Annotated in this window: 47 protein-coding genes (2 of these 47 only partly in view); 24 read left to right on the top strand and 23 right to left on the bottom strand. The window is 59.1% G+C overall.

What is annotated here, in order from left to right; genetic code table 11:
• Positions 1-825, top strand: the 3' portion of a protein-coding gene (locus tag TK42_RS15915) for an alkaline phosphatase (RefSeq protein ID WP_032877824.1). Its footprint begins 717 nt before the window's first position; only the last 825 of its 1542 coding nucleotides appear in the window; its start codon lies off the left edge, out of view; the stop codon is at positions 823-825.
• A 69-nt stretch (positions 826-894) separates the two neighbouring features.
• On the opposite strand, the gene TK42_RS15910 is transcribed toward TK42_RS15915, so the two are convergent.
• Both TK42_RS15910 and TK42_RS15905 read right to left on the bottom strand, forming a co-directional pair.
• Entirely contained in the window at positions 895-3420 is a 2526-nt protein-coding gene (locus TK42_RS15910; protein ID WP_103734643.1) for a sulfite reductase flavoprotein subunit alpha, read from the bottom strand.
• Between the two features lie 136 nt (positions 3421-3556).
• Positions 3557-5842, bottom strand: a complete 2286-nt coding sequence (locus tag TK42_RS15905; RefSeq protein WP_103734642.1) for a TonB-dependent siderophore receptor — start codon at positions 5840-5842, stop codon at positions 3557-3559.
• 205 nt (positions 5843-6047) lie between these two features.
• Between TK42_RS15905 and TK42_RS15900 the strand changes: the two genes are divergently transcribed.
• Together TK42_RS15900 and TK42_RS15895 are read left to right on the top strand one after the other, a co-directional pair.
• Positions 6048-6728, top strand: coding sequence for a Fe2+-dependent dioxygenase (locus tag TK42_RS15900; protein WP_103734641.1), 681 nt, complete (start codon positions 6048-6050; stop codon positions 6726-6728).
• A 1-nt stretch (position 6729) separates the two neighbouring features.
• Entirely contained in the window at positions 6730-7479 is a 750-nt protein-coding gene (locus TK42_RS15895) for a tetratricopeptide repeat protein (protein WP_032877819.1), read from the top strand.
• A 49-nt stretch (positions 7480-7528) separates the two neighbouring features.
• On the opposite strand, the gene TK42_RS15890 is transcribed toward TK42_RS15895, so the two are convergent.
• The 5 genes from TK42_RS15890 to TK42_RS15870 form a co-directional block, all read right to left on the bottom strand.
• Positions 7529-8692, bottom strand: a complete 1164-nt coding sequence (locus TK42_RS15890; protein WP_005784717.1) for a type III PLP-dependent enzyme — start codon at positions 8690-8692, stop codon at positions 7529-7531.
• A gap of 473 nt (positions 8693-9165) precedes the next feature.
• Positions 9166-10323: a betaine/proline/choline family ABC transporter ATP-binding protein gene (locus TK42_RS15885; protein WP_005784718.1), complete on the bottom strand. Its 1158-nt coding sequence runs from the start codon at positions 10321-10323 to the stop codon at positions 9166-9168.
• On the bottom strand, positions 10320-10973 hold the full coding sequence (locus TK42_RS15880; RefSeq protein WP_005784720.1) for an ABC transporter permease: 654 nt from the start codon (positions 10971-10973) through the stop codon (positions 10320-10322). Before TK42_RS15880 ends, TK42_RS15885 begins: the two co-directional genes overlap by 4 nt.
• Positions 10974-10985: 12 nt before the next feature.
• A complete protein-coding gene (locus TK42_RS15875) occupies positions 10986-11879 on the bottom strand; it encodes a glycine betaine ABC transporter substrate-binding protein (protein ID WP_032877818.1) in 894 nt (297 codons plus the stop codon).
• A 19-nt stretch (positions 11880-11898) separates the two neighbouring features.
• Entirely contained in the window at positions 11899-12651 is a 753-nt protein-coding gene (locus tag TK42_RS15870) for an ABC transporter permease (RefSeq protein WP_234454787.1), read from the bottom strand.
• Positions 12652-12946: 295 nt separating this feature from the next.
• On the opposite strand from TK42_RS15870, the gene TK42_RS15865 reads away from it, so the two are divergent.
• Both TK42_RS15865 and TK42_RS15860 read left to right on the top strand, forming a co-directional pair.
• Positions 12947-14530, top strand: coding sequence for a peptide chain release factor 3 (locus TK42_RS15865; protein ID WP_005784726.1), 1584 nt, complete (start codon positions 12947-12949; stop codon positions 14528-14530).
• 225 nt (positions 14531-14755) lie between these two features.
• A complete protein-coding gene (locus TK42_RS15860; RefSeq protein ID WP_032877817.1) occupies positions 14756-15010 on the top strand; it encodes a hypothetical protein in 255 nt (84 codons plus the stop codon).
• A 73-nt stretch (positions 15011-15083) separates the two neighbouring features.
• Here TK42_RS15860 and TK42_RS15855 read toward each other — a convergent pair whose 3' ends face one another.
• The 12 genes from TK42_RS15855 to TK42_RS15800 form a co-directional block, all read right to left on the bottom strand.
• Entirely contained in the window at positions 15084-17342 is a 2259-nt protein-coding gene (locus tag TK42_RS15855) for a TonB-dependent siderophore receptor (RefSeq protein ID WP_103734640.1), read from the bottom strand.
• Positions 17343-17673: 331 nt separating this feature from the next.
• Positions 17674-18645 carry a peptide ABC transporter ATP-binding protein gene (locus TK42_RS15850; protein ID WP_005784734.1) on the bottom strand — a complete coding sequence of 324 codons (972 nt, stop codon included), beginning with the start codon at positions 18643-18645 and terminating at the stop codon, positions 17674-17676.
• A complete protein-coding gene (locus TK42_RS15845; RefSeq protein WP_032877816.1) occupies positions 18645-19613 on the bottom strand; it encodes an ABC transporter ATP-binding protein in 969 nt (322 codons plus the stop codon). The genes TK42_RS15850 and TK42_RS15845 overlap by 1 nt, the downstream gene beginning before the upstream one ends.
• Positions 19614-19623: 10 nt before the next feature.
• Positions 19624-20535 carry an ABC transporter permease subunit gene (locus tag TK42_RS15840; RefSeq protein ID WP_005784738.1) on the bottom strand — a complete coding sequence of 304 codons (912 nt, stop codon included), beginning with the start codon at positions 20533-20535 and terminating at the stop codon, positions 19624-19626.
• A 10-nt stretch (positions 20536-20545) separates the two neighbouring features.
• Positions 20546-21556 (bottom strand): ABC transporter permease subunit, encoded by a 1011-nt coding sequence (locus TK42_RS15835; protein WP_003171721.1) that lies wholly within the window; start codon positions 21554-21556, stop codon positions 20546-20548.
• A 75-nt stretch (positions 21557-21631) separates the two neighbouring features.
• Positions 21632-23230: an ABC transporter substrate-binding protein gene (locus TK42_RS15830; RefSeq protein WP_103734639.1), complete on the bottom strand. Its 1599-nt coding sequence runs from the start codon at positions 23228-23230 to the stop codon at positions 21632-21634.
• A gap of 80 nt (positions 23231-23310) precedes the next feature.
• Entirely contained in the window at positions 23311-24705 is a 1395-nt protein-coding gene (locus TK42_RS15825; protein WP_103734638.1) for an OprD family outer membrane porin, read from the bottom strand.
• A gap of 171 nt (positions 24706-24876) precedes the next feature.
• Positions 24877-26454, bottom strand: coding sequence for an ABC transporter substrate-binding protein (locus TK42_RS15820; protein WP_371920263.1), 1578 nt, complete (start codon positions 26452-26454; stop codon positions 24877-24879).
• 331 nt (positions 26455-26785) lie between these two features.
• A complete protein-coding gene (locus tag TK42_RS15815; protein WP_005784750.1) occupies positions 26786-28414 on the bottom strand; it encodes an ABC transporter substrate-binding protein in 1629 nt (542 codons plus the stop codon).
• Positions 28415-28672: 258 nt separating this feature from the next.
• Positions 28673-30274: an ABC transporter substrate-binding protein gene (locus tag TK42_RS15810; RefSeq protein WP_032877812.1), complete on the bottom strand. Its 1602-nt coding sequence runs from the start codon at positions 30272-30274 to the stop codon at positions 28673-28675.
• A 115-nt stretch (positions 30275-30389) separates the two neighbouring features.
• Positions 30390-33188: a hypothetical protein gene (locus TK42_RS15805; RefSeq protein ID WP_103734637.1), complete on the bottom strand. Its 2799-nt coding sequence runs from the start codon at positions 33186-33188 to the stop codon at positions 30390-30392.
• A gap of 350 nt (positions 33189-33538) precedes the next feature.
• Entirely contained in the window at positions 33539-34249 is a 711-nt protein-coding gene (locus TK42_RS15800; protein ID WP_103734636.1) for an SIMPL domain-containing protein, read from the bottom strand.
• Positions 34250-34454: 205 nt separating this feature from the next.
• On the opposite strand from TK42_RS15800, the gene TK42_RS15795 reads away from it, so the two are divergent.
• The 3 genes from TK42_RS15795 (at position 34455) to TK42_RS15785 (ending at position 38095) form a co-directional block, all read left to right on the top strand.
• On the top strand, positions 34455-35717 hold the full coding sequence (locus TK42_RS15795) for an ATP-binding protein (RefSeq protein ID WP_032877809.1): 1263 nt from the start codon (positions 34455-34457) through the stop codon (positions 35715-35717).
• Positions 35710-36270: a response regulator transcription factor gene (locus tag TK42_RS15790; protein ID WP_003171731.1), complete on the top strand. Its 561-nt coding sequence runs from the start codon at positions 35710-35712 to the stop codon at positions 36268-36270. The genes TK42_RS15795 and TK42_RS15790 overlap by 8 nt, the downstream gene beginning before the upstream one ends.
• 100 nt (positions 36271-36370) lie before the next feature.
• Complete coding sequence (locus tag TK42_RS15785) at positions 36371-38095, top strand: ABC transporter ATP-binding protein/permease (protein WP_032877808.1); 1725 nt, start codon at positions 36371-36373, stop codon at positions 38093-38095.
• 191 nt (positions 38096-38286) lie between these two features.
• Here TK42_RS15785 and TK42_RS15780 read toward each other — a convergent pair whose 3' ends face one another.
• Positions 38287-38724, bottom strand: coding sequence for a YhcB family protein (locus tag TK42_RS15780; RefSeq protein ID WP_005784763.1), 438 nt, complete (start codon positions 38722-38724; stop codon positions 38287-38289).
• 146 nt (positions 38725-38870) lie between these two features.
• Here TK42_RS15780 and TK42_RS15775 point away from each other — a divergent pair, with 146 nt between their 5' ends.
• From TK42_RS15775 to zapE, 3 genes are all read left to right on the top strand, one after another.
• Complete coding sequence (locus TK42_RS15775; RefSeq protein WP_005784765.1) at positions 38871-39500, top strand: alpha/beta hydrolase; 630 nt, start codon at positions 38871-38873, stop codon at positions 39498-39500.
• 16 nt (positions 39501-39516) lie between these two features.
• Positions 39517-40872, top strand: coding sequence for a tryptophan--tRNA ligase (locus TK42_RS15770; RefSeq protein ID WP_103734635.1), 1356 nt, complete (start codon positions 39517-39519; stop codon positions 40870-40872).
• Positions 40873-40951: 79 nt separating this feature from the next.
• Positions 40952-42046 (top strand): cell division protein ZapE, encoded by a 1095-nt coding sequence (gene zapE / locus TK42_RS15765; protein ID WP_005784768.1) that lies wholly within the window; start codon positions 40952-40954, stop codon positions 42044-42046.
• 152 nt (positions 42047-42198) lie between these two features.
• Here the strand turns inward: zapE and TK42_RS15760 are convergent, their stop codons facing one another.
• The gene (locus TK42_RS15760) at positions 42199-43095 is read right to left on the bottom strand and encodes a GlxA family transcriptional regulator (RefSeq protein ID WP_177327423.1); all 897 of its coding nucleotides are present in this window, start codon (positions 43093-43095) and stop codon (positions 42199-42201) included.
• 244 nt (positions 43096-43339) lie between these two features.
• Between TK42_RS15760 and TK42_RS15755 the strand changes: the two genes are divergently transcribed.
• On the top strand, positions 43340-44476 hold the full coding sequence (locus tag TK42_RS15755; protein WP_032877806.1) for an acyl-CoA dehydrogenase family protein: 1137 nt from the start codon (positions 43340-43342) through the stop codon (positions 44474-44476).
• A gap of 113 nt (positions 44477-44589) precedes the next feature.
• Here the strand turns inward: TK42_RS15755 and TK42_RS15750 are convergent, their stop codons facing one another.
• Complete coding sequence (locus TK42_RS15750) at positions 44590-45630, bottom strand: NADP(H)-dependent aldo-keto reductase (protein ID WP_032877805.1); 1041 nt, start codon at positions 45628-45630, stop codon at positions 44590-44592.
• Between the two features lie 249 nt (positions 45631-45879).
• On the opposite strand from TK42_RS15750, the gene rplM reads away from it, so the two are divergent.
• From rplM to TK42_RS15710, 8 genes are all read left to right on the top strand, one after another.
• On the top strand, positions 45880-46308 hold the full coding sequence (gene rplM, locus TK42_RS15745) for a 50S ribosomal protein L13 (RefSeq protein WP_003171742.1): 429 nt from the start codon (positions 45880-45882) through the stop codon (positions 46306-46308).
• 14 nt (positions 46309-46322) lie between these two features.
• Positions 46323-46715: a 30S ribosomal protein S9 gene (gene rpsI / locus TK42_RS15740; protein WP_002555064.1), complete on the top strand. Its 393-nt coding sequence runs from the start codon at positions 46323-46325 to the stop codon at positions 46713-46715.
• 265 nt (positions 46716-46980) lie between these two features.
• Positions 46981-47574 (top strand): ubiquinol-cytochrome c reductase iron-sulfur subunit, encoded by a 594-nt coding sequence (gene petA / locus TK42_RS15735; RefSeq protein WP_032877804.1) that lies wholly within the window; start codon positions 46981-46983, stop codon positions 47572-47574.
• On the top strand, positions 47574-48785 hold the full coding sequence (locus TK42_RS15730) for a cytochrome bc complex cytochrome b subunit (RefSeq protein WP_032877803.1): 1212 nt from the start codon (positions 47574-47576) through the stop codon (positions 48783-48785). The genes petA and TK42_RS15730 overlap by 1 nt, the downstream gene beginning before the upstream one ends.
• Positions 48785-49564 carry a cytochrome c1 gene (locus tag TK42_RS15725; RefSeq protein ID WP_032877802.1) on the top strand — a complete coding sequence of 260 codons (780 nt, stop codon included), beginning with the start codon at positions 48785-48787 and terminating at the stop codon, positions 49562-49564. The genes TK42_RS15730 and TK42_RS15725 overlap by 1 nt, the downstream gene beginning before the upstream one ends.
• 148 nt (positions 49565-49712) lie before the next feature.
• Positions 49713-50330, top strand: coding sequence for a glutathione S-transferase N-terminal domain-containing protein (locus TK42_RS15720; RefSeq protein WP_005784778.1), 618 nt, complete (start codon positions 49713-49715; stop codon positions 50328-50330).
• A gap of 17 nt (positions 50331-50347) precedes the next feature.
• Positions 50348-50767: a ClpXP protease specificity-enhancing factor gene (locus TK42_RS15715; protein WP_005784780.1), complete on the top strand. Its 420-nt coding sequence runs from the start codon at positions 50348-50350 to the stop codon at positions 50765-50767.
• Between the two features lie 158 nt (positions 50768-50925).
• Positions 50926-51675 carry a FadR/GntR family transcriptional regulator gene (locus TK42_RS15710; RefSeq protein ID WP_032877801.1) on the top strand — a complete coding sequence of 250 codons (750 nt, stop codon included), beginning with the start codon at positions 50926-50928 and terminating at the stop codon, positions 51673-51675.
• A gap of 138 nt (positions 51676-51813) precedes the next feature.
• On the opposite strand, the gene TK42_RS15705 is transcribed toward TK42_RS15710, so the two are convergent.
• Positions 51814-52971, bottom strand: coding sequence for a phospholipase (locus TK42_RS15705; protein ID WP_103734634.1), 1158 nt, complete (start codon positions 52969-52971; stop codon positions 51814-51816).
• Between the two features lie 234 nt (positions 52972-53205).
• On the opposite strand from TK42_RS15705, the gene kdgD reads away from it, so the two are divergent.
• The 4 genes from kdgD to garD form a co-directional block, all read left to right on the top strand.
• Positions 53206-54117 carry a 5-dehydro-4-deoxyglucarate dehydratase gene (gene kdgD / locus TK42_RS15700; RefSeq protein ID WP_005784786.1) on the top strand — a complete coding sequence of 304 codons (912 nt, stop codon included), beginning with the start codon at positions 53206-53208 and terminating at the stop codon, positions 54115-54117.
• Between the two features lie 54 nt (positions 54118-54171).
• Positions 54172-55617, top strand: a complete 1446-nt coding sequence (locus tag TK42_RS15695; protein ID WP_078820288.1) for an aldehyde dehydrogenase family protein — start codon at positions 54172-54174, stop codon at positions 55615-55617.
• Between the two features lie 171 nt (positions 55618-55788).
• Positions 55789-57153, top strand: a complete 1365-nt coding sequence (locus TK42_RS15685; RefSeq protein ID WP_005784790.1) for an MFS transporter — start codon at positions 55789-55791, stop codon at positions 57151-57153.
• Between the two features lie 10 nt (positions 57154-57163).
• Positions 57164-57671 carry the 5' portion of a galactarate dehydratase gene (gene garD / locus TK42_RS15680; RefSeq protein WP_103734632.1) on the top strand. Its footprint extends 1046 nt past the window's final position, so the window shows 508 of its 1554 coding nt (coding positions 1-508); it begins with the start codon at positions 57164-57166; the stop codon falls past the right edge of the window.

Here is a 57671-nt window from a genome sequence, read left to right as displayed (position 1 = left end):
ATCTGGCAGTGGGACGATCATGAGGTGATCAATAACTGGTCCTCCAGCAAGCAACTGGATGAGCGTTACCAGACCCGCGATATCAATACCCTGGTCGGCCGTGCGCGGCAGGCCTGGCTGGAATATTCACCGATGCGCCGCCAGAGTGCCGACGGCGGCGGGCGTATTTATCGCAAGCTCAGTTACGGGCCGCTGCTGGACGTGTTCGTGCTGGATATGCGCAGCTATCGTGGGCCGAATGATGACAACCTGGGCGGCGAAAAACCCTTCCTCGGTCGCCAGCAACTGGACTGGCTCAAGCGCGAACTCAAGGCGTCGCAGGCGCAATGGAAGGTGATCGCCGCCGACATGCCGATTGGCCTGGGCGTGCCCGACGGTGAAGTCAGCCCCGGCGTGGCGCGTTGGGAAGCCATCGCCAATGGCGACCCCGGCCCGGCGCAAGGGCGTGAGCTGGAGATTGCCGAACTGCTTGGCTTTCTGCGTGCGCAGAAGGTGCGCAACCATGTGTGGCTGACGGCCGATGTGCACTACTGCGCGGCGCACCACTACCACCCGGACCGGGCGGCGTTCCAGGATTTCGAGCCGTTTTGGGAGTTTGTGGCAGGGCCGCTGAATGCCGGCAGCTTCGGGCCGAATCCGTTGGATAAAACCTTTGGCCCGCAAGTGGTGTTCGAGAAAGCGCCGCCTGCGCAAAACACCTCGCCGTTTGCTGGCTTTCAGTTTTTTGGTGAAGTGCAGATTGATGGGCAGACGGGGGAGTTGACCGTCATTTTGCGCGATCTCGATGGCGTTTCGGTGTTTGAGCAAAAACTGCAACCTGCCTGATTGGAATGCAGTTAAAACTGTGGGAGGGAGCAAGCCCCCTCCCACAATTGATCTTCATTGCCTGACGGGTCAGTAGACATCCCGGCGATAGCGGCCCTGTTCAATCAAGCGCTCCACCGCCTCACTGCCCAGGATATCCACCAACGCCTGATCCACCCCCGTCGCCATCCCTTGCAAACTGCCGCACACATAAATCGCCGCGCCGTCCGCCAGCCATTTGCGCAACACATCTGCCGATTCGCGCAGGCGATCCTGTACGTAGATCTTCTCTTCCTGGTCCCGCGAAAACGCCAGGTCCAGCAGCGCCAGGTCGCCACTGGCCAGCCAGCCTTGCAGTTCGTCCTGGCACAGATAATCGTGGGCGATATTGCGCTCGCCAAACAGCAACCAGTTACGCTGCTGGCCATCGGCAATACGCGCCTTGAGCAGGCTGCGCAGGCCCGCAAGGCCGGTGCCGTTGCCCAGCAGGATCAACGGCACGGGAGCGTCCGGCAGGTGGAAGGCACTGTTGCGGCGCAGGCGCAGGCTGATACCCGAACCGATGGCGGCGTGTTCGGTCAGCCAGCCGGAGCCCAGGCCCAGGCTGCCGTCGGGGTGGCGTTCCTGGCGCACGATCAGTTCCAGCACGCCGTCGCTGGCAATCGAGGCGATGGAATATTCGCGCATACCCAGGGGCACCAGTGCGTCCACCAGGGCTTGGGCATGCAAGCCGACCAGGTGTGCACGGTTGTCCGGCAGTTGACGGTTGGCCAGGGCTTGATCGAGCGTTTGTGCCAAGCCGTCGATCAACACGCCGTCACTGCCGGCCAGGCCGAGGCCGTCGAGGAAATGCTCCACGGCCCACGGACAATTGCGCGGCAAGACCTCCACCAAGTCACCGGCGAGCCAGCTCTGAGGCGAAGGTGGAGTGAGACCTAGCAGGTAGACATCGGCCCCCACGCTGCCGGGGTTGAGCAGGCGGCGTTGGCTCAACGTCCAGTTTTCGTACGGGTCTGCCTGCCAGGCTGCCGCGGATGCGTGACCGGTGAGCTGGCCCAGTTGCTGTTGCCAGGTGTGCAAGGCCACTGCGTCGCCGCTGTCGACTTCCACCGGGGCAAACAGCGGGTTGCCACCCTGGTTGGTCAGCCAGAAATGCAGGCGCCGGGCGAAGCCACAGAAGTGTTCATACTGCCGATCACCCAGGGCCAGTACCGAGTAGTTCAAGCCTTTGAGGGGCAGGTCCTGGCCGAGCACGCTGCGCTCGAAACCACGGGCGCTGTCGGGGGCTTCGCCGTCGCCGAAGGTGCTGACCACAAACAGCGCATGTTGCGATTGGCTGAGGTCGTCGCGGCTGACGCTGCCCAGGGGCTGCACCTTGACCGCAACGCCGGCGGCCTGCAATTGCCCGGCAGTCTGCCAGGCCAACTGTTCGGCAAAGCCGCTTTGGCTGGCAAACCCGATCAGCCAGGCCGGCGCATCGCTGTGAGGGGCACTCAAACCTTGGCGGGCTTCGCGTACCTGGCGTTTCTTGCGACGACGGTCGAGGTACAACAGCCAGCCAGTGATGAAAAACAGGGGCATGAGCAGCGAGCTGACGGTGAGCACGATGCGCCCGATCAGGCCGAAATAACTGCCGGTGTGCAACGCATAGACGCTGGTCAGCAGTTGAGCCTTGAGGCTCTTGCTGGCATAGCGATCATGGGATTTGACCTCACCGGTGGCCGGGTCCAGGTTGATCTGGTTCAGCGCACGGTCATGGGGTGAATCCTTGAGCAGGTAGTACACGGTTGCCGGTTGCCCGGCGACGGCCGGCATACGGATATTGTAGGCACTCAGGTCGGGGCCGGCGTTGCTGTAGATGCTGCTCCAGATCGCCTCGTAGTTGGCCACCGGGGCAGGGCCCGGGGGCGGCGGGCCGCGTTTACGCATCCGCTCGTTCTGCGGCGCATCGGAGAGCAGTTTGGTCACGCCCTGGTTGTACCAGTCGTAGGACCAATACAGCCCGGTCAGTGCCGCCAGCAGATAAAACAGCAGGCACCAGGTGCCGAACACCGAGTGCAGGTCCCAGTTGAAGCTGCGGCCCTTTTTGCGCCAGTCCAGGGTCAGCCACACGCGCCAGCTTTTTACCTGGCGCGGCCAGCGCAGGTACAAACCAGAGAGGCAGAAAAACACCAGGATCAGGGTGCAGGCGCCCGTGATATTGCGCCCAGTGTCGCCGATGGCGAGGAAGCGGTGCAGTTGCAGGATAAAGCCGAATACATCCTGGCCGACGGCGTCGCCCAGGTAGTCGCCGGTGTACGGGTCGAAGTAGCGCATCTGGCCACGACGCTCCCCCGGGGGCGGGGTAAAGGCGACCCGGCCGGCGTTGCCGCTGTCGCTTTCCACCCACAGCATCGCGACGCTCTTGCCTTCGGTGGCCTCCAGCTTGCGCACCAACTCGGCAGGCGGCAGTACGCCGGCTTCGCGTTTCTGTACGTTCAATACTGTGGGGTTGAGGGCCCGCAGGATTTCATCCTGGAACGAGTACGCAGCCCCGGTGATCCCCATCAAGGCCAGCACCAGCCCGGCAGTGATGCCGAAGAACCAGTGCAACTGAAACAGGGTTTTCTTCAACACGTCGGAGCGCCTCGCTGATCTGGATATCGATGTCACGGCGCGCATTATGCCGTGGGTTATCGAGAAAAATTCTGTTTTACACACAAAAGCCCCACGCATCCGATACGTGGGGCCTTGGGTCGAGCATTGACTGCGTTTAGAAGTGGAAGCTGGTGGTCAACAGGGCGGTACGACCGGCCGCCTGGTTGGCGAAGTGCGCCGAGTAGGCCTTGTCGTAGTAGGTCTTGTCGGTCAGGTTCTGCACGTTCAATTGCAGGTCGACGTTCTTGGTCAGCTTGTAGCTGGCCATGGCGTCGTAGCGAGTGTAGGAGGGTACGTACACGGTGTTGCCTGCATCGCCGTAAACCTCATCGACGTAGAACGCGCCGCCGCCGACTGTCAGCTTGGGGGTGAGGTCGTAGGTGGTCCACAGGCTGAAGGAGTTCTTCGGCGTGTTGGGCATCTGGTTGCCTTTGTTGGAGCCGGCACTCACTACACCGTTACGCCCGTTCAGGCCGGATTTGACCAGCTCGCTGTCCAGGTAGCTGTAGCCCGCAAACAACTGCCATTGATCTGTGATCTTGCCGCTGGCGGACAACTCGATGCCGTCGACCTGAGATTCACCGGCGTTCTGGTAGGTGAGAGCGTCCACCAGGATGCGGGTGTTTTTCTTCTCGGTGCGGAAGATAGCTGCGGTCAGAGACATGCGATCGTGGAACAGGTCCCACTTGGTGCCCAGTTCATAGTTGACGGTTTCTTCGGGCTGCAAGTCGCTGGTGGCGGCTCCGGCTGACAGTGGGTTGCCGTCGGAGCCTTCGCCGATCAGGCCACCGGCAGGCGTGGCCGAGGTCGCGTAGGAAGCGTAGATGCTGCCGTTCTCCAGCGGCTTCCACACCAGGCCGGCCTGCCAGTTGAAGAACTGGCTGTCGTCCTTGATCTTGGAGCGTCCGGCCACGGCGTTGCTGTTGGCCTCGGTATCGAAGGTGTCGTAACGCAGGCCCACGTTCAGCAGCCATTTCGGATCAAGCTCGATGGTGTCGAACACATAGGCGGCGCGGCTGGTGGCCTTGGTGTTGGTGCCCATGTAGTTGCGCGCAACGCTGCCGTTCCAGGCGTCGTCCGGGTTCGGGTTGCTCAGTGAGGTGCACTGGCCGCCCAGGCTGCCCTTGGCCGGGTTGCACACCGGGTTGGCGTTGGGGCTGACGGTATAGCCGCTGACACGGGTCTCTTCCCCGGTGAACTCCAGGCCGGTGGAGTAGCTGTGCTTGAAGCCCAGCGCCTGGAAGCTGCCAAACAGGTCGGTCTGGTTGGTGGTTGTGGTGGTCGTGGAAACACGGCTATTGGCACGACGCCATACGGTGCCGAACTTGTTGACGTTGAGTTTGCTGTCGTCCGGTTGTGTCAGCACATAGTCCTGGCCGGTGCTGCCATGGCGCAGGGTATTTTTCAGCGTCATGTTGTCGTTCAGGTCGTGCTCGATGGAGAACGTGCTGATGTCGGCACGGGTCTTGCGGAAGTCGCGGCTTTTCAAACCGTAGAAATTGTTGCTGTCGCCGCCGTCGTTGGGTTTGTCGTGCGCGTGGGCGGTGGCGGTCGAGGAGCCATAACCATACGGAATCCCCGAATCCGGCAGGTCATCGCTTTCCATATGGTAATAGCTGAGGTTGACGCGGGTCGGCGTGCCCAGGCCGAACGTCAGCGACGGGGCTACACCCCAGCGGTCGTAGTTCACCGCATCGCGGCCTGCCACGTTTTGTTCGTGGCTCATCAGGTTCAGGCGGAAGGCGGCGCTGTCGTCGAGGAACTGGCGGTTCACGTCGAGCACGTAGCGGCGGGTCTGGTCGGAGCCGTAGGTAAAGCCGCCGTTGGTGAAGTCACGTGCTTGTGGGGTTTTGCTCACCAGGTTGAGGCTACCACCGGCCGAACCACGGCCGCCGAACGAGGAGTTCGGGCCCTTGCTGACTTCGATGGACTCGATATCGAAGATCTCGCGGCTCTGGCCGCCGGTGTCGCGCACGCCGTCCAGGTAAGTGTCGCCTTGGGCATCAAAACCACGAATGAACGGGCGATCGCCTTGGGGGTTGCCGCCTTCACCGGCGCCGAAGGTAATGCCCGGTACGGTGCGCAAGGCGTCCTGCAACGACGTGGCGGCAGTGTCCTTGAGTACTTGTTGCGGCACCACGGTGACCGAACGCGGTGTGTCCACCAGCGGCGCGGTGTATTTCTGCGACGAGGCTTTTTCCACCTGATAGGAGGTGTTGTCCTGGTCCTGGCCGGTAATGTTGGTGGCGCCGAGGGAGATAGGGTTGCGCTCGCCTTTTTGCTCGGTGTTTTCTGCTGCCTGCGCCAGGTGGGCGGCAGAGCTGGCGCTGAGGGCAACGCCGATGGCCGAGGCCAGCATACGTGGTGAACTGGCGGTTGTTATTAGCGTAGTGCGCGACATGACGTGTCCCTTCCCCAAGGATGTGAGGCCGCGGAATATAGGGCCAACAAGACTTTGTATCAATTGAGAGATATTGCTATTCGCATCGAATTTACATTCTTTACACTTTTTCGTTACGGATTTTGCGTTCTCGTTCGTCCCCGGGTTTTACAGGGCGGATAAGAATCAATACCATTGGCGCCTCTCTGATCGCAGGTATTGCCTCATGTTGCTGCACATTCCCGGCCTGTTCTCTCGCGAGGAGGTGCTGCGCATTCGCCAAGCCCTGGAAGAGGCTGAATGGGCCGATGGCAAAACCACTGCCGGGCATCAGTCCGCCAAAGCCAAGCACAACCTGCAATTGCCCGAAGGCCACCCATTGGCCAAGGAAATCGGCGCAGCCATGCTGGAGCGGTTGTGGAGCAACCCGCTGTTCATGTCGGCGGCGCTGCCGCACAAGGTCTTCCCGCCGCTGATCAACTGCTATACCGCAGGTGGCAGTTTTGACTTCCATATCGACAATGCGGTGCGCCAGCCCAAAGGCAGCCACGAGCGCGTGCGCACCGACCTGTCGTCCACGCTGTTCTTCAGCGATCCCGACGAGTACGACGGCGGCGAACTGGAGATCCAGGACACCTTCGGCCTGCAACGGGTCAAGCTCCCCGCCGGCGATCTGGTGCTGTACCCCGGCTCCAGCCTGCATAAAGTCAACGCCGTGACCCGTGGTGCTCGCTATGCCTCGTTCTTCTGGACCCAAAGCCTGGTGCGCGAAGACAGCCAGCGCACTTTGCTGTTCGAAATGGACGGCGCCATCCAGCAACTGAGCCGCGACGTGCCCGAGCACCCGGCGCTGATCCAGCTCACCGGCACCTATCACAACCTCCTGCGCCGCTGGGTCGAGGTCTGAGATGGGCTTTTTATTGCGTCGCCAGGAAGTGCTCAACGTCGAGCAATTGCAGTCCATGCTTGATGATTCCCCGGTGCGCGCCGCCCAGGCGATTCTGATCGCAGCCAAGGAAGGCGTGGTCGATGCCCAGGCGTTGCTCGGGCAGATCCTGCTGGAAGGGCGCGGTATTGCACGCGATGAAGCGCTGGCGCTGCGCTGGTTCCAGATTGCGGCGCAGGGCGGGCACGTGATGGCGCGCAATATGGCCGGGCGTTGCCTGGAGCATGGTTGGGGTTGCGCCGTCGATGAAGCGGCAGCTGCGCGGCAATACCGGCTGGCAGCAGAGACCGGCCTGGATTGGGGCCAGTACAACTACGCCAACCTGCTGGCGACCGGCCGTGGCGTTGTGCAAGACCAGGCCCAGGCGCTGACGCTTTATCGCCAGGCGGCAGAGCAGGGCCACGCCAAGTCGATGAATCTGTTGGGGCGTTATCTGGAAGATGGGCAGTATTGCCCCAAGGATCTTGAGGCAGCCGTTGAATGGTACCGGCGCTCCGCCGAAGCCGGGGATTTTCGGGGGCAGTTCAGTTATGCGGCGGTGCTGGCGCACAGAGGCCAAATCGACGCTGCGCTGGAGTGGCTGCGCAAGGCGTTGGCGCATGGGAATCTCAAATTCCTGCGAACGGCGCACAAGGCGCTGGCGCTGGCCAATGAGCCGCAGATTCGCGCCATGGCCAATGCCTATCAACAGCGTGCCGCGACCTTTTCCTGAAGCCAAAAAAAACCCATGACTTGTCATGGGTTTTTTATATGCGGCGTTCTTACACGTAGAACGATTTCAACGGTGGGAACCCATTGAACTCAATCGCGCTGTAGCTGGTGGTGTACGCACCGGTCGACAGCCAGTACAAACGATCACCAATCGCCAGGTTCAGCGGTAGGCCGTACTTGTAGTTCTCGTACATGATGTCGGCGCTGTCGCAGGTTGGGCCGGCGATGACCACTTCTTCCATCTCGCCTTTCTTCTCGGTCCAGATCGGAAACTTGATGGCTTCGTCCATGGTTTCGATCAGGCCGGAGAACTTGCCCACATCCGTGTACACCCAACGCTCGACGGCGGTACGCGACTTACGGGCCACCAGCACCACTTCGCTCACCAGGATACCGGCGTTGGCGATCAGCGAACGGCCTGGCTCCAGGATGATTTCCGGCAGGTCGTCGCCGAAGTCTTCCTTGAGGAAGCGGATGATTTCTTCGGCGTAGGTTTCCAGGCTGTTGGTGCGGGTGATGTAGTTGGCCGGGAAGCCGCCGCCCATGTTGATCAGCTTCAGTTCGATGCCGTCTTCTTCTTTCAAACGCTCGAAGATCACCTTGACCTTGGCGATGGCCGCGTCCCACACGCTGATGTCGCGCTGTTGCGAGCCAACGTGGAACGAGATGCCGTAAGGCACCAGGCCTAGGTCGCGGGCGAGGATCAGCAGGTCCATGGCCATGTCGGTCTGGCAGCCGAATTTGCGCGACAAAGGCCAGTCGGCCGTGGTCGAGCCTTCGGTGAGGATGCGCACATACACTTTCGAGCCCGGCGCGGCCTTGGCGATGTTGCGCAGGTCGGCTTCGGAGTCGGTGGAGAACAGGCGCACGCCCTTCTCGTAGAAGTAGCGGATGTCCTTGGATTTCTTGATGGTGTTGCCGTAGCTGATACGGTCGGCGCTGACGCCGCGGTCCATGACCTTGTCCAGCTCGTAGATCGAGGCGATGTCGAAGCTCGAACCCTTGTCTTTCAACAGGTCGATGATCTCCACGGCCGGGTTGGCCTTGACGGCGTAATACACTTTGGCGAATTCGAAACCGGCGCGCAGGTCATCGTAGGCCTGGCTGATCATCGCGGTATCGATCACCACGAACGGGGTTTCTTGCTTGTCGGCGAACGCCTTCATTTTGTCAAAGGTGGCGCGCGCGAAATAATCTTCGACGTTGATCGACATGCTGGGGACTCCTAGGGGCAAACTGAAATTAGCAATGGGTGCAAATGAACGTCCTCCGTATCCCCACTTTGGTTCGCCTACTTCCCAAGGCATGTCGCCGAAAGCAAAAAGGCCACGGGATAAGCTTCCCTTGGCCTTGCTGTCTCGTCGTCAGTACTTGAGCCGGATGGATCGTTTCCAGCATGGACGTTCGGCGCGAACTTTAGGGCTTGATGGGCGTGGGATCAACTAAAAATGTCGCGTTTTTGCACGCGTTCGTCGCGGGACCCAGTCCAGCTACTTATGTAACCGACCGGTGTGACGGATTGATGTTCCCCGCTGAGTGGGAATTGAGGACATTTCCCTGACTCACCGAGGGGCAAATGTGGGAGGGGGCTTGCTCCCGATAGCGGTGTGTCAGTCACTTCTCAGTCACTGATTCACCGCTATCGGGAGCAAGCCCCCTCCCACATTTTTATCCCTGTTGTATCAGGTCAGGCCAGGGCGGTCTCGGCCGGCGAGACAATACTGGTCTTGCCCCCACGGGACTTGCCAGAGCTCAGGTACTCGGCAATCGACTCCTGAGTCACTTCACCCAGGAACACCCGCTCGGCATCCATCACCGGCAACCACGAGCGGTTGAACTCATACATGCGCGACAGCAGGATGCGCAAATGCTCGTCGTAGGCAGCGGTGGCGTTGAACTCGCGCAGGTACTGGCCGCAGGTACCGGTCTGACGGTGTAAGTCGCGACGGCGCACATACCCCAGTGCCTTGTTCTCGGCACAGGTGACCACCACGTAGCGGCGGTCGTGCTCGTCCATCAGCTCCAGGGCATCGGCCACCGGCGTTTCCGGGCTCACCGACGGGGCGTTGTCCGCCGCGTCTTCGGCCTTCACCAATAGCAGGCGCTTGAGCGTGCTGTCCTGGCCCACGAAGTTGCTCACGAACTCATCGGCCGGGTGTGCCAGCAGCGTGTCCGGGTGGTCGATCTGCAGCAGCTTGCCGGCACGGAAGATGGCGATCTTGTCACCCAGCTTGATGGCTTCGTCGATGTCGTGGCTGACCATGATCACGGTCTTGTTCAGCGCGCGCTGCATCTCGAAGAACTCGTTCTGGATCATCTCGCGGTTGATCGGGTCGACCGCGCCGAACGGCTCATCCATCAGCAACAGCGGCGCATCAGCCGCCAGCGCACGGATCACGCCGATACGCTGTTGCTGGCCACCGGACAGCTCACGTGGGTAGCGATGCAGGTACTGCTTGGGTTCCAGCTTGATCATGCTCATCAGTTCGCGGGCGCGGTCGTGGCATTTTTGCTTGTCCCAACCGAGCAGCTTGGGCACGACCACGATGTTTTCCTCGATGGTCATGTTGGGAAACAGGCCGATCTGCTGGATTACATAGCCGATGTTGCGACGCAGGGTCACTTCGTCCAGGTCAGTGGTGTCTTCACCGTTGATCAGGATCTTGCCCGAGGAGGGCTTGATCAGGCGGTTGATCATCTTCAGCGTGGTGCTCTTGCCGCAGCCCGAGGGCCCCAGGAATACGCAAATTTCGCCTTCGTTGACGGTCAGGCTTACATCGTTGACGGCGGTGACAGTCTTGCCGTTGCTTTGAAAAGTCTTGGACAGGTTTTGAAGTTCGATCATTTGAGCAATCCTTTTGGAGTCAGCGAGCGTTGCAGCCATTGCAGAAGCAGGTCGGCGAAGATGGCCAGGAGACTGACCAGCACGGCGCCGACAATCAGCATCGACATATCGCTGCGGCTGATGGAAGCCAGAATAAGTACACCCAGGCCACCGGCACCGATGGTGGCGGCGATGGTCATCACACCGATATTCATCACGACGGCGGTGCGCACGCCAGCGAGGATCACCGGCACGGCAATCGGCAGTTCGACCATGCGCAGGCGCTGGCCGAAGGTCATGCCGATGCCTTTGGCGGCCTCGCGAATGCCTGGCTCAACGCCGGTGAGGGCCAGGTAGGTGTTACGCATGATTGGCAGCAGGGAGTACAGGAACACGGCGGTGATCGCCGGCATCGGCCCCAGGCCCTGGCCGAACTTGGAGTAGAACGGCAACAGCAGCCCGAACAGCGCAATGGATGGCACGGTCAGCAACACCGTGGCGCTGGCTTGCAAGGGACCTGCGAGGGTTGGGAAGCGCGTCATCAGAATACCCAGGGGCACGCCGATAAAGATCGCGAGGATCACGGCGATGCCGACCAGGGTGATGTGCTGCCAGGTCAGGTGCAGGACTTGGGCCCAATCAAGATGGGAAAAGGCGTTCAAAAATTCCATGTCTTCTCCTTCTTAGTTGATCGGATGTTGGCGCAGGAAATCGGCGGCGACAGCGGACGGGCTTTCGTGGTCGACGTCGACCCGCGCATTCAGCTCGCGCATGGTTGCGTCGTCGAACAGCTCGGCCAAGGGCTTGAGCTCTGCGGCCAATTGAGGATGCTGGTCGAGATATTCCTGACGGATCACCGGAGCTGCGGTGTAGTCCGGGAAGTAATGCTTGTCGTCGGCCAGCAGCTTCAATTTGAACGCGTTCAGGCGGCCATCGGTGGTGTAGACCAGACCGGCAAACACCTGGCCATTACGCAGGGCGGTGTAGACCAGGCCAGCGTCCATCTGCCGGGTGTTTTTGCGCGTGAGGTTCATGTCATACAACTTGACCATGCCGCCCATGCCGTCGGAACGGTTGGCGAACTCGGTGTCGAGGGCCACCAGGCGGTTTTCCTTGGTGTCCTCGGCCAGGGCTTTGGTCAGGTCGCTGATGCTGTTGATCTGCGGAAATTCCTTGGCCACGTTTTCCGGCAGTGCCAGCGCGTAGGTGTTGCTGAATTTCGACGGCGAGAGCCAGACCAAGCCTTTTTTCGCGTCGAGTTCTTTCACCCGGGCGTAGGACTGTTCGCTGTCGAGCTTCTCGTCGATGTGGTTATAGGCCACCAGCGATACGCCGGTGTATTCCCAGATCAGATCCAGTTGCCCGCTTTCCTGGGCACTGCGTGCCAGGTTGCTGCCCAGGCCACCCGTCACACGGGCGTCGTAACCCTTGGTGCGCAGGTACTGGGAGGTGATTTCGGCGAGCAGGGTCTGCTCGGTGAACACCCGGGCGCCAATGCGAATCACCGGTTTTTCAGCGGCTTGCGCAATACCTGCAAACAGCAGGACGCAGCCTAATATCAAGCTTAGTTTTTTCATGTCGATTCCTTTCCTGGCGTTAAGACGGGCGCAACCCGCGTTCCAGCCAGAGGCGGCTGGCCATGGTCACCAGGCCGTCAAGCAGCAATGCCAGCAGCGCGGTGCATGCAGCGCCGAGCAGCAGTTGCGGCTGGTTGTTCAGGGCAATGCCGGGGAAGATCAGGCTGCCCAGGCTGTTGGCACCAATCAGGAACGCCAGTGGCGCGGTGCCGACGTTGATCGCCAGGGCCACACGTACACCGCCGATGATGATCGGCACGGCGTTGGGCAGTTCCACGCGAAACAGCACCTGACGCGGCGTCATGCCGATGCCGGTGGCGGCTTCCTTGAGGGAACCCTGGACGTTTTTCAAGCCTTCGTAGGTGTTACGCACGATGGGCAGGAGGGAGGCGAGAAACAGCGCGAAGATGGCCGGGCCGCTGCCGATGCCGAGGACGCCGAGGGCGATGGCCAGTACAGCCAGGGGAGGGACGGTGTTGCCGATGTTGAAGATCTGCATGAAACGTTCTGCACGCCCGACCATGTTGGGTCGGCTGAGCAGGATACCAGCGGGGATGCCCACAATCAGGGCTGCCAGCATGGAGACTAGGACAAGAATCAGGTGAGCTTGCAGGTAAAACAACAAATCGTCGCGGTACAGTTCGATCGTGTTGATGCCGATCCAGTGGACCAGCAGGGCCAGGAGCGCGACGACAACCGCGCCTCCTATCAGCCCTTTGCCATAGCGAATAGCCACAGGCGGACTCCTTTTTTCTTTTGTCGGCGAACACATTCTCCGGCGGCAATGCCATTCCTGGCTGTCGGCGAATAGGTTCGCGAAAAGCAGCTCGCCGATACTGGCAATGCAGTATGCGATCAAGCCATGAGCGCAGCCTCGTCAGGCTAACTTGCTGATATTTCAGCCCCTGTTCCGAGTGCGGTAGCAGGGGAGTGGACGTCTCGACCTTTTAAAAGGTTCCACACTTGGGCGCATTTAGCCACCCCCAATGGGCTCAACGGTGGTCCGTACCCCCTCGTTTGCGCTATACTCGCCGCCCTTTTTTGACTCACCTGCCAGGCGATTTCCCATGACCCACCAGGCCGCCGAAGTCGCGAAACGCCGCACTTTCGCCATTATTTCCCACCCCGATGCCGGTAAAACCACCATCACCGAAAAGCTGTTGCTGATGGGCAAGGCGATCGCGGTAGCCGGCACGGTGAAATCGCGCAAATCCGACCGCCATGCCACATCCGACTGGATGGAGATGGAAAAACAACGGGGTATTTCCATTACCACGTCGGTCATGCAATTCCCGTATCGCGACCACATGGTCAACCTGCTCGACACCCCCGGGCACGAAGACTTCTCCGAAGATACCTACCGCACTCTGACCGCGGTGGACTCGGCGCTGATGGTCCTCGACGGCGGTAAGGGCGTTGAGCCACGCACCATTGCGCTGATGGACGTTTGCCGCCTGCGTGACACGCCGATCGTCAGCTTCATCAACAAACTCGACCGTGATATCCGCGACCCGATCGAGTTGCTGGATGAAATCGAAGCCGTCCTGAAGATCAAGGCCGCGCCGATTACCTGGCCGATTGGTTGCTACCGCGACTTCAAGGGCGTGTACCACCTGGCCGACGACTACATCATTGTCTACACCGCCGGCCATGGTCACGAACGTACCGAAACCAAGATCATTGAAAAGCTCGACTCGGACGAAGCCCGCGCCCATCTGGGTGACGAGTACGACCGTTTTGTCGACCAACTGGAACTGGTGCAGGGCGCCTGCCACGAATTCAACCAGCAGGAATTCCTCGACGGCCAGTTGACCCCGGTGTTCTTCGGTACCGCCTTGGGCAACTTCGGCGTCGACCACGTGCTCGACGCGGTAGTGGACTGGGCACCGCGCCCGCTGGCGCGTGTCGCCAACGAGCGTACCGTGGAACCGGTGGAAGAGAAATTCACCGGCTTCGTGTTCAAGATCCAGGCGAACATGGACCCCAAGCACCGCGACCGTATCGCCTTCATGCGTATCTGCTCCGGCAAATATGAAAAAGGCATGAAGATGCGCCACGTGCGTACCGGCAAGGACGTGCGCATCGGCGACGCCCTGACGTTCTTCTCCTCCGAGCGTGAACAGCTCGAAGAAGCCTACGCCGGCGACATCATCGGCCTGCACAACCACGGCACCATCCAGATCGGTGACACCTTCACCGAAGGCGAAGCGCTGGGCTTTACCGGTATCCCGCACTTCGCCCCGGAACTGTTCCGCCGCGTGCGCCTGCGCGACCCGCTCAAGTCCAAGCAACTGCGCCAAGGCTTGCAGCAATTGGCCGAAGAAGGTGCCACCCAGGTGTTCTTCCCCGAGCGCAGCAACGACATCATCCTCGGCGCCGTGGGTGTGCTGCAGTTCGACGTGGTCGCCAGTCGCTTGAAGGAGGAATACAAAGTGGAGTGCTCCTACGAGCCGATCACCGTGTATTCGGCGCGCTGGATCGAGTGCAGCGATAAGAAGAAGCTGGAAGAGTTCTCCAACAAGGCGGTGGAAAACCTCGCGGTCGACGGCGGTGGTCACCTGACCTACCTGGCGCCGACCCGGGTCAACCTGGCGTTGATGGAAGAGCGCTGGCCGGATGTGAAGTTCCGCGCGACCCGCGAACACCACTAAGGTCTGAGCGTTTCAGAGAATGTGGGAGGGGGCTTGCCCCCGATAGCGGTGTGTCAGCCAGTGTATTGGGCTCTGACACTCCGCAATCGGGAGCAAGCCCCTCCCACATTTCGATCTCCAAAAGGCTGGAGATTGGCGGTAATCCGGCATCGCGACTAGCGTAAACGCTGGTGGCAGTTAATGACTGCCGTGCGGGTCTTATTTACTGACTGGACGGAATCAACCATGAGTATTTTTCAACGCGTAGTGCTGTTGATGAAGGTGCTGGTGCTGTTGTCGTTGGGGATGTCGACGGCCTGGGCGCATAACCCGGTGCAGAGCGTAGGGGTGGTGACGAGTGGCCAGGCATCGGACTTGCAGTTGGCCAAGTCCGAAGCCGAACCAGGCGATCAAGGCCAGGGCGGCAGCGAGGGTGATGATGACTCGACTACCGACGAGCCTGACAGCGACGACGCAGATGAAGGCGACAGCCAGACGTAGGCTTGCTGAAAAGAACGCGCCTCCCGTCAGGCTATAGCTGGCGGAAGGCGCTTTTCAGACCTCAGGCGGTGACTTAGAACGAGGTGGTCACCGACGCGAAATAAGCCCGGCCCGGCTCGTTATAGGTCTGGGCACCGGCATCCTCGGCATTGCCTTTGCGCGACAGGCGCTTGTCCAGCAGGTTGTTGATACCGACACGCACGCTCAAGTTTTTGCTGAACTCATAACCACTGCTCAGTCCCATCAGCCCATACGGGTCGACATCCTGCTGGGCGCTGCGGTCATAGCTGTTGGCACTGCGTGAGTTGAGTGTCGGCGCTTCCTGCTTGCCGTAGTAGGTGCCGCTGACCTGGAAGGACAGCTTGTCGGTGGCTTGCCAGTCCAGCGTGGTGTTGACGGTGTACTTGGGGATGATGCTCAACGGCTCGCCGGTGTCTTTGTCCTTGGAGTCGATCATGTAGGTCAGGTTGGTGTTCCAGTCCAGATCGCTGCGCAGGCTTACGAACAGGTTGCCTTCAACCCCCTGGACCAACGCGGGCCCGCTGTTTTCCCACTCCAGTACGCGGCGACCATTGCCCAGGCGGAAAGCCGCCTCGTTACTGGCATTGATCTTGTTCTTGTAGTCATTACGGAAGTACGTCGCGCTGGTACGCCAGGTACCCTTGTCGAAGGCCAGGCCGATTTCCTTGTTGACGCTGATTTCCGGCTTCAGGTCGCGATTACCCACCAGGTAACAACCGCCCATATTGGCTTCGCTGGCGTTGCAGCCATTGCCACGGCTGTACAGCAAGTAGTTCGGGTTGGACTGGTACAGGTTGGGAGTCTTGTAGGCACGGGCGATACCGCCCTTGAGGCTCAGTTCATCGGTCAACTGGTGCGAGGCGTTGAAGCTGGGGCTCCAGTTGCCGCCGAATTCTTCATGGTCGTCGTAGCGCAGGCCAGGGGTGATGATGGTCTTGCTGCCCAGTTCGATGTTGTCCTCGGCAAACAAGGCATAGCTCGATGCGGTGGTCTTGGTGCTGTTGCGGCTGACGCCGGGGATGGCGGGGACGCCGCCGGTGCCCGGGTCATAAGTTTGCGGGCGCAACGAGCCTGGATCGTTCATCGACTCGTAGAGGTATTCGCTGCCCAGGGTCAGGACTTGTTCGGCACCGAAGCTCAGGGGCAGGTTGACCTCGGCGGTGGCCCGGGTGTTACGCAGGCGTGATTCGAAACGCCCGGCGCTGGCCGAAGGCGCGCCCTCGCCGGATCCGGCCAGGCCTTCGTTGAGACGCTCATTGCGGGTCAGGTCGTGGGTCAGCGAGGCCAGGGTCGAGCCCCAGTCAAATTCACCACGGTGGGTTGCAGAGAAGCTGCTGCGTTGAATCACACTGGTTTCCTTGCCCACCAGGCTTTCAACGAATGCGCCACCGCCGTTGAGCATGGTATCGCCGGCAAAAATATTACCCTGGCGGCTGTAACTGGCTTCCAGGTCGAGGGTTTGCTCTGGGCTGAATTGCCAGCTCAGCAAGCCGTTGACGTCTTTATTGCGCACGCCTTCGCGTCCGGCCACCAGCGAATCTGGAGTGGCTTGGGCTGCGCGGTTGATGTCGGCGTCATCCGCGTCGGTCTTGTTCAGTCCGCCATAGACACGGAATGCGAGACTGTCGGTCAGCGGGCCGCTGAGGTTGAAGTTGGTGCGCTTGCTCGCGCCTTCGGCATCGTTTTCGGGGAAGGCGGTGTAGGCGGTCAGCGAACCGTGCAATTGATCGGTCGGGCGTTTGGTGATGATGTTGATCACCCCGCCCATGGCCCCGGAGCCATAACGAGCGGCGGCCGGGCCGCGCAGGATTTCGATGCGCTCGACTTCTTCGGCCGGCACCCAGTTGGTTTCGCCACGGGTATCACGGTCACCGCTCCAGCCATAACGCACGGCGTTGCGTGAGGTGGAGGGTTTGCCATCGATCAGGATCAGGGTGTTTTCCGGGCCCATTCCGCGTAGGTCGATCTGACGGTTATTGCCACGGCTGCCGCTGGAACTGTTGCCGGTCAGGTTGACGCCTGGCTCGCGGCGGATGATCTCCGACAGGTCGTTGCTGGGTGGGCGTTTCTTGATGTCTTCGGCGGTGATGATCGACACGCCGGGCGCTTGCTTGAGTTCTTCGGCAGCGGTGCCCAGCACGCGCGTCTCGCCCAACACCAAGGCTTGGGAGGTGCCATCTACAGGCAGGTCCGTTGCCTGGATCGGCACTTTATCGCGCTCTTTTTCCACACTCTCCGCCAGCAGCGCGGGAGACGAGAGGGTAGCGATAAACGCCAGCGATAGATGGCTGAGCCTGAATTGAGACGACATGTCCACAAAGTCCTTTGCGAGGGGCGATTGAACGAGAGGCGTCTGAATTTTTCGCGTAGCCAACCGTGGCTTGGCAGCCAGTATCCAGCGCCCTCTTTGTGTCGTGATGGTATTGATTCTCAAACAAAAGTAAATTTCATTTACAATCTATACACTTTCCAGAGGGCTCTGGCGCAATGTTTTCAAGGCCGGAGGCATTGAAAGGCGCAGGTCCATCTGTATTTTCTTTGCTACAAATGCGCAAAAAAAAGCCCCTCCGGCCAGACTGATGCGCAATCTGGCGGGAAGGGTGATGGAACTCATTGAAGCTGCAGTTCCTACAAGGGAGGCGTCAGGCCACGAATTGCTCCGCGTAGTGGCAAGCCACCTGCCGATTATCCAATGGTCGCAACAGCGGCTCCTCGCTGCTGCAGCGCTCGGTCGCATACGGGCAGCGCTTGTGGAACGCGCAGCCAGGTGGCGGGTTCAGCGGGTTAGGCAGTTCGCCGACGATTTTGATCTTCGGCTTGTTCGGGTCCGGGTGAATGGTCGGTGTGGCCGACAGCAGCGCCTGCGTGTAGGGGTGCAGCGGGCGGGCGTAGATGTCTTCCTTGGGGCCTACTTCCACTGGGCGGCCGAGGTACATCACCATCACGTCGTCGGCGACGTGTTGCACCACTGCCAGGTTGTGGGAGATGAACACGTAGGCGGTGTTGAATTCCTGCTGCAAATCCATGAACAGGTTGAGCACCTGGGCCTGGATCGACACGTCCAGCGCCGAGGTCGGTTCGTCCGCCACCAACACTTTGGGTTGCAGCATCATCGCCCGAGCCAGGGCGATACGCTGACGCTGGCCGCCGGAGAACATGTGCGGGTAGCGCTGATAATGCTCAGGGCGCAGGCCCACTTGCTTCATCATCGCCTGGACTTTTTCGCGGCGCTCGGCGGCGGACAGGTTGGTGTTGATCAGCAACGGCTCCGCCAGTTGATCACCGACTTTCTGGCGTGGGTTCAACGACGCATACGGGCTTTGGAACACCATCTGCACGTCTTTACGCAATTGCTTGCGCTGGGCCTTGTCGGCACCGGCCACTTCCTGGCCGGCAATTTTCAAGGAGCCCGAAGACGGCTCTTCAATCAGCGTGAGGGCACGGGCCAGGGTGGATTTGCCGCAACCCGACTCGCCCACAACCGCGAGGGTCTTGCCGGCTTCCAGCTCAAAGGACACGCCATTGAGAGCACGCACGGTGGCGTGGCCCTTGAACAGGCCACGGGACACTTCATAGTGACGGGTGAGGTCGCGGGCGGTAAGTACGACGGCCATTACGCCACCTCCTGGTTCAGCGGGTAGAAGCAGCGGGCGAGGCTGTTGCTTTTCGGATCAAGGCTTGGACGCTGGGCGCGGCAGGAGTCCTGGACATACGGGCAGCGCGGTGACAGCAAGCAGCCCTGCGGACGGTCATAGCGGCCGGGAACGATGCCCGGCAGCGTGGCCAGGCGCGTGGCGCCGAGGCTGTGCTCCGGGATCGCCTTGAGCAGCGCTTCGCTGTACGGGTGCGCCGGAATGTCGAACAGTTGCGGCACCTGGCCGACTTCCACCGCTTGGCCTGCGTACATCACGCATACGCGCTGGGCGGTTTCAGCCACTACCGCGAGGTCGTGAGTGATCAGCACCAGGCCCATGTTCTGCTCTTTTTGCAGGGCCAGCAGCAGTTCCATGATCTGCGCCTGGATGGTCACGTCCAACGCAGTGGTCGGTTCATCGGCGATCAGCAACTTGGGCTCGCCGGCAATCGCCATGGCGATTGCCACGCGTTGGCTCATACCGCCGGACAATTGGTGCGGGTAGGCATCCATACGGCTGGCGGCGCCTGGGATCTCGACTTTTTCCAGCAGTTCGATAGCCCGCTTGCGCGCTTGTTTGCCGGACATTTTCAAATGCAAGCGCAGCACTTCTTCAATCTGGAAACCCACGGTGTAGCTGGGGTTCAGCGCGGTCATCGGGTCCTGGAACACCATCGCCAGGTCTTTGCCGACGATCTGGCGGCGCTGGCGGTTGCTCAGCTTGAGCATGTCCTTGCCGTCGAAGTTCAGCGCATCGGCGGTAACGATGCCGGGATGCTCGATCAGGCCCATCAGCGCCATCATGGTCACGGATTTACCCGAGCCCGACTCGCCAACGATCGCCAGTACTTCGCCTTTGTCGACCGACAGGTCGAGGCCGTCGACCACCGGTACGGCGGTCTTGTCGCCGAAGCGCACGTTGAGATTCTTGATTTCTAACAGTGACATGGGAATCTCCTCAGGCGGCGTTCTTGAGTTTCGGGTCCAGCGCATCGCGCAGGCCGTCACCCATCAAGTTGATTGCCAGCACGCTGAGCAAAATGGTCAAGCCAGGCAGGCTCACGACCCACCAGGCGCGTTCGATGTAGTCACGGGCCGAAGCCAGCATGGTGCCCCACTCGGGGGTTGGCGGTTGTACGCCAAGGCCGAGGAAGCCCAGGGCCGCGGCATCGAGAATCGCCGAGGAAAAGCTCAAGGTCGCTTGTACGATCAGCGGCGCCATGCAGTTAGGCAGCACGGTGATGAACATCAGGCGTGGCAGGCCGGCGCCGGCAAGGCGGGCGGCGGTCACGTAGTCGCGGTTCAGTTCGCCCATCACCGCGGCGCGGGTCAGGCGCACGTAGGACGGCAGCGACACGATAGCGATGGCGATCACGGTGTTGATCAGGCCAGGGCCGAGGATGGCGACAATCGCCACGGCCAGCAGCAGCGACGGCAGGGCCAGCATGATGTCCATCAGACGCATGATGGTCGGGCCGAGCAAACGCGGGAAAAAACCGGCGAACAGGCCCAGCAGGATGCCCGGGATCAGCGACATCACCACCGACGACAAGCCGATCAGCAACGACAGGCGCGAACCCTGGATCAGGCGCGAGAGCAAGTCACGCCCCAGTTCGTCGGTGCCGAGCAGGAACTGCATCTGCCCGCCCTCCAGCCACGCCGGTGGGGTCAGCAGGAAGTCGCGGTATTGCTCGCTGGGGTTATGCGGCGCAACCCAGGGGGCGAAGATCGCGCAGAACACGATCAGCAACATGAACAGCAGGCCGGCAACCGCGCCCTTGTTCTTGGAGAAGGCTTGCCAGAATTCTTTGTACGGGGACGGGTACAGCAGGCTCTGATCGACTGCTGACACTGGAGTAGAGGTAGTCATGGTCATGATCTCAGCGCTGGTGACGGATGCGTGGGTTGGCGAAGCCGTAGAGGATATCCACCACGAAGTTCACCAGGATCACCAGGCAGGCGATCAGCAGAATGCCGTTTTGCACTACCGGGTAGTCCCGCGCGCCAATGGCTTCGATCAGCCATTTGCCGATGCCGGGCCACGAGAAGATGGTTTCGGTCAGTACCGCACCGGCCAGCAGCGTGCCGACTTGCAGGCCGACCACGGTCAGTACCGGGATCAGCGCGTTGCGCAGGCCGTGCACGAATACCACGCGCGCCGGCGACAGGCCCTTGGCCTTGGCGGTGCGGATGTAGTCCTCGCGCAGTACTTCAAGCATCGATGAGCGGGTCATCCGTGCGATCACCGCCAGCGGGATGGTGCCCAGCACGATAGCCGGCAGGATCAGGTGGTGCAATGCATCCCAGAACGCGTCCGGCTCGTCGGCCAGCAGGGTGTCGATGAGCATGAAACCGGTGCGCGGCTCGATGTCGTAGAGCAGGTCGATACGCCCGGATACCGGGGTCCAGCCCAGGCTTACCGAGAAGAACATGATCAGGATCAGGCCCCACCAGAAGATCGGCATCGAATACCCCGCCAGGGAGATGCCCATCACCCCATGGTCGAACAGGGATCCTCGCTTGAGTGCCGCGATCACCCCGGCCAACAGGCCCAGGATACCGGCGAACAACAGCGCGGCCATGGACAGTTCCAGGGTCGCGGGGAAAAGGGCGGTGAATTCGGTCCACACGCTGGTGCGGGTGCGCAGCGATTCGCCAAGGTCGCCCTGGGCGAGCTTGCCGACATAGTCCAGGTATTGCGCATACAGCGGCTTGTTAAGGCCAAGGCGCTCCATTGCCTGTGCGTGCATTTCGGGGTCAACCCGTCGCTCGCCCATCATGACTTCTACGGGGTCGCCTGGAATCATGCGAATCAACGCAAAGGTCAGCAACGTGATGCCGAAGAACGTGGGGATCAATAACCCCAGTCGGCGGGCAATAAAACTAAACATCTTGGTGTGTACCTCAATCAGCCGGTTAGGCAGGTCCGGCACCGTCAATGTCGACGGTGCCGAGCGTTTTTCTTATTACTTCACCTGGGTGGTGGCGAAGTTATTAGTAGTCAGAGGGCTTTGGGTATAACCCTCGACGTTCTTGCGCATGGCGGTAAACATTTTCGGGTAGGCCATGGGGATCCATGGTTGGTCCTTCTCGAAAACGGCCAAAGCTTGTTCATAGAGTGCAGCGCGTTCGGCGGGTTCAGCGTCGGCGCGGGCCTTGTCGATCAAGTCTTGAAACTCTTTGTTACACCAGCGGGCGTAGTTTTCGCCGTTTTTCGCTGCATCGCAACTCAGGTTTGGGGTGAGGAAGTTATCCGGGTCGCCGTTATCCCCGGCCCAACCGGCGGAAACCATGTCGTGCTCGCCAGCTTTGGCGCGCTTGAGCATTTCGCCCCATTCCATGACCTTGATATTGACCTTCAAGCCGATCTGGGCCAGATCCGCCTGCATGCGCTGGGCGCCGAGCATCGGGTTAGGGTTGGTCGGGCCGCCGCCGTTGCGGGTGAACAGGGTGAACTCGGTGCCTTCCGGCACGCCGGCTTCCTTGAGCAGGGCGCGGGCCTTGTCCAGGTCGCGGGGCGGGTTCTTGATCTTGTCATTAAAGCCCAGCAAGGTTGGCGGATAGGGGCCGGTGCCGACCACCGCGTTGCCTTTGCCGTACAGGGCGTCGGTGTAGCCGGCCTTGTCGAACGCGATATTGATCGCGTGACGTACTCGCGCATCGCTCATGTATTTGTGGGTGGTGTTCATGGCTGTGTAGCTGGTGGTCATGGCTGCCAGCTCATCGACTTTCAGGTTCGGGTCAGCCTTGACGCTCGGCACGTCATCGGGCTTGGGGTACAGCGCGATCTGGCACTCGTTGGCCTTGAGCTTCTGCAGGCGCACGTTGTTGTCGACGGTGATCGCCAGGATCAGTGGGTCGGCCGGCGGCTTGCCGCGGAAGTAGTCCGGGTTGGCCTTGAAACGTACTTGGGCATCTTTCTGGTAACGCGTGAAGATGAACGGCCCGGTGCCGATCGGCTTGGCGTTCAGGTCATCGGTCTTGCCAGATTTGAGCAACTGGTCGGCGTATTCAGCGGAGTGGATCGAGGAAAACGCCATAGCCAGGTCGGCCAGGAATGGAGCTTCAGGACGAGTCAGGGTAAAGACGACGGTGTGATCGTCGGTCTTATCTACGCTCTTGAGCAGTTCCTTGAAGCCCATGCTTTCGAAGTACGGGTAGCCCACGTTGGACTTTTTATGCCAAGGGTGATTCGGGTCCAGCTGGCGCTGGAAGCTCCAAAGCACATCGTCGGCGTTCAGGTTGCGCGTGGGTTTGAAATAGTCGGTGGTGTGGAACTTGATGTCGTCACGCAGGTGGAAGGTGTAGGTCAGGCCATCGGCGCTGATTTGCGGCAGGTCTTTGGCCAGGGCTGGGACCACTTCTGTGGTGCCGGGCTTGAAGTCCACCAGGCGGTTGAACATGGTTTCAGCGGCGGCGTCAGCGGTCACGGCGGTGGTGTACAGGACCGGGTCGAAACCTTCCGGGCTGGCTTCGGTGCAGACCACCAACGGTTTGGCCGAAACGCCGATCGCCACGCTCAACAGCGCGGCAGCCATGGCGGCTTGTAGCGGGAGCATTTTCATTCAGAGCCCTCTGCAATCGATGGAACCAGAAAAGCGTAGACGGCGGGCTCGTCCTGAGCTCGCCGCCTGCCTGGCGCTAATTAAAGGATGTTGAACGGGATGGTGGTGACCAGACGGAACTCTTTGATGCTGCCGTCGGACTGGAACTCGCTGCCGCGGTGCTCAACATAGGTTGCGCGCACAGTGGTGGCTTTGAGTGGGCCGCTCTGCAGCGCGTAAGAGGCGCCTACACCGTATTCCTGGTGCTTCTCGCCGTCCTGGGACTGGATGCCGTCATAGGCAAACTTGGCCCGGCCATTGTTGCCGGTGTAGTGGGTACCGTCGATGCCCCAGCCGCGTGCCGAGTAGGCGTTGAACTTCAGGCCGGGTACGCCGTATTCAGCCATGTTGATGGCATAGGCGATCTGGAAGGATTTCTCGTTCGGGCCGTTGAAGTCCGACGTCAGGGAGTTGGCCAGGTAGATGCCGTTGGTTTCGTGCAGGTAGTCGAAGTACTCGTTACCGTTCACTTGCTGGTAGCCGAAGGTCAGGCTGTGTGCCTGGTGAGTCAGGCCCAGGGAGAGGGAGAAGGTATCGTTATCGATTTCCCCCATCTCTTTTTTGCCTTCATCGACAGTCTTGTAGTAGTTGAAGCCGGTGGTCAGGCCCAACTGCTGCGCGTCGCCCAGCTCGTGGGTGGCGCCGAAGTAGTACTGGTTCCAGAAGTCTTTCACGTTGGCGGCGAAGAAGCTGGTTTTCAGGCTTTTGAGCGGCTGGTAGTTCGCGCCCAGGGTATAGACTTTATCGGTTTCCGCGCCATTGCCGTATTCGGTGCGGAATTTCGACAGGCTCTGTTCGCTACGTGGCGAAACGCGGTCAAACACGCCGCCCTGGAACGACAGGTTGCTGAACTCTTCGCTGTTGAAGCTCACACCCTGGAAGCTTGAAGGCAGGGCACGGTTGCCGATGGTGTCGACGATGCCGCTGCTGAAGTTCTGGCGACCGGCGGTCAAGGTGGTGTTGGACACGCGGAACTGCACGTTGGCCAGGCCCAGTTTGCTCCACTGGTCTACGGCGTCACCGTTGGAGTCCGCCAGGGTACGGTTGGAGCCGCCCTTGATATCACGCTTGCTGCGGTCCAGTACCAGAGCGTTGTAAACCGCTACTTCGGTCTTGACGCCGACGGTGCCCTGGGTGAAACCCGAGCTGGCTTTGAGGATGGTGCCCTGTACCCAGTTGGTACGGTTACGATCGGTCAGGGTCTGGCCATGCTTCTGGTACGCGAAGGTGCCCCCACGGTATTTGCTTTCATGGGAGTACCAGTTACGTGTGGTGCCGCCAAGGCTGAAGTCTTCAACGAAGCCTTTAGCCTCGCTTTGGGCGCTGGTGCCGGCCAACGTGGTAGGAACGAAGTCCTGGCTTTGCGTTTCAGCGTAGGCGGTTGCCGTGATGCTGCTGATGGCCAGGGCCAGAAGCGCTTTGCTGCTCAGTTTCATGGGTGAAGCTCCTTTGGTTCTCTTTTTTAATGCCGGTCTTTTTAGGTGAACCGGCTATTGGGTGTGGAACTCGTTCAAGCCTGTGCAAACGTTTGGCGTAGGAATTTTCCCAACAAAAGCCTGCGCGTTTGCCGGGAAGCGAACTTCGCTCCCCGCAATCCGGTTATTTTCTTATGGGGTAATGCTGACGCCCGAGAACACGTTGCGGCCGAAGGGGCTCACCTTGAAACCTTCGACTTTGGCGCTTAACGGCTGGTTGACCGTCGAGTGGGCGACTGGCGTGATCGGCACCTGCTGCTTGAGCAGTTGCTGCGCCTGTTTGTATAGAACAGTCCTTTGTTCGCGGTCGGTCACGACCTTGGCTTGCTTGATCAGCTTGTCGTACGCCGGGTCACACCACATGGAGTAGTTGTTCCCGCCGATGGCGTCGCAGCTGTAGAGGGTGCCCAACCAGTTGTCCGGATCACCGTTGTCGCCGGTCCAGCCAATCAGGCTGACATCATGCTCACCGTTCTTGGTGCGCTTGATGTACTCGCCCCATTCGTAGCTGACGATTTTGACTTTCAGGCCGATCTTGGCCCAATCGTTCTGCAGCATCTCGGCCATCAGCTTGGCGTTGGGGTTGTACGGACGTTGTACCGGCATCGCCCACAGGGTGATCTCGGTGCCTTCCTTGACGCCGGCGGCCTTGAGCAGCTCCTTGGCTTTTTCCGGGTTGTAGGCGGCGTCCTTGATGCTGTCGTCGTAGGACCACTGTGTCGGCGGCATGGCGTTGACCGCCAGTTGCCCTGCGCCCTGGTACACAGCGTTGAGGATGCTCTGCTTGTTCACCGCCATGTCCAGCGCCTGGCGCACTTCAAGCTGGTCGAACGGCTTGTGGCGCACGTTGTAGGCGATGTAGCCGAGGTTGAAGCCAGGCTTGGTCAGCAGTTGCAGGTTCGGGTCGGCCTTCAGCGCGTCTACATCGGCGGGGCGCGGATGCAGGGTGACCTGGCATTCGCCGGCCTTGAGCTTCTGCACCCGTACCGAGGCGTCGGTGTTGATGGCGAAGATCAGTTGGTCCAGCTTGACGCGGCTCGGGTCCCAGTACTGTTTGTTGCCCACGTAACGTATCTGCGAGTCTTTCTGGTAACGCTGGAACACAAATGGGCCAGTGCCGATCGGCTTCTGGTTGATGTCGCTGGGCTTGCCTTGCTTGAGCAACTGCTCGGCGTATTCGGCGGACAGGATTGCAGCGAAACTCATGGCGATGTTCTGTACGAACGCGGCATCGACCGTGTTCAAGGTCATCACCACCGTGTGCGGGTCGGTTTTTTCGACCTTGGCGATATTCTTGTTCAGGCTCATCCCGTTGAAGTACGGAAACTCGGTAGGGTAGGCCTTGCGGAATGGATGCTCGGGGTCAAGCATGCGGTTGAAGGTGAACAGCACGTCGTCGGCGTTGAAGTCGCGCGTCGGCTTGAATTCCTTGTTGCTGTGGAACTTCACCCCCTCACGCAGGTGGAAGGTGTAGGTCAGGCCATCTGGCGAAATATCCCATTTGGTCGCCAGCCCAGGTACTACGTCGGTCGCGCCTTTTTCGAATTCAACCAGGCGATTGTACAAAGGCTCTGCCGCATCGTTGTCGGTGGCCGTGGTGTATTGCGCAGTGTCAAACCCTGCCGGGCTGCCTTCGGAGCAGAACACCAGGCTCTTCTTTTCGGCGGCCTGGCCCATCGTGGCCACGGCCAGCAGGCTGGTGGCAAACATCGCGGATAGAACAGTGGTATGGCGCATGACGATCCCGATCCTTGTTTGTAGTTATCAACAGCAACCCTCCCGCTGGCCATGGCCAGGAAGACATCACTGATCCCACGCACAGCAAGTGCCATTTCCCAGAGTGATGCCTCTGCTGTCCTACGACGTTATGGGACGCGGACCTTGCAGTAAATGCGCCAATTCTGACTGGACTTGTAGGTAACGGAGACACAAGGCGCAGTTCGTTGCTGTAGGACGGCAACGCTTACAAATGTGGTCTGTTTCCTATGGCCCTGGCGGATGGAATAACGGCGACGTTGTGAAACGTCGCCGTTATTGATCCTTACTTGCCGCTTACGCTAACGCCGTAGAAGGAGTTCAAGCCAAATGGGCTGATCTTGAAGTCCTGTACGGTATTACGCATGGGTTGATACACCGTCGAGTGCGCGATAGGTGTCATCGGGACTGCATCTTTGAGGATATGTTGCGCCTGCTTGTACAGCTCGGTGCGTTTGGCGACATCCGATGTGGCCTTGGCTTCTTTCACGATGCCGTCGAATTTCTTGTCGCACCACTTGGAGAAGTTGTTGCCCGACAGCGAGTCGCAGCCGAACAGCACGTTCAGCCAGTTGTCCGGGTCACCATTGTCGCCGCTCCAGCCAATGATCATGGCCTGGTTCTCGCCGCCTTTGGAACGCTTGATGTACTCGCCCCATTCGTAGCTGGTGATCTTGACCTTCAGGCCGATCTTGGACCAGTCGTTCTGCAGCATCTCAGCCATCAGCTTGGCGTTCGGGTTGTACGGACGCTGAACCGGCATGGCCCACAGGACGATTTCGGTACCTTCCTTGACGCCGGCTTCCTTGAGCAGCGCCTTGGCTTTCTCTGGGTCGTACTTAGCGTCCTTGATGCTGGTGTCGTAGGACCATTGGGTCGGCGGCATGGCGTTGACGGCCAGTTGGCCGGCGCCCTGGTACACGGAGTCAATGATCTGCTGCTTGTTCACCGCCATGTCCAGCGCCTGGCGTACGCGCAGGTCAGCCAGCGGGTTAGGCTGGTCGCTGCCCTTGACCTTGTCCATCACGTTGTAGGCCACATAGCCCAGGTTGAAACCGGCCTGGTGCGGCAGCTTCAGGTCTTTGTCTTCGCCCAGCGCCTTTAGGTCGGCCGGACGTGGGAACAGAGTGATCTGGCATTCGTTTTTCTTGAGCTTCTGGATACGCACCGACGGGTCAGTGGTGATGGCGAAGATCAGGTTGTCGATCTTCACGTCTTCAGGTTTCCAGTAGTCCTTGTTGCCGGTGTAACGAATGTTCGAATCTTTCTGGTAGCTCTTGAACACGAACGGGCCAGTGCCGACCGGCTTCTGGTTGATGTCGGCGGGTTTGCCTTCCTTCAACAATTGCGCGGCATATTCAGCGGACTGGATCGAAGCAAAGCTCATGGCCAGGTTCTGGATGAAAGCCGCGTCCACGGTGCCAAGGGTGAACTTGACGGTGTGATCATCGACTTTCTCGATGTTCTTGATGTTGGTGTCCATCCCCATGTCCGTGAAGTACGGGAACTCGGTGGGGTAGGCCTTACGGAACGGATCGTCTTTGTTGATCATCCGGTTGAAGGTGAACAGTACGTCGTCAGCCGAGAATTCACGAGTAGGCTTGAAGTACGGGGTGGTGTGGAACTTGACGCCTTCGCGCAGGTGGAAGGTATACGTCAGGCCGTCCGGCGACACATCCCAGCTGGTGGCCAGGCCAGGAACGACGGCGGTGCCGCCACGCTCGAACTGGCTCAGACGGTTGAACATGGTTTCGGCCGAGGCATCGAAGTCTGTTCCGGTGGTGTACTGGCCTGGGTCGAAACCGGCCGGGCTCCCTTCGGAGCAGAACACCAGGTTAGTTGCCGCCAGGGCTACGGGGGCTGCGGCCATAAGGCCAGCGCTCACTAATAACGGAAGGACTGCGTGTTTAAGCATGTTGGCCTCATGATTTGTTGTCATTTTTGGTGGTGAGGGCGACCTCGTGAGTCGGCCTGCGGATACTTATGCAGGCGCCATACCCAATGCAAGATGCTGAACGGTTACTAGCGGTAAACAGTGGTACGAACGTACAGGAATGTCGCAATTATGAAAGTTTTGCCATAAATGCGTCGATTTGATGGTTTTTTTCGGTGCAATGTGCGCACCAAAAAAGCCCAGCCGAGGCGTCTAGCGCACTCGGTTGGGGCGTTGATGTTACTTATCTAGACTCACGCCGTAGAAGGGCGTCAGTCCAAACGGGCTGATCTTGAAGTCGCGCACTTCCTTGCGCAGGGGCTGGAAAACCGTCGAGTTCGCAATAGGCGTTATAGGTACCTGTTCCTTAAGGATTTTCTGCGCCTGTTGATACCACTTGATACGCTGCTCGCGATCATTGCTGACCTTGGCTTGCTGCACCAGTTTGTCGTAGGCCGGGTTACACCATTTGGCATAGTTGCTGCCCTTGACCGCGGCACAACTGTAGAGCACGCCGAGCCAGTTATCCGGGTCGCCGTTATCGCCGGTCCAGCCGTAAATCATTGCGTCGTGTTCGCCATTTTTAGCGCGTTTGATGTACTCGCCCCACTCATAGCTGACGATGTTGGCTTTGATGCCGACCTTGGCCCAATCCTGTTGGATCATTTGTGCGGACATCCGCGCATTGGGGTTGGAGGCGCGTTGCACGGTCATCGCCCACAGATTGATGGTGGTACCTGGTGCAACCCCTGCTTCTTTTAGTAGCAACCGGGCTTTGGTCGGATCGTAGGGGGCATCCTTGATGCCTGGGTCATAAGACCACTGCGCCGGCGGCAATGCGTTCTGCGCCAATTGTCCGGCGCTCTGGTAAACGGCCTTGATGATTGCTGGTTTGTCGATCGCCATGTCCAGCGCCTGGCGCACCTTGAGTTGGTCCAGCGGCGGGTGCGTTACGTTGTAGGCCAGGAAGCCCAGATTGAAACCCGCTTGTTGCAGCACGCGCAGATTGGGATCTTGCTTCATCACGTCGATGTCGGCAGGACGTGGGTAACCGCTGACCTGGCATTCACCGGCCTTTAGTTTTTGCAGGCGCGCAGCGGCGTCCGGGGTGATCGCAAATACCAGGTTATCGAGCTTTACGTCCTCGGGCTTCCAGTATTGTGTGTTGGCCACATACCGGATCTGCGCATCTTTCTGGTAACGCTTGAACACAAACGGCCCGGTGCCGATGGGCTTTTGATTGATCTGCTCGGCCTTGCCCTCTTTCAACAGCTGGGCGGCGTATTCGGCCGATTGCACCGAGGCGAAACTCATCGCCAGGTTCTGTACGAATGAAGCATCGACATTGTTCAGGTTGAAACGCACGGTGTGTTCGTCGAGTTTGTCGACGCTCTTGATCGTGGCGTTCAAGCCCATGTCAGTGAAGTAGGGCGATTCGGAGGGGTAGGCCTTGCGAAACGGGCTGTCGGCATCGAGCAAGCGATTGAAGGTGAACAACACATCATCGGCGTTGAAATCACGGGTCGGGGTGAAGAAGTCGGTGGTGTGGAACTTGACGCCATCGCGCAGGTGGAAGGTATACGTCAGGCCGTCCTTGGATACATCCCAGTTCGTGGCCAGACCCGGTTCTACCTCGGTGCCACCGCGCTTGAACTGAGTCAGACGGTTGAACACGGTTTCGGCGGACGCGTCAAAATCGGTGCCGCTGGTGTACTGGCTGGGATCGAACCCGGCGGGGCTGGCTTCGGAGCAGTAGACCAGGGTGGTTGCGGCCTGAGCCATCGGCATAAAAGCCAGTAGGCTTGCGGCGAGGAGCAGTGGCTTGACGGCGATTCTTTCCATGGAGACCCCTGAAATGGCAGGCAGACCAAAGCTGCCTAAACGAAAACGGCGGTCACCGAGGTTACCGCCGTTCTGGTTACTCAGGTAGGGACATCTGCATCAAAGGGGGCCTTGATTACTGAGGGAGATCATCGGGGATCGAGACTTCCAGTTGAGTGGGAGCGTAATCGTCAATCGTGTAAAGGTCGCCGGACACATCATTGTTCTCGCGAATGGTGAAGGTTCTGACGGTGGTTGCTTCTAAATCCGGAATCACTTTTGGAACGTGATCGCTGACATCGCTTACAAACCACGTGGTGACGACTTTGACTCGGGCTTCACTGTTTATCGGGTCGTAATCAATAAAGTAAGAAGTATTGCTTGCTGTGACGCCGTAGCCTTCTTTCAAGCTTTGGAGCAACTCCCAATTGGCGGGAAATACTGATCCTTGATGGGCAACCTCGGAGATACGGGATCGCAGTTGTGCATCGGGAATCTCTTTCTCGAATTGCTTTAGACGGCTCAGTCTTGTCGCTTCGGGTGTGTCTGCACGGGCGTCCAACGGCACCTCGATATCGCCGCCTTTTGAGCTTTTGATGACCGTGTAGTTGTTACGATTCAGGTCGGGAAGAAAGTTCTCTGAATAATTGGTCTCGCTCAGAGGCGTAGGAGCCGCTCGCTCCGAGGGCAATACTTCGAACTTCTCCTTGGGGGCCTCCCAGCCAATATTCAGCTTTCTTTTAACAACGCCGTTTTCTTCATAGCCGCGGGTCGATACGGCGTAAGGTCTGGTCTCATCCACTTTCATGAATTGGTCGAATCTGTCGGCTCGTGCCACGGCCTGTTGATCGACATCGGCGAACAGGTCCGAAAAATGGGGGGTCAGATTTTCACTAGGTGTCGGCGATGGTGAGCGCTGCCACGGCCACCTCACCCCCCCATTGGCTGCATTGCGAACCCAGTTTCCGTCACCGGCTGAATGCACGGTCAATACAATCTTTCCGGAGCGATCAATAATCTGCACGTAGTCATTGCTAGGTTTGAAGTTGCTTTTTATTTCATATACGCCAGGGACGCCTGTCCCATCGGTGTAGCGGATAAACCAGTGATCTTCGCCGGTGGCGGTGTTCTTGAGCTGATAGATGCCCTTCTGGTTGTGCGTGGCCTTTTCAATCAACTGCTCGCCGTCAGGGATGGCATGTTCGCTGATCATCCCCGCGTGACTGGGCCGCAACGGGTTCACTTGGGGCGTCGAGTGATTTGCAACCGGGTTGATATCACTCTCGCTCAACGCGTTTGGCGTGCGCACGAGTTCAAGATCGCTAGTGTCCTGACTGAATCGCCAGCTGTAGGGTTTTGCGCTGGGAGCGCCAGGTGTCAAAACCGCCTCCCCAAGTCCGGCTTCCACTCCAATGGGGGCAATCTCGTGCGCCAGCTGCAGGCTGGAAATTACCGCCGCGGCGTTACCTGCGACACGATCATCGGCCGTCTTGCCGTAGAGGCCATCGTGTACGCCGAAGACAATGTTGCCCACATTGCCTACGATCGGTAAGTAACCAAACGTGTTACCCCAAAACTCTTTGGCTGCTTTCCAACTTTGTTGGGAGGCGCCAAAGACCTCGGTTTGATCGGTCCAGCGTGCATTCTTGGCATTTATCGCCTGGTAGTGGGGGGCAATACCGTTTTTAAGGTCGCCAAATTTCAAGTAGTAATCGCTGTCTCGCGATTGTGTGTAATTGAATGTCTCCCGGACCGGTACGGCCTGATCTGTGAACGGGCCTTTTCTTCCTGGAAACGTAGAACGGTTATCCTGAATCAATGCATTGAGTACATACCCGGCCCCTACCCAGTGAGCATCATGACCGCCTTGCCTGTCACGAGCGTTGAAGCGGCTAACCAATTGAGCCTGATTGTTTTTAGCCCAACTGGCAAAGTCGTCATCACCGTGTATTTCACGGGCGGAGCCATTCTTTAAGTCAATCATCAGTCCCTTATTCGGGCGGTGGTCATAATCACCGTGATAATTGATATAAGGAATAAATGCATAACCCTCTAAGGGATAGCCATATATGTTGGGGATTACCGCGTTTCCGTCTTCTTCAAGTGTGCGGACAATGGCGGCCCGCGCAGCGGGGGTTAGGTGTTTGTTACTGGAATTGTCGTCATGCAGACTTTGTAATATTCCTCGCAACACATAGGCATCCGCTTTGCCCGATCGCTTCGCCAGTTGCCCCGAGGCGTCGCGCATGGGCGCCGCTATTTCATTTTCCCAATGGCCTTGGAGTTGGCTGCCCAAGGATTCCAGTTCGTGGAGCTTGTTTTTATCTTGCGGGTTGATGTGCATGCCCTGGAAGTTCAACGGACCGCCCCTTGACACCTTGTCGTGCGCAAGAGCGCCGGCTGCAATCTCCCATGCAAAATAGGTGCGTACCTCCTTGTTGGTTTCCTCCTGGGGCTTGCCCATTCCTACATAGGAGTGGAAGGTCACCGAGATTTTTTCATGGGGATCGTAGCCGGCTGCTAGCAACCCGCCGCTGAAGTAACCTGCGGGTTCAAGAAACAGGCGAGTTTGCTGGAACTTGATATTGCGTTCTGCGTCGCTGCCATTTTCGATGTGTTGAATGTGCGCGACGACTCGACCGGCATAGGCATCGATACGATGCATTCGCTCTTGCTGTGTATAACCCGCGTTTGGCGGAATAACGTTGACTGACCCATAGATGATGCTTTTGGAAGCATCGAGCTCATGGGCGGGTGTAGGCAAGGGGAACGGGGGGGGGTCGAGCATTTTTTTTGAATGTTTTGAAGAGGTTTCTTCTGCCTGCTGCCGGGTTTGCGTTGCGGGCAAATCATCCAGCGCTCGATGCTGGCGATCGTGTGTGGGAGGGAAAGAGGGAACGACGAGTGTGGGAGCGAGAGACGGCGTTATATTCATTATCGACTCACATTAATTATTGGGTAAATAACTGCCGTTCATCGAGAAACAAAGAAATCGATATGTGTAATGTTCTGTTGTCAGTACGTCCGTGTGTGGCAAATAACCTGTTCGATGTTCTGATTCAAGATGATGTGCATGGCAACCCTGGGTGGGAAGTTGAGTGTCGTAAGTTCCAGGCCTGCATTCGTAATGTTTGACGAGTGGTGTCGTGAGGGCGAGGTTTAGATAGATTAGAGTAAGGCTGTAGTATCAAGTTACTTGGTGTGTGGTAGCGGTCTGAGTGTTCCGTGGGCGGCAACACCACAGCGTAACCGGTGAAGGTTACGCCGTGTTGGTCTCGCGAAGACTTACGGTAAAACTTCGATCACTCCATCGGCGCTCATGCTCACTTGGCTGGTGCCTGCTTCAACGTCAGGCGTCGGTGCAGAGTCTGCCATGGCCGCCTTCATCATCATGCCGCCACGGGCATAAGGCATCGGGTAACCATTGGTGTTGAAGTTCAGATTGACGATCTTGTAACCCTTGCCGCCCAGTGCATCGGTAGCCAGTTGCGCATGGGCCTTGAACGCAGTAACCGCGTCCTTGAGCAACGCATCTTCGCTGGCCTTGCGCGTGGCATCGGCGATGGCGAAGTCCATGTTTTCCATTTTCAGCGTGTTCAACAGCTCGCCGGTGAGCTTGGACAGCGCCGGGAAGTCCGCGCTTTCCAGGCGCAGTTCGGCGCGCTCACGCCAGCCGGTGATCTTCTGGTTCTTGTTGTCGTAGATCGGGTAGCTGTTACGGCTGCCCTGGCGCAGGGTCACGCCTTTGACTTCGCGGGCCTGGCCTAAGGCTGTGTTCATGGTGGTGGTGATTTCAGCGGCAAGCTTGGCCGGGTCGGCGTTTTGCGACTCGGTATAGAGGGTGACGATCATCTTGTCGCGGGCTACTTCCTGGCTGACTTCGGCGCGCAGGGAGATCTGGTTGTAGTTCAGTGCATCGGCGGCCATGGCCGGCAGGCTGGCAATGGCGCTGGCGCTGAGAGTGATGATGGCTGCACTGCGAATGAAACGAGACATGGAAGCTCCTTGAGGTAGTCGTGCTCGGTATGACTGTAGACGCTGGCATAGGGTTCTTCGGGTTTACACATTACCAACAAGTTATGCGGGCGCCGACGAACGGTCATTTAGCCGGCCTGCGTCAAAGAGCCACACGCGCCGTGCCAGCAGGTCCGCTTCGTTTATACTCGTGCCGATCCGCCTGCAGCGCTCATCGGGAGAGCTCATGCTCGCCGCCGTAAAACTGACTTCCGCCACTCGCCAGAACCTCTGGCGCCTGACGTTCATTCGCACCCTGGTATTGGCCGCACAGGCCGGTTCCGTCGGGCTTGCCTATTGGTTCGACCTGCTGCCGCTGCCCTGGCTGCAACTGGCTGTGACCCTGGGTTTTTCCACCGTGTTGTGTGCATTTACCGCCATACGGCTGCGCACCACCTGGCCGGTGACCGAGTTGGAATATGCCCTGCAACTGGCTTGCGACCTGTTTATCCACAGCGTGTTGCTGTACTTCTCCGGTGGGTCCACCAACCCGTTCGTTTCATATTACCTGGTGCCACTGACCATCGCTGCGGTGACGTTGCCATGGCGCTACTCGGTGGTGCTTTCGGGGATCGCGCTGACGCTGTACACCCTGTTGCTGGCTCAGTTCTACCCGTTGCAGACCTTCCCTATCGCCCGGGAAAACCTGCAAATCTACGGGATGTGGTTGAGTTTTGCCCTGTCTGCCGCCGTCATTACCTTTTTCGCCGCACGTATGGCCGAAGAGCTGCGTCGCCAGGAAGAGCTGCGCGCCATTCGCCGCGAAGAAGGGCTGCGCGACCAGCAATTGCTGGCCGTCGCCACCCAGGCCGCCGGTGCCGCCCATGAATTGGGTACGCCGTTGGCGACCATGAGCGTGCTGCTCAAGGAAATGACCCAGGACCATCACGACCCCGCGCTGCAAGACGACTTGAGCGTGCTGCAGGAACAGGTCAAGCAATGCAAGCTGACGCTGCAGCAACTGGTGCGTGCCGCCGAAGCCAATCGCCGCCTCGCGGTTGAAATGCAGGATGTGACCCAATGGCTCGATGAAGCCCTGAACCGTTGGCACCTGATGCGCCCCGAGGCCAGTTACCGCTTCAACCTGTTGGGCCAAGGCAGCGTGCCGCGCCTGGCGCCACCGCCAGACCTGACCCAGGCGCTGCTCAACTTGCTGAACAACGCCGCTGACGCCTGCCCTGAAGGGCTCGGTGTACAGTTGGACTGGGACGCCGAAAACATCACCATCAGCATTCGTGACCACGGCGCGGGCGTGCCGCTGGCCATTGCCGAGCAGATCGGCAAACCCTTCTTTACCACCAAGGGCAAAGGCTTCGGCCTGGGCCTGTTTTTGAGCAAGGCCAGCGTGACCCGCGCGGGCGGCTCAGTGAAGCTCTATAGTCATGAGGAAGGTGGCACGCTCACCGAGCTGCGCCTGCCCCGTGTCGCACGAGGAGATATCGATGAGTGACGAGATCCAAGTCGAAGGCGAAGAACTGCCGCACCTGTTGCTGGTAGATGACGATGCCACCTTTACCCGCGTGATGGCGCGCGCCATGAGCCGTCGCGGTTTTCGCGTCAGCACCGCAGGGTCTGCCGAAGAAGGCCTGACCATCGCCCAGGCCGACCTGCCCGACTACGCCGCCCTCGACCTGAAAATGGACGGCGACTCCGGCCTGGTGCTGCTGCCCAAGCTGCTGGAGCTCGACCCCGAAATGCGCGTGGTGATCCTCACCGGTTACTCCAGCATCGCCACCGCTGTCGAGGCGATCAAGCGCGGCGCCTGCAACTACCTGTGCAAGCCGGCGGACGCCGACGACGTGCTGGCCGCTCTGCTTTCCGAGCACGCCGACCTCGACACCCTGGTACCGGAAAACCCGATGTCGGTGGACCGCCTGCAATGGGAGCATATCCAGCGCGTGCTGACCGAGCACGAAGGCAATATCTCCGCCACTGCCCGTGCTTTAGGCATGCACCGCCGTACCTTGCAGCGCAAGTTGCAGAAGCGCCCGGTACGACGCTGAACGAACACTGAACAACCTGCTTCAGGCTGCACGGATGCGCGAACCGATCACCTATGATCGGTTCAAACGCCTGTGATGTTTTTCCTGCCGAGCCTGAACAATGAACCAGAACGCTGAGTACTCCGCGATCAACGACGCGGTGCGGGGGCAATTCTTCCGCCGAACCTGGGCCATGATCACACCGTATTGGCGTAGCGAAGAGAAGGGCAGGGCCTGGCTGTTGCTGGCTGCAGTGATTGGCCTGTCGCTGTTCAGCGTGGCGATTTCCGTGTGGATCAATCACTGGTACAAGGATTTCTACAACGCCCTGGAGAAGAAGGACACCGCCGCCTTCTGGCAACTGATAGGTTATTTCGGCGGCATTGCGGCGGTGGCGATTCTCGGCGCGGTCTACCGTCTCTATCTGACCCAGATGCTGACGATCCGCTGGCGCGCCTGGCTCACCGAAAAACACTTCACCCGGTGGCTGGCCCACAAGAATTACTACCAGCTGGAACAGGGTGGTTATACCGACAACCCAGACCAGCGGATTTCCGAAGACCTCAACAACTTCACCTCCGGCACCTTGAGCCTCGGCCTTGGGTTGCTGCGTAATGTGGTCAGCCTGGTGTCGTTCTCGATCATCCTGTGGGGCGTATCGGGCAGCATCGAAGTGTTTGGCATCACCATCCCCGGCTATATGTTCTGGTGCGCGCTGCTGTACGCCACCGTGGGCAGTTGGCTGACGCACCTGATCGGCCGACGCTTGATCGGCCTGAGCAACCAACAGCAACGCTTCGAGGCAGACCTGCGTTTTTCCATGGTGCGGGTGCGTGAGAATGCCGAGAGCATTGCCCTGTACAACGGCGAGCCCAATGAAAGACAACGCCTGAGTACGCGCTTCGGCAAGGTCTGGCACAACTTCTGGGACATCATGAAAGTGTCCAAGCGCCTGACCTTTTTCACCGCCGGCTACAGCCAGATTGCGATCATCTTCCCGTTTATCGTGGCCGCGCCGCGCTACTTCACCGGCAAAATCGAGCTGGGCGAGCTGATGCAAATCAACTCGGCGTTTGGCAACGTGCAGGAAAACTTCAGCTGGTTTATCAACGCCTACTCGGAACTGGCGACATGGCGCGCCACCAGTGATCGCCTGCTGAGTTTCCAGCAAGCCATGAGCGACAACGAGCAGCGAGCCCCGGCCATCGATGTGCGCCCTGACGGCGAGCGCCTGGTGATCACGGATCTGGGCATGGACCTGGCCGACGGCCGTCACCTGCTCACGGACGCCGACATGACCGTGGAGCCTGGCCAGCGCGTGATGCTCAGCGGGCGTTCCGGTAGCGGCAAGAGCACCTTGTTGCGGGCGATGGGCCATCTTTGGCCCGCAGGTCATGGCAGCATTCGGTTGCCGGCGACGCGCTACCTGTTCCTGCCGCAGAAGCCTTACCTGCCGATTGGTACGCTCAAGGCGGTGCTGAGTTATCCACAAGACGACAGCGTCTATCCGGCAGAACGTTATGCACAGGTCCTGCAAACCTGCCGCCTGCCGCACCTGCTCAATCGTCTGGATGAAGCCAACCACTGGCAACGCATGCTTTCGCCGGGTGAGCAACAGCGCCTGGCCTTTGCCCGTGCGTTGTTGTTCGCACCGCAGTGGCTGTATATGGATGAAGCCACTTCGGCGATGGATGAAGAGGATGAGGCAACGTTGTACCAGGCATTGATCGATGAATTGCCGGGATTGAGCATCGTCAGCGTCGGCCACCGCAGCAGCCTCAAGCGTTTCCATGGGCGGCATGTACGCATCGAGGGTGGGCGGTTGCAGGAGCAACAACTCACTTGAGCTCATCCTCGGTGAGTGTGGGAGGGGGCTTGCTCCCGATGGCAGCCTGTCAGTAACAGATGCATTGGCTGATCCACTGCTATCGGGAGCAAGCCCCCTCCCACATTGATCTGCATTGTTCTTGAAGTGGCGCCCAAAAAAAGCCCGGCTGATCATTGATCAGCCGGGCTTTTTTAATGCTCGAAGATGACTTACTTCTTCAAGCCGTAATGCTCATCCAGCATTCCTGGGGCGTTCGGCGTTTTTGGCGCGTAGTCCCGTGGTGGCTCCTGGTTTTCCCGAGGCGGGGTCAGGCGTTCCCGTGGGGTTTGCGGTGCATCGGAATGCAGCGCAGCCAGCAGGCGCTGGCGGGTGATGTCGTCGAGGGCCAGGCGATTAGCGCCTTCGGCGAGGTGATCCTGTACTTCCTGGTAGCTCTGGGTGAGCTTCTTGACCAGGGTCGCGGTGCTGTTGAAGTGGGTAACAACCTCGTTCTGATAACTGTCAAAACGTTCCTGAATGTCATCCAGCTGACGCTGCGTGCGGTTAGGCGCGGCATTCGGCAGCAGGCGGGCAACCAGGAATCCAATGGCGACACCGGCAACCAGGGCAAGAGTCGGCAACAACCAAACTAAGAGCGAGTGTTCCACGAGTCCTTCCTCTATAAACGGCTTTGCTTTACGTTAACGGCTCAAACCTGCGCTGTATACCGCGATTAAGCTCGCAATGATGCCATGCACAGACTTTTAGCTAGACGAGTCGACCCCTTGAGAGGTCACGGAGTTCATCCTTGCTCATGCGTGAAACCCCCGTTTTGATCGATGGCCCGGTGGGCCAATTGGAAGCCTTGTACCTGGATCACCCCGAACCACGTGGCCTGGCGCTGATCTGCCACCCTAACCCGGTGCAGGGTGGGACCATGCTCAATAAAGTGGTGTCGACCCTGCAACGCACTGCGCGCGATGCCGGTTTGATTACTTTGCGTTTCAATTATCGTGGCGTCGGTGCCAGCGCCGGTACACACGATATGGCCAGTGGTGAGGTCGACGATGCCGAAGCGGCCGTCACCTGGCTGCGGGCAAAACATCCCGAACTGCCGATCACCTTGTTGGGTTTTTCCTTCGGTGGCTATGTCGCGGCCAGTCTCGGCGGCCGTCTGGAAGCCAAGGGTGAAAAGCTTGCGCACCTGTTTATGGTGGCTGCCGCCGTGATGCGCCTTGGCGATGCAGATGTGTTGCCCCAAGGCTGCCCGTTGACCCTGATCCAACCGGAAAGCGATGAAGTGGTCGACCCGCAATTGGTCTACGACTGGTCCGCCGCCCTGAAACGCCCCCATGAGTTGCTGAAAGTGGCAGAATGCGGACACTTTTTTCATGGCAAGCTGACCGATCTCAAGGATCTGGTGCTGCCACGCCTTTCGAATTGATGACAAGCGATCACCCATGACGACCCGTACCCGAATCCTCACCGGCATTACCACCACCGGCACGCCGCACCTGGGCAACTACGCCGGTGCGATTCGCCCGGCGATCCTCGCCAGCGAAGACGCGAATGCCGACTCCTTCTACTTCCTGGCCGACTACCACGCGCTGATCAAGTGCGACGACCCGCAGCGCATCCAGCGCTCGCGCATGGAAATCGCCGCGACCTGGCTGGCCGGTGGCCTGGATGTGAACCGTGTGACCTTCTATCGCCAGTCGGACATCCCGGAGATTCCCGAGCTGACCTGGCTGCTGACCTGCGTTGCCGCCAAGGGCCTGCTCAACCGCGCCCATGCGTACAAGGCGTCGGTGGACAAGAACGTGGAAAACGGCGAAGACCCGGATGCGGGCATCAGCATGGGCCTGTACAGCTACCCGGTGCTGATGGCCGCTGACATCCTGATGTTCAACGCGCACAAGGTGCCAGTCGGTCGCGACCAGATCCAGCACGTGGAAATGGCTCGCGACATCGGCCAGCGTTTCAACCACTTGTTCGGCAACGGTAAAGAATTCTTCACCATGCCCGAGGCGCTGATCGAAGAAAGCGTCGCCACCTTGCCGGGCCTGGATGGCCGCAAGATGTCCAAGAGCTACGACAACACCATCCCGTTGTTCACCAGCGCCAAGGACATGAAAGACGCGATCTCGCGGATCGTGACCGACTCGCGTGCTCCGGGCGAAGCCAAGGACCCGGACAATTCGCACCTGTTCACCCTGTACCAGGCGTTCGCGACCAAGGCGCAGGAAGAAGAATTCCGTGGCGAGCTGCTGCAAGGCCTGGGCTGGGGCGAGGCGAAGAATCGTCTGTTCCAACTGCTCGACGGCCAACTTGGTGAAGCGCGCGAGCGTTACCACCAACTGATGTCGCGCCCCTCCGATATGGAAGACCTGCTGCTGGTCGGCGCCAAGAAAGCCCGTGCCGTGGCCGCGCCATTCCTCGCCGAGTTGCGTGAGGCGGTGGGCCTGCGTTCGTTCGTCAACCAGGCTGCGGCGCCGGCTGCCACCAAGAAAAAAGCGGCGAAGGCTGCGCGTTTTGTGAGTTTTCGTGAAGACGATGGCAGCTTCCGCTTCCGCCTGCTGGCCGCTGATGGTGAGCAACTGTTGCTGTCGCGCAACTTTGCCGATGGCAAAGCGGCTGGCGCTGTGACCAAACAATTGCAAAGTGGTGATGCGCTGGACGTGCGTGCGCAGGCTCTGAGCTTCAGCGTATGGCTGGACGGCGCCGCCGTGGCTGACAGTGCCGAGTACGCCGATCAAGCATCGCGTGACGCGGCCATCGAAGCCTTGCGCGCTGCGTTGGCCCCAATCGAGGATTAACCCGACCAAGGGTTGATTGCCATTCTCCAGGGCCGTCGTTACAGTGTCGGCCCGTTTTTGTTGCCTTGCTAACGAAATTATGACGCCCCTAGAACGATATCAAGCTGATCTGAAACGCCCTGAATTCTTCCATGACGCAGCCCAGGAAAATGCTGTGCGTCATTTGCAGCGCCTGTACGACGATCTGGTCGCGGCCTCGCAAAGCAAACCAGGGATGTTCAGCAAGCTGTTTGGCAAGAAAGATCACACGCCGGTCAAGGGCCTGTACTTCTGGGGTGGCGTCGGCCGGGGCAAGACTTATCTGGTAGACACCTTCTTTGAAGCGCTGCCATTCAAGGAAAAGGTCCGTACTCACTTCCACCGCTTCATGAAGCGCGTGCACGAAGAGATGAAAACCCTGCCGGGCGAGAAAAACCCGCTGACCATCATCGCCAAGCGCTTCTCCCAAGAAGCGCGGGTGATCTGCTTCGATGAGTTCTTCGTCTCCGACATCACCGACGCCATGATCCTTGGCACGCTGATGGAAGAGCTGTTCAAGAACGGTGTGACCCTGGTGGCCACGTCGAACATTGTGCCTGACGGCCTGTATAAGGACGGCCTGCAGCGTGCGCGCTTCCTGCCGGCCATTGCGCTGATCAAGCAGAACACCGATATCGTCAACGTCGACAGCGGCGTCGATTACCGCCTGCGCCACCTGGAGCAAGCCGAGCTGTTCCACTTCCCGCTGAACCAAGCGGCGCACGACAGCCTGAAAAAAAGCTTCCGCGCCCTGACGCCGGAATGCACCCAGGCGGTGGAAAACGACAAGCTGATGATCGAGAACCGCGAAATCATCGCCTTGCGCACCTGCGATGACGTGGCCTGGTTCGAGTTCCGCCAGCTGTGCGACGGCCCGCGCAGCCAGAACGACTACATTGAGCTGGGCAAGATCTTCCACGCGGTGATCTTGAGCGGCGTCGAGCAGATGGGCGTGACCACCGACGATATTGCGCGGCGGTTTATCAACATGGTCGACGAATTCTACGACCGTAACGTCAAGTTGATCATCTCGGCGGAAGTCGAGCTCAAGGACCTGTACACCGGCGGTCGCTTGAACTTCGAATTCCAGCGCACCTTGAGCCGCCTGCTTGAAATGCAGTCCCACGAGTTCCTGTCGCGCGGACACAAGCCTTAATCAATCTCCAGCTCAATGGAGATCCAATGTGGGAGGGGGCTTGCTCCCGATTTCGGAGTGTCAGTCACTGTAGATGTGACTGACCCAGCGCAATCGGGAGCAAGTCGAATCGTCGCACCGCCCCTCCCACTTTGTTTTCTGTGTTCCTTCAGTTAGGCGGCTTGCTGAAATTGCTGGCGATACTGGTTCGGCGACAACTCCGTGTGCTGCCTGAACAACCGCGCAAAGAAACTCGCATCGTCGTAACCCACCTCATAACTGATGGTCTTGATGCTCTTGCGGCTGCCTGAGAGCAGGCCCTTTGCCGTCTCGATGCGCAACCGTTGCAGGTAATGCAGCGGCTTGTCACCGGTGGCGGTCTGGAAGCGCCGCATGAAGTTGCGGATGCTCATGCCGTGTTCCCGGGCGACGTCTTCGAAGCGGAACTTGTCGGCGAAGTGTTCTTCGAGCCAGTGCTGGATCTGCAGGATGATCACGTCCTGGTGCAGCTTCTGGCCGCCAAAACCGATACGCCCCGGCGAATAGCTGCGCTGCACCTCATAGAGGATGTCGCGGGCCACGGCCTGGGCGATGTTGGCGCCGCAGAAGCGTTCGATCAGGTAGATGTAGAGGTCACAGGCCGAGGTGGTGCCGCCGGCGCAATACAGGTTATCGGCATCGGTCAGGTGCTTGTCCTGGTTGAGCTGCACCTTGGGGAAGCGCTCGCTGAAAGCATTGAAGAACCGCCAGTAGGTGGTCGCCTCCTTGCCATCGAGCAGCCCGGCTTCGGCCAGCCAGAACACCCCGGTGGCTTCACCGCACAGCACGGCGCCGCGGGCATGTTGTTCGCGTAGCCACGGCAACACTTGCGGGTAGCGGGTGCACAGGGCGTCGAAGTCGTCCCAGAAGGCCGGCAGCACGATGATATCGGCATCCTCCAGGCCGCCGTCCACCGGCATGATCACATCGCTGAAGCTGCGCACGGATTGCCCGTCGGGGCTGACCAGGCGCGTATCGAACCCTGGGGTCAAGCCCAGGCCCTGCTGTTTACCGTAACGCAGGCTGGCCAGATGGAAGAAATCCTTGGCTTGCATGAGGGTGGAAGCGAATACCCGATCAATGGCCAAAATGCTGACGCGCCGCAGGGGCGTGGAGATTTGGTTAGACATAATTTCATTTATTCTTATAGGGGAAAGTGGTCACCAGACGGCTGGATCGTCTTATTTTTTGTCGCATGTGTCCAGTGTCCCGTGACGCCATCGGGGCATAGGCTCTGTGGGCTCGTCCTTGTCCGACAATCCACGCAGGTGACCCATGATCCCCAGAACCTTGTTCAGCTCGGAGCACGAACTCTTCCGCGAGAGCGTGCGCACCTTCCTCGAAAAACACGCCGCGCCCTTTCATGGGCAATGGGAAAAGCAGGGCTATATCGACCGTAGCCTGTGGAACCAGGCGGGGGAGGCGGGGATGTTGTGTTCCCACCTGCCGGAGGAATATGGCGGCCTGGGCGCAGATTTCCTCTACAGCGCGGTGGTGATCGAAGAAGTCAGCCGCCTGGGGTTGACCGGCATCGGCTTTTCTCTGCACTCGGATATCGTCGCGCCCTACATCCTGCATTACGGCAGTGAAGCGCTTAAGCACAAATACCTGCCCAAGTTGATCTGCGGGGAGATGGTTACGGCCATTGCCATGACCGAGCCGGGCGCCGGTTCCGACCTGCAAGGGGTCAAGACCACTGCAGTGCTGGACGGCGATGAGTACGTCATCAACGGCTCCAAGACCTTTATCACCAACGGTTACTTGGCCGATCTGGTGATCGTAGTCGCCAAGACCGATCCCAAGGCCGGCGCCAAGGGCACCAGCCTGTTTCTGGTGGAGGCTGGCACGCCCGGTTTCGACAAGGGCAAGCGCCTGGAGAAAGTCGGCATGAAGGCCCAGGACACCTCGGAGTTGTTTTTCCAGGACGTGCGGGTGCCCAAGGAAAACTTGCTGGGCCAGGCCGGTATGGGCTTCGCATACCTGATGCAGGAACTGCCTCAAGAGCGTTTGACCGTAGCGATAGGCGCACTGTCTTCAGCCGAAGCGGCATTGCAATGGACCCTGGATTACACCCGCGAGCGCAAGGCGTTCGGCAAGGCGATTGCCGACTTCCAGAACACCCGATTCAAGCTGGCCGAGATGGCCACCGAGATTCAGATCGGCCGTGTGTTTGTCGACAAATGCATGGCGTTGCACCTAGAGGGCAAGCTGGACGTGCCGACAGCGGCGATGGCCAAGTACTGGGCCACGGACCTGCAATGCAAGGTGCTCGATGAGTGCGTGCAGTTGCACGGCGGCTACGGCTTCATGTGGGAATACCCGATTGCCCGGGCCTGGGCGGATGCGCGGGTGCAGCGCATTTATGCGGGAACCAATGAGATCATGAAGGAGATTATTGCGCGGGCACTTTGATTGTCTGGTGCTCTTGATGGCCTCATCGCAGGCAAGCCAGCTCCCACATTTGACGGTATTCACAGATCAACATGTGGGAGCTGGCTTGCCTGCGATGGCGGTCTGAAGGTCAATCAAGGCGCGGGGTTTGGATGATCCTTTTGAATCGCCTCAATCCCTTCCAACACCTCTTTCGACAGTTTCAACTCGGCACTGGCAATGTTGCTATCCAACTGTTCCAGCGACGTAGCCCCAATGATATTGCTGGTCACAAACGGCTGCTGCGTCACAAACGCCAGGGCCATCTGCGCCGGGTCCAGGCCATGTTCCCGCGCCAATGCCACATAGCGGCTGCACGCCGCCTCCGACTGCGGGTTGAAGTAACGGCTGAACCGGCTGTACTCGGTCAGGCGTGCCTTGGCCGGCCGTGCGCCGCCTTCGTACTTGCCGCTGAGCATGCCGAACGCCAGTGGTGAGTAGGCCAGCAAGCCGCACTGCTCACGGATGGCGATTTCTGCCAGGCCCACTTCAAAGCTGCGGTTGAGCAGGTTGTATGGGTTCTGGATCGACACCGCGCGCGGCCAGCCACGGGCTTCGGCCAGGGCGAGGAACTTCATGGTGCCCCATGGGGTTTCGTTGGACAGGCCGATGTGGCGGATCTTGCCGGCCTTGACCTGTTCATCCAGGGCTTCGAGGGTTTCTTCCAGGGGGGTGAGGTCGTCTTCGTCCTTGTGCTTGTAGCTCAGTTGGCCGAAGAAATTAGTGCTGCGTTCCGGCCAGTGCAGTTGGTAGAGGTCGATCCAGTCGGTCTGCAGGCGCTTGAGGCTGGCGTCGAGCGCCTGGGTGATGTGCTTGCGGTTGTGACGCAGGTAGCCATCGCGGATGTAGTCGATGGTGTTGCCGGGGCCGGCGATCTTGCTGGCGAGGATCCAGTCGGCGCGGTCGCCACGGCTTTTGAAATAGTTGCCGATGTAGCGTTCGGTGGTGGCATAGGTGTCGGCCTTGGGCGGTACCGGGTACATTTCTGCGGTATCGAGGAAGTTGATCCCCGCGCCCTTTGCCCGTTCGATCTGCGCGAAAGCCTCTGCCTCGCTGTTCTGCTCGCCCCAGGTCATGGTGCCCAACGCGATGGCGCTGACGTTCAGATCGGTGCGGCCCAGCTGTCGGTAATCCATCGGGTACTCCTTCAGGGGAAAACAATCATAAAAGCAGGTTGAATTTTTTTTCGCAATCTGCATAATTGCCCACCTCTTTCTGCAGTGGAAGTGATGCGCCGCCTGCCGAAGAATCTTGCCGTTGAACGGACGCGCCGACCCGAGCCCCCGATAGCGTCTGTATCCGGCTGCCTTTGACTTGTCAAAGTACGCACTATTCAGTAAGATCCGCCGTCTAATTTACAGGGCGGCCCCTGAGGCTATTAAAGAATGACAACTTTTACTGCAAAACCGGAAACAGTTCAGCGCGACTGGTTTGTCGTCGACGCCGCTGGTCAGACCCTGGGTCGTCTGGCCACTGAAGTCGCCAGCCGTCTGCGTGGCAAGCACAAGCCTGAATACACCCCGCACGTTGATACCGGTGACTACATCGTGATCATCAACGCTGAGCAGGTACGTGTTACCGGCAACAAAGCGCAAGACAAAATGTACTACCGTCACTCCGGTTTCCCAGGCGGTATCAAGTCTTCCAACTTTGAAGGCCTGATCTCCAAGAAGCCTGAAGCCCCGATCGAAATCGCGGTCAAAGGCATGCTGCCGAAGGGCCCACTGGGTCGCGATATGTTTCGCAAGCTGAAAGTCTATGCGGGCGCTGTACACCCTCATGCTGCTCAGCAGCCCCAAGAACTGAAGTTTTAACGGAATAGTTCATTATGTCGGCGACTCAAAATTACGGCACTGGCCGTCGCAAAACCGCAACCGCACGCGTTTTCCTGCGTCCGGGCACTGGTAACATCTCGATCAACAACCGCTCCCTGGACAACTTCTTCGGTCGCGAAACTGCCCGCATGGTAGTTCGTCAGCCGCTGGAATTGACCGAGACCGTTGAAAAGTTCGACATCTACGTCACCGTTATCGGTGGCGGTGTAAGTGGTCAAGCTGGCGCAATCCGCCACGGTATCACTCGCGCTCTGATGCAGTACGACGAAACCCTGCGTGGCGCTCTGCGCAAAGCTGGCTTCGTTACTCGCGATGCTCGTGAAGTTGAACGTAAGAAAGTCGGTCTGCGTAAAGCGCGTAAGCGTCCGCAGTACTCGAAGCGTTAATTCGCTTTACGTTCCAGAAAACGCCCAGCCTCCTCACGGAGCTGGGCGTTTTTTATTGCCTGCGATTTATGCACATTTTTCGCCGTGACAACTTGCCACATCCGTAGACCCCCTATACTACAAGGCCTGAGGGCGGAGGCCCGGGCAATTCCCTTGTCATACGTGGGGCTTTTCATTACCATCCGTCAAAATTTTTATAAGTAAAGATTCAACACTTAGTAGACGCCTGATTTAACAGGCCAAAAAGCTGATGGGAGAGGACTGAATGAGCAATGACGGCGTGAATGCAGGCCGGCGTCGCTTCTTGGTAGCAGCCACATCCGTGGTGGGTGCTGCAGGAGCGGTGGGGGCTGCGGTCCCGTTCGTGGGGTCATGGTTTCCCAGTGCCAAGGCGAAAGCCGCAGGTGCACCGGTGAAGGTGAATGTCAGCAAGATCGAGCCAGGTCAGCAGATGATTGCTGAATGGCGCGGCCAGCCGGTTTTCATTGTTCGCCGTACCGAGGAAATCCTGGGGAATCTGAAAAAGATCGAAGGCCAGTTGTCTGACCCGAAATCCGAAAATTCCGATCAGCCCGCCTACGCCAAGAACGAAATGCGTTCGATCAAGCCAGAGATCCTGTTGCTGGTTGGTCTGTGTACCCACTTGGGTTGCTCGCCTACCTTCCGCCCGGAAGTGGCCCCTGTCGATCTGGGCAAGGATTGGGTCGGTGGTTATTTCTGCCCCTGCCACGGCTCGCACTACGACCTCGCTGGCCGTGTCTACAAATCCCAGCCTGCTCCATTGAACCTGCCCGTGCCTCCGCATACCTACGAAACTGACGACCTCATAGTCATTGGCCTCGACAAGGAGAACGCGTGATGAGCAAGTTCATGGATTGGGTGGATGCGCGCTTCCCCGCCACCAAAATGTGGGAAGACCATCTCAGCAAATATTACGCGCCAAAAAACTTCAACTTCTTCTACTTTTTTGGCTCCCTGGCCTTGTTGGTGCTGGTCAACCAGATCGTCACCGGCGTGTGGTTGACGATGAGCTACACCCCGTCGGCGGAAGAGGCCTTTGCTTCCGTCGAATACATCATGCGCGACGTCGAGTACGGCTCGATCCTGCGCCTGCTGCACTCCACAGGCGCGTCAGCGTTCTTCATCGTCGTCTACATGCACATGTTCCGTGGCCTGCTCTACGGTTCGTACCAGAAGCCGCGTGAGCTGGTGTGGGTGTTTGGCATGTTGATCTACCTGGCGCTGATGGCCGAAGCCTTCATGGGCTACCTGCTGCCATGGGGCCAGATGTCGTACTGGGGCGCCCAGGTGATCATCTCGCTGTTCGGTGCAATCCCGGTGATCGGCAACGACCTGACCCAGTGGATTCGTGGCGACTACCTGATCTCCGGCATCACCCTGAACCGCTTCTTCGCCTTGCACGTGGTGGCCCTGCCGATCGTGATCCTGGGCCTTGTGGTACTGCACATCCTGGCACTGCACGAAGTGGGTTCCAACAACCCTGATGGTGTGGACATCAAGAAGCACAAGGACGAGAACGGCATCCCGCTCGACGGCATTCCATTCCACCCTTACTACACCGTGAAAGACATTGTCGGCGTAGTGGTGTTCCTGTTTGTGTTCTGCTCGATCGTGTTCTTTTTCCCGGAGATGGGTGGTTATTTCCTGGAGAAACCTAACTTCGAACAGGCCAACGCCTTCAAGACGCCCGAGCATATTGCCCCGGTCTGGTACTTCACGCCGTTCTACGCGATCTTGCGTGCGATCCCCGACAAACTCATGGGCGTGATCGCCATGGGCGCAGCCATCGCGGTGCTGTTCGTGCTGCCGTGGCTCGATCGGAGCCCGGTCAAGTCGATGCGCTACAAAGGCTGGCTGAGCAAGATCTGGCTGTGGGTGTTCTGCATTTCGTTCGTGATCCTGGGCGTGCTAGGCGTGCTGGCGCCGACCCCCGAGCGTACGTTGCTGTCGCAGGTCTGCACCTTCCTGTACTTCGCCTACTTCATTCTGATGCCGTTCTATACCCGGCTCGAGAAGACCAAACCGGTTCCGGAAAGGGTGACTGGCTGATGAAAAAATTATTCGTTGCATTCGTGCTTGCGGCCCTGCCGCTACTGTCCTTCGCCGCCGAGCATGGCGCGCAGCTGGAAAAAGTCGATATCGATGTGTCTGACAAGGCCGCCATGCAGGATGGGCTGCGTACATTCACCAACTACTGCATGGGTTGCCACAGCGCCAAGTTCCAACGTTACGAGCGTGTCGCCGATGACTTGGGCATCCCCCATGAAGTGATGCTCAGCCACGCGGTGTTCACTGGCGCGAAGATCGGCGACCACATGAACACCGGCATGCAACCGGCCGATGCCAAGGCCTGGTTCGGCGCCGCACCGCCCGACCTGACCCTGGTGGCCCGCGTGCGCGGCACCGACTGGCTCTACGGCTACCTGAAATCCTTCTACGAAGACCCTGCGCGCCCGTATGGCGTGAACAACAAAGTCTTCCCGAACGTCGGCATGCCGAACGTTCTGGTCGGCCTGCAGGGTCGTCAAGTGGTAGGATGCAAGCAGGTTCAGGTCGTTGAAGACGGCAAGAAGCAATATGATCCGTTGACCGGTACGCCTCTGACCCATGAAGCATGCGATCAACTGACCATCGTGCCCAAGACCGGTACGCTGAACGAAGAGCAGTTCGACGAGAAGGTCAAGAACCTGGTGACCTTCCTGGCCTACTCGGCCAACCCGGTCAAACTGCAGCACCAGCGCATCGGTACGTACGTCTTGCTGTACCTGGCTTTCTTCTTCGTATTCGCTTATCTGCTCAAGCGCGAATACTGGAAGGATGTGCATTGATCCAACCGTAAGCAATTGCTGTTAATCTTGCGCGCCCAGCGGCATCTCTGAACACGTAACGCCTGGTTTGACCGGACGTTACAGAGATGCTCTCTGGGCGCGCTCGTTTTTGAGCTTTCGATAATTTCAACAAGCGAGGAGGACCGCCATGGGCGTGACCAATCGGTTGGCCTGTTACTCCGACCCCGCCGACCACTATTCCCACCGAGTACGCATCGTGCTCGCAGAGAAGGGTGTCAGCGCCGAGATCATCAGTGTGGAGGCGGGCCGTCATCCGCCGAAACTGATCGAAGTGAACCCTTACGGCAGCTTGCCCACCCTGGTCGATCGTGACCTGGCGTTGTGGGAGTCAACCGTGGTGATGGAATACTTGGATGAGCGTTACCCGCATCCGCCTTTGCTGCCGGTGTACCCGGTAGCGCGTGCCAACAGCCGCCTGCTGATCCATCGGATCCAGCGTGACTGGTGCGGGCTGGTGGATGTCATTTTGGATTCGCGTTCTAAGGAAGCCGCTCGGGTGCAGGCGCGCAAGGAATTGCGCGAAAGCCTGACCGGTGTTTCGCCGCTGTTCGCTGATAAACCTTTTTTCCTCAGTGAGGAACAAAGCCTGGTGGATTGCTGCCTATTACCCATACTCTGGCGCTTGCCGATCCTGGGCATTGAACTGCCACGGCCGGCCAAGCCGCTGCTTGATTACATGGAGCGCCAATTTGCGCGTGAGGCTTTCCAGGCGAGTCTGTCTGGTGTCGAACGCGATATGCGCTAAGGCTTAAGGAGCCGTTGATGAACTCCAGTCGACCTTATTTGGTCCGCGCGCTCTATGAGTGGATTGTGGACAACGATTGCACACCGCACATGCTGGTCAATTCCGAGTTTCCCAAGGTGGATGTGCCACAGGGTTTCGCCAGCGACGGACAAATCGTGCTGAACGTATCGCCCAGTGCCGTGCGCCATCTGCACATGGACAACGAAGCGGTGAGCTTTGAAGGGCGTTTCGGTGGCGTACCACATACGCTGTTCGTGCCGATTGGTGCCATCCTCGGGATCTACGCCCGGGAGAATGGCCAAGGCATGGTGTTCGATCTGGAGTCGCCTTTCGAGGACGACGAAACGATCGACGGTGAAGGCGGTGATGATCTACCGCCACCGGACAGCGAGCCGCCGCGTCCTAGCGGTCGGCCGAGCTTGAAAGTGGTGAAGTAGGCGGATTTTGCCTTCAGACCCCTCTGAAAAATGCCTCGACGTTTGTCGGGGCATTTTTTTGCGCGAAGGATATGGATGAAAGTCGCGCCACAACGGTGATCGTACAACCACCATGGGCTATGATGCGGTCTTCAGTTCGCCGAGAAAGATGGTTCATCATGGAAAACGCCAGCGCCGCTCCACGTCTGCCCCGCAAGCGCCGCAGCCTTGCCCAGGAATTGGTCACGGTGTTGTCCGAGCAGATCCGCGATGGCCAGCTCAAACGCGGCGATAAACTGCCTACCGAGTCGGCGATCATGGACGCCCACGGCGTCAGCCGCACCGTGGTGCGCGAGGCCATCTCGCGCTTGCAGGCGGCGGGGCAGGTCGAGACCCGCCATGGTATCGGCACCTTTGTGTTGGACACGCCCAGCCCTAGCGGTTTCCGCATTGACCCGGCCACCGTGGTGACCTTGCGTGATGTGCTGGCGATTCTGGAGCTGCGTATCAGCCTGGAAGTAGAGTCGGCGGGCCTTGCCGCCTTGCGTCGCAGTGATGCACAACTGGCCGCCATGCGTGCGGCCCTTGATGCGCTGAATGAAAGTGCGGCCCACGCTGGTGATGCGGTGGCGTCAGACTTTGCCTTCCACCTGGAAATTGCACTGTCTACCGGCAACCGCTACTTCACCGACATCATGACCCACCTGGGTACCAGCATCATTCCGCGTACCCGCTTGAATTCGGCGCGCCTGGCCCATGATGACCAGCAGCATTACATGAGCCGCCTGAGTCGCGAACACGAAGAAATCTATGAGGCAATTGCCCGTCAGGATTCGGATGCGGCGCGGGCGGCCATGCGTCTGCATTTGACCAACAGCCGTGAGCGGCTGCGCCATGCCCATGAAGAGGCAGAAGCGCAGCGCGGCTGAGGTTTGCCATATCCCGTGTGGGAGCTGGCTTGCCTGCGATAGCGGTGTGTCAGTCATTGAGTTTGTTACTGAACCAGTGCATTCGCAGGCAAGCCATCTCCCACATTTGATCTCCATTATCTGGAGTACCGGGCCTGTTTAGCTGGCGGGTTGATTGGGCTTGTAGTCTTTGAGCAACAGATACGTACTCCACCCCCACCAATCATTGGTCCAGTGTTTGTCGTTCAGGTCATTGACGTCCTTGCGCCGCAGCACCTTGTCCCCCTCCATCTTGAACAACGGCGAGAAGTTATTCGCCGGGTTTTGCGCGGCGTTCAGGTCGGGCACATACAGCGGTGCCTTGAAGCTGGCCGGGGAGGGCGTGACGCCGCTGATGAAGGTTTCGAAGATTTCGTCTGCCGAAGCCTGCACCGCACGTTTTACCTGCACGCGATTATCGGCGTCGATGCTGTCGAAGTAGCGCTTGTCGCCGTAGGCATGCCACTGATCACCCATGGCATTACGCACCTTGAGCCCGAACTTGCTGTCTTCGTCGTGCATGAAGCGGCTGATCAGCGAGCCCAGTTCACCTGGCGTCACAACGGCTGCCAACTGTTTGCGCGGCACTCGCAGGTGCCCGGCAGAAAACAGGTCGGTCAAGAAGTGATCAGCGAAGCTGTTCATCGCATAGGCCAGTTCCAGGGCCTGGTCGGTACCCGTCTGGTGGGCCACAACGGCTTGTTGCAGCGCCGCCGTGTGACCGGCCAGGTACGCGGACAAGGCCCACTCACCGAAGTGATCGGCATTGTCCGCTGCCAGCTTGAGGTAGCGTCCCAAGGGAATCAGGGCCGAAACAGCGCTGCCGCCACCCGTGATGCGGTTCCACTCCTCCGACAACGTATCACCCAGTGCGTCGTAGGCTTCATGGGGTTGTTTGCCATCCTTGATCGCCTGCTTGACGGCGTTGATTTCCTTTTGCATCACCGCCAGGATCTTCTGCGCCTCTTCCCGTGAGGCGGGCAATACGGCGAGAGAGTTGAAGGCTGCAGTGAAACGTTGCACGCGCTCGGCCGCAGAGGCGCCATCGCTGATGGCTTGGCCGGGGATGCCATAGAAATCGCCACCCAAAGCGATCACTTGGCCGTAGGTCAGCGCGAGCCCGTTGGGCAGATGCAATTGCACCTGGTGTGCAGGAATCGCCGCAGCGTCCTTGGCGAAGCGCAGCAGGGTTTCATCGCCGATGGCGGTGTGTTCACCCCCTTCAAAACGCAGGGTTGGCGGGAGTTTCTCGGGTACTGCTAGTTCAAGACCTGACATGTTAGCTCCTTGCTATGTCGTGGGAATCTTCCTTTTTAACTGTATGTATATACAGTTAAAGTTACTATAGGTGAGAAATTTCCTACGTCAAGAGTTGCAATCCACACGTCAGGTGCGAGCGGAGGCTCAACGAATTGCAGTTGACGAATCTTTTTATAGTTGTACGATGACGTACGACATCAAAACCAACAACAACGCTTTCCTCAGAAAGTCTTCGCCCAGGGTGTTCGAATAATGAATCCACAAGAACTGAAGTCCATCCTCTCCCACGGTCTGCTGTCTTTCCCGGTGACCGATTTCAACGCCCAGGGTGACTTCCACCAGGCGGGCTACATCAAGCGCCTCGAATGGCTAGCCCCTTACGGCGCCACCGCGTTGTTCGCAGCCGGTGGGACGGGTGAGTTTTTTTCCCTCGCTGCCAGCGAATATTCCCAAGTGGTAAAAACCGCCGTGGACACTTGCGCGTCCAGCGTGCCGATTCTTGCCGGTGTGGGCGGTTCGACCCGCCAGGCCATCGAGTACGCCCAGGAGGCGGAACGCCTCGGTGCCAAAGGCTTGCTGCTGCTGCCGCACTACCTTACCGAAGCCAGCCAGGACGGGGTTGCTGCCCACGTTGAAGCGGTGTGCAAGTCGGTCAAGATCGGCGTGGTGGTTTACAACCGCAATGTCTGCCGCCTGACCGCGCCGCTGTTGGAGCGTCTGGCCGAACGTTGCCCGAACCTGATCGGCTACAAGGATGGCCTGGGTGATATCGAGCTGATGGTGTCGATCCGTCGCCGCCTGGGTGACCGATTCAGCTACCTCGGCGGCCTGCCGACTGCAGAGGTTTACGCCGCGGCCTACAAAGCCCTTGGAGTGCCGGTGTACTCCTCGGCGGTGTTCAACTTCATCCCGAAAACCGCCATGGATTTCTACCACGCCATTGCCCGCGAAGATCACGTCACCGTCGACAAGATCATTGATGACTTCTTCCTGCCTTACCTGGACATCCGTAATCGCAAAGCCGGGTACGCAGTGAGCATCGTCAAGGCCGGCGCGAAAATTGTCGGGTATGACGCCGGCCCGGTGCGTACGCCGCTGACCGATCTGTTGCCGGAAGAATACGAAGCCCTGGCCGCGCTGATCGACAAGCAAGGCGCGCAATAAATTATCCACAAGGCCGCTGAGCAATCAGCGGCCTTTTGCGTCAGGAGAAGATTTGTGTCCCAAGCAAAGCGTTTCGAAAACTACATCAACGGTGAATGGGTAACCGGCGCCGACTATTGCACCAATATCAACCCGTCTGATTTGTCCGATGTCATCGGCGAATACGCCAAAGCGGACGTGGCCCAAGTCAACGCGGCCATTGACGCGGCCCGCGCCGCTTTCCCGGCCTGGTCCACGTCCGGTATCCAGGCGCGCCACGACGCGCTGGATAAAGTCGGCAGTGAAATCCTTGCCCGTCGCGAAGAGCTCGGCACCTTGTTGGCCCGGGAAGAGGGCAAGACCCTGCCCGAAGCCATCGGCGAAGTGACCCGCGCCGGTAATATTTTCAAGTTCTTCGCCGGTGAATGCCTGCGCCTTTCAGGTGATTACGTGCCCTCGGTGCGTCCGGGCGTCAGCGTTGAAGTGACTCGCGAAGCCCTTGGCGTGGTGGGGCTGATTACTCCATGGAATTTCCCGATTGCCATTCCCGCGTGGAAAATCGCCCCGGCCCTGGCCTACGGCAACTGCGTGGTGATCAAACCTGCGGAGCTGGTGCCGGGTTGCGCCTGGGCCCTGACGGAGATCATTTCTCGCGCTGGTTTCCCTGCTGGTGTGTTCAACCTGGTGATGGGCAGCGGTCGTGTCGTCGGTGACGTGTTGGTTAACAGCCCGAAAGTCGATGGCATCAGCTTCACCGGCTCCGTTGGCGTGGGTCGTCAGATCGCCGTCAATTGTGTGTCGCGCCAGGCCAAAGTGCAGTTGGAAATGGGCGGCAAGAACCCGCAGATCATCCTCGATGACGCCGACCTCAAGCAGGCGGTGGAGTTGTCGGTGCAGAGCGCGTTCTATTCCACCGGCCAGCGTTGCACCGCGTCGAGCCGTTTGATTGTCACCGCCGGTATTCATGACCGGTTTGTTGCGGCAATGGCTGAGCGCATGAAGTCGATCAAGGTCGGCCACGCGTTGCATACCGGCATCGACATCGGGCCAGTGGTGTCCCAGGCCCAGTTGGACCAGGACATGAAATACATCGACATCGGCCAAAGCGAAGGTGCGCGGCTGGTCAGCGGTGGCGGCCTGGTGACCTGCGACACCGAAGGCTATTACCTGGCGCCGACCTTGTTTGCCGACAGCGAAGCGGCGATGCGCATCAGCCGTGAAGAAATTTTCGGCCCGGTGGCCAACGTGGTGCGTGTGGCTGACTACGAGGCGGCGCTGGCCATGGCCAACGACACCGAATTCGGCCTGTCGGCGGGTATCGCCACTACGTCGCTGAAGTACGCCAACCACTTCAAACGCCACTCCCAGGCCGGGATGGTGATGGTCAACCTGCCGACGGCGGGTGTGGACTACCACGTTCCATTCGGTGGCCGTAAGGGCTCATCCTACGGTTCGCGCGAGCAAGGTCGCTATGCGCAAGAGTTCTACACCGTGGTGAAGACCAGCTATATCGGCTCGTAATACGCAGCATCCTGTGGCACTGGCTTTATGTGGGAGCTGGCTTGCCTGCGATAGCATCACCTCGGTCTTGCTGACACACCGAGGTGTCTGCATTGCGGGCAAGCCCGGCTCCCACAGGAAAAACAAAAAATCATTACCCGCAAAAAAAATAATTAGTGGGAGTACCTCTTCATGCAAGCGACCAAGCCGACCCATGTCCGCTATTTGATCCTGCTCATGCTGTTTCTGGTGACCACGATCAACTATGCCGACCGCGCAACTATCGCCATCGCCGGCTCCAGCCTGCAAAAAGACCTCGGCATCGACGCGGTCACCCTCGGTTACATCTTCTCCGCATTCGGTTGGGCTTACGTGGCCGGGCAAATTCCTGGCGGCTGGCTGCTCGACCGCTTCGGCTCGAAAAAAATATACGCCTTGAGCATCTTCACCTGGTCGCTATTCACCGTGCTGCAAGGCTATGTCGGTGAGTTCGGCGTCTCCACCGCCGTAGTGGCGCTGTTCATGCTGCGCTTTATGGTGGGCCTGGCCGAGGCGCCGTCGTTTCCGGGCAATGCCCGTATTGTTGCGGCGTGGTTTCCTACGGCTGAGCGCGGCACCGCATCGGCAATCTTCAATTCGGCGCAGTACTTCGCCACGGTGTTGTTTGCGCCATTGATGGGCTGGATCGTCTACCGCTTCGGCTGGCAGCATGTGTTTATCGTGATGGGCGTGATCGGCATCGTGTTCTCGCTGATCTGGCTGAAAGTTATCCACAGCCCGCGCCAGCATCCGATGATCAACGAGGCCGAGTTCAACCACATCGCTGCCAACGGCGCGATGGTCGACATGGATCAGGACAAGGGCAAGGGTAAGAAAACTGATGGGCCGAAGTGGGATTACATTCGCCAGTTATTGACCAACCGCATGATGCTCGGCGTGTACCTGGGCCAGTACTGCATCAACGGCATCACCTACTTCTTTCTGACCTGGTTCCCGGTGTATCTGGTGCAGGATCGCGGCATGACCATCCTCAAGGCTGGTTTTATCGCCTCGTTGCCGGCGATCTGCGGCTTTATCGGCGGTGTGCTCGGCGGGGTGATCTCTGACTACCTGCTGCGTAAAGGCCACTCGCTGACCTTTGCACGCAAGGCGCCGATCATTGGCGGCCTGCTGATCTCCAGCAGTATCGTGGCCTGCAATTACGTGGACATCGAATGGATGGTGGTGGGCTTCATGGCCCTGGCGTTCTTCGGCAAAGGCGTTGGCGCACTGGGTTGGGCGGTAGTGTCCGACACCTCGCCGAAGCAGATCGCCGGCCTCAGTGGCGGCCTGTTCAACACCTTCGGTAACCTGGCGTCGATCACCACGCCGATTGTCATTGGCTACATCATCAGCACTACCGGCTCGTTCAAATGGGCCCTGGTGTTCGTCGGCGCCAACGCGCTGGTCGCAGTGTTCAGCTACCTGGTGATTGTCGGCCCGATCAAGCGCGTGGTGCTCAAAGAGCCGCCCGCCAAAGGCCCTGAGTTGACCAACCTTTCCCAAGCGCATTCCTGAGGTTCGTGTGATGCAGTTGATTGAACATGCCGACTCGCCGCGCTCGATCCGTTTGCACGAGCGCGACAATGTGGTGATCGTGGTAAACGACCAGGGTGTACCGGCGGGGACCGAATTCCCCGACGGCCTGGTCACCGTGGAGTTCATACCCCAGAGCCACAAGGTCACACTGGAAGATATCCCCGAGGGCGGCCGGATTATCCGCTACGGTCAGACCATCGGTTACGCCCTGGCTCCGATTCCGCGTGGCTGTTGGGTGCAGGAAGATCAACTGCGCATGCCCACCGCGCCACCGCTGGACAGCTTGCCGCTGTCCACCGAGGTGCCTGAAACCCAGGCACCGCTGGAGGGGTTCACCTTCGAGGGCTATCGCAATGCCGACGGTACCGTGGGCACGCGCAATATCCTCGGTATCACCACCACCGTGCAGTGCGTCACCGGCGTGCTGGACCACGCAGTCAAGCGCATCAAGGATGAGTTGCTGCCCAAGTATCCCCACGTCGATGATGTGGTGGCGC

The organism is Pseudomonas sp. GZJR-8, assembly GCF_002916705.1.
Classification (GTDB): domain Bacteria; phylum Pseudomonadota; class Gammaproteobacteria; order Pseudomonadales; family Pseudomonadaceae; genus Aquipseudomonas; species Aquipseudomonas synxantha_A.
The sequence above is the reverse complement of the archived record's forward strand: the minus strand, read 5'-3'. Positions and strand labels throughout refer to the sequence as shown.

What these genes read in the sequence shown, in the direction of transcription:
- TK42_RS15905 (WP_103734642.1), bottom strand. Translation starts at nt 5,842, where the DNA reads ATGTCGCGCACTACGCTAATAACAACCGCCAGTTCACCACGTATGCTG.
- TK42_RS15900 (WP_103734641.1), top strand. Translation starts at nt 6,048, where the DNA reads ATGTTGCTGCACATTCCCGGCCTGTTCTCTCGCGAGGAGGTGCTGCGC.
- TK42_RS15895 (WP_032877819.1), top strand. Translation starts at nt 6,730, where the DNA reads ATGGGCTTTTTATTGCGTCGCCAGGAAGTGCTCAACGTCGAGCAATTG.
- TK42_RS15890 (WP_005784717.1), bottom strand. Translation starts at nt 8,692, where the DNA reads ATGTCGATCAACGTCGAAGATTATTTCGCGCGCGCCACCTTTGACAAA.
- TK42_RS15885 (WP_005784718.1), bottom strand. Translation starts at nt 10,323, where the DNA reads ATGATCGAACTTCAAAACCTGTCCAAGACTTTTCAAAGCAACGGCAAG.
- TK42_RS15880 (WP_005784720.1), bottom strand. Translation starts at nt 10,973, where the DNA reads ATGGAATTTTTGAACGCCTTTTCCCATCTTGATTGGGCCCAAGTCCTG.
- TK42_RS15875 (WP_032877818.1), bottom strand. Translation starts at nt 11,879, where the DNA reads ATGAAAAAACTAAGCTTGATATTAGGCTGCGTCCTGCTGTTTGCAGGT.
- TK42_RS15870 (WP_234454787.1), bottom strand. Translation starts at nt 12,651, where the DNA reads ATGTGTTCGCCGACAAAAGAAAAAAGGAGTCCGCCTGTGGCTATTCGC.
- TK42_RS15865 (WP_005784726.1), top strand. Translation starts at nt 12,947, where the DNA reads ATGACCCACCAGGCCGCCGAAGTCGCGAAACGCCGCACTTTCGCCATT.
- TK42_RS15860 (WP_032877817.1), top strand. Translation starts at nt 14,756, where the DNA reads ATGAGTATTTTTCAACGCGTAGTGCTGTTGATGAAGGTGCTGGTGCTG.
- TK42_RS15855 (WP_103734640.1), bottom strand. Translation starts at nt 17,342, where the DNA reads ATGTCGTCTCAATTCAGGCTCAGCCATCTATCGCTGGCGTTTATCGCT.
- TK42_RS15850 (WP_005784734.1), bottom strand. Translation starts at nt 18,645, where the DNA reads ATGGCCGTCGTACTTACCGCCCGCGACCTCACCCGTCACTATGAAGTG.
- TK42_RS15845 (WP_032877816.1), bottom strand. Translation starts at nt 19,613, where the DNA reads ATGTCACTGTTAGAAATCAAGAATCTCAACGTGCGCTTCGGCGACAAG.
- TK42_RS15840 (WP_005784738.1), bottom strand. Translation starts at nt 20,535, where the DNA reads ATGACTACCTCTACTCCAGTGTCAGCAGTCGATCAGAGCCTGCTGTAC.
- TK42_RS15835 (WP_003171721.1), bottom strand. Translation starts at nt 21,556, where the DNA reads ATGTTTAGTTTTATTGCCCGCCGACTGGGGTTATTGATCCCCACGTTC.
- TK42_RS15830 (WP_103734639.1), bottom strand. Translation starts at nt 23,230, where the DNA reads ATGAAAATGCTCCCGCTACAAGCCGCCATGGCTGCCGCGCTGTTGAGC.
- TK42_RS15825 (WP_103734638.1), bottom strand. Translation starts at nt 24,705, where the DNA reads ATGAAACTGAGCAGCAAAGCGCTTCTGGCCCTGGCCATCAGCAGCATC.
- TK42_RS15820 (WP_371920263.1), bottom strand. Translation starts at nt 26,454, where the DNA reads ATGTTTGCCACCAGCCTGCTGGCCGTGGCCACGATGGGCCAGGCCGCC.
- TK42_RS15815 (WP_005784750.1), bottom strand. Translation starts at nt 28,414, where the DNA reads ATGCTTAAACACGCAGTCCTTCCGTTATTAGTGAGCGCTGGCCTTATG.
- TK42_RS15810 (WP_032877812.1), bottom strand. Translation starts at nt 30,274, where the DNA reads ATGGAAAGAATCGCCGTCAAGCCACTGCTCCTCGCCGCAAGCCTACTG.
- TK42_RS15805 (WP_103734637.1), bottom strand. Translation starts at nt 33,188, where the DNA reads ATGAATATAACGCCGTCTCTCGCTCCCACACTCGTCGTTCCCTCTTTC.
- TK42_RS15800 (WP_103734636.1), bottom strand. Translation starts at nt 34,249, where the DNA reads ATGTCTCGTTTCATTCGCAGTGCAGCCATCATCACTCTCAGCGCCAGC.
- TK42_RS15795 (WP_032877809.1), top strand. Translation starts at nt 34,455, where the DNA reads ATGCTCGCCGCCGTAAAACTGACTTCCGCCACTCGCCAGAACCTCTGG.
- TK42_RS15790 (WP_003171731.1), top strand. Translation starts at nt 35,710, where the DNA reads ATGAGTGACGAGATCCAAGTCGAAGGCGAAGAACTGCCGCACCTGTTG.
- TK42_RS15785 (WP_032877808.1), top strand. Translation starts at nt 36,371, where the DNA reads ATGAACCAGAACGCTGAGTACTCCGCGATCAACGACGCGGTGCGGGGG.
- TK42_RS15775 (WP_005784765.1), top strand. Translation starts at nt 38,871, where the DNA reads ATGCGTGAAACCCCCGTTTTGATCGATGGCCCGGTGGGCCAATTGGAA.
- TK42_RS15770 (WP_103734635.1), top strand. Translation starts at nt 39,517, where the DNA reads ATGACGACCCGTACCCGAATCCTCACCGGCATTACCACCACCGGCACG.
- zapE (WP_005784768.1), top strand. Translation starts at nt 40,952, where the DNA reads ATGACGCCCCTAGAACGATATCAAGCTGATCTGAAACGCCCTGAATTC.
- TK42_RS15755 (WP_032877806.1), top strand. Translation starts at nt 43,340, where the DNA reads ATGATCCCCAGAACCTTGTTCAGCTCGGAGCACGAACTCTTCCGCGAG.
- TK42_RS15750 (WP_032877805.1), bottom strand. Translation starts at nt 45,630, where the DNA reads ATGGATTACCGACAGCTGGGCCGCACCGATCTGAACGTCAGCGCCATC.
- rplM (WP_003171742.1), top strand. Translation starts at nt 45,880, where the DNA reads ATGACAACTTTTACTGCAAAACCGGAAACAGTTCAGCGCGACTGGTTT.
- rpsI (WP_002555064.1), top strand. Translation starts at nt 46,323, where the DNA reads ATGTCGGCGACTCAAAATTACGGCACTGGCCGTCGCAAAACCGCAACC.
- petA (WP_032877804.1), top strand. Translation starts at nt 46,981, where the DNA reads ATGAGCAATGACGGCGTGAATGCAGGCCGGCGTCGCTTCTTGGTAGCA.
- TK42_RS15730 (WP_032877803.1), top strand. Translation starts at nt 47,574, where the DNA reads ATGAGCAAGTTCATGGATTGGGTGGATGCGCGCTTCCCCGCCACCAAA.
- TK42_RS15725 (WP_032877802.1), top strand. Translation starts at nt 48,785, where the DNA reads ATGAAAAAATTATTCGTTGCATTCGTGCTTGCGGCCCTGCCGCTACTG.
- TK42_RS15720 (WP_005784778.1), top strand. Translation starts at nt 49,713, where the DNA reads ATGGGCGTGACCAATCGGTTGGCCTGTTACTCCGACCCCGCCGACCAC.
- TK42_RS15715 (WP_005784780.1), top strand. Translation starts at nt 50,348, where the DNA reads ATGAACTCCAGTCGACCTTATTTGGTCCGCGCGCTCTATGAGTGGATT.
- TK42_RS15710 (WP_032877801.1), top strand. Translation starts at nt 50,926, where the DNA reads ATGGAAAACGCCAGCGCCGCTCCACGTCTGCCCCGCAAGCGCCGCAGC.
- TK42_RS15705 (WP_103734634.1), bottom strand. Translation starts at nt 52,971, where the DNA reads ATGTCAGGTCTTGAACTAGCAGTACCCGAGAAACTCCCGCCAACCCTG.
- kdgD (WP_005784786.1), top strand. Translation starts at nt 53,206, where the DNA reads ATGAATCCACAAGAACTGAAGTCCATCCTCTCCCACGGTCTGCTGTCT.
- TK42_RS15685 (WP_005784790.1), top strand. Translation starts at nt 55,789, where the DNA reads ATGCAAGCGACCAAGCCGACCCATGTCCGCTATTTGATCCTGCTCATG.